This is a genomic window from Phaeobacter sp. CAU 1743, assembly GCF_039839315.1.
In the GTDB taxonomy this organism is placed as follows: Bacteria; Pseudomonadota; Alphaproteobacteria; order Rhodobacterales; family Rhodobacteraceae; genus Phycobacter; species Phycobacter gallaeciensis_A.
The window spans coordinates 1-55,954 of the sequence record NZ_JBDOQR010000005.1; the positions used below are offsets into that span (position 1 = coordinate 1).

General features: G+C 60.5%; 56 protein-coding genes, 1 tRNA gene and 1 pseudogene (1 of these 58 cut by a window edge). 27 read left to right on the forward strand and 31 right to left on the reverse strand.

The annotated features are described in order from the left end of the window. The 3 genes and pseudogenes from AAFO90_RS03050 to AAFO90_RS03060 form a co-directional block, all read left to right on the forward strand. Positions 1-108, forward strand: a pseudogene (locus AAFO90_RS03050) (IS5/IS1182 family transposase); the annotation flags it as partial. 36 nt (positions 109-144) lie between these two features. Next, positions 145-819, forward strand: a complete 675-nt coding sequence (locus AAFO90_RS03055; RefSeq protein WP_347508469.1) for a DNA-3-methyladenine glycosylase 2 family protein — start codon at positions 145-147, stop codon at positions 817-819. Next, positions 816-1,481 (forward strand): alpha/beta fold hydrolase, encoded by a 666-nt coding sequence (locus AAFO90_RS03060; RefSeq protein WP_065270179.1) that lies wholly within the window; start codon positions 816-818, stop codon positions 1,479-1,481. Before AAFO90_RS03055 ends, AAFO90_RS03060 begins: the two co-directional genes overlap by 4 nt. A gap of 27 nt (positions 1,482-1,508) precedes the next feature. Here the strand turns inward: AAFO90_RS03060 and AAFO90_RS03065 are convergent, their stop codons facing one another. Then, the gene (locus AAFO90_RS03065; protein WP_347508541.1) at positions 1,509-2,198 is read right to left on the reverse strand and encodes an rRNA large subunit pseudouridine synthase E; all 690 of its coding nucleotides are present in this window, start codon (positions 2,196-2,198) and stop codon (positions 1,509-1,511) included. 216 nt (positions 2,199-2,414) lie between these two features. Here AAFO90_RS03065 and AAFO90_RS03070 point away from each other — a divergent pair, with 216 nt between their 5' ends. Next, positions 2,415-2,999 carry an HNH endonuclease gene (locus AAFO90_RS03070; protein WP_065270180.1) on the forward strand — a complete coding sequence of 195 codons (585 nt, stop codon included), beginning with the start codon at positions 2,415-2,417 and terminating at the stop codon, positions 2,997-2,999. Between the two features lie 7 nt (positions 3,000-3,006). Here AAFO90_RS03070 and AAFO90_RS03075 read toward each other — a convergent pair whose 3' ends face one another. Both AAFO90_RS03075 and rocF read right to left on the reverse strand, forming a co-directional pair. Beyond that, positions 3,007-4,071: an ornithine cyclodeaminase gene (locus AAFO90_RS03075; protein ID WP_347508470.1), complete on the reverse strand. Its 1,065-nt coding sequence runs from the start codon at positions 4,069-4,071 to the stop codon at positions 3,007-3,009. Beyond that, complete coding sequence (gene rocF, locus AAFO90_RS03080) at positions 4,068-4,994, reverse strand: arginase (RefSeq protein WP_347508471.1); 927 nt, start codon at positions 4,992-4,994, stop codon at positions 4,068-4,070. Before rocF ends, AAFO90_RS03075 begins: the two co-directional genes overlap by 4 nt. 116 nt (positions 4,995-5,110) lie before the next feature. Between rocF and AAFO90_RS03085 the strand changes: the two genes are divergently transcribed. Next, entirely contained in the window at positions 5,111-5,536 is a 426-nt protein-coding gene (locus AAFO90_RS03085; protein ID WP_065273447.1) for an Lrp/AsnC family transcriptional regulator, read from the forward strand. A 43-nt stretch (positions 5,537-5,579) separates the two neighbouring features. Here AAFO90_RS03085 and AAFO90_RS03090 read toward each other — a convergent pair whose 3' ends face one another. Continuing rightward, positions 5,580-6,044: a disulfide bond formation protein B gene (locus AAFO90_RS03090; protein WP_347508472.1), complete on the reverse strand. Its 465-nt coding sequence runs from the start codon at positions 6,042-6,044 to the stop codon at positions 5,580-5,582. Further along, positions 6,041-6,619: a YqaA family protein gene (locus AAFO90_RS03095; RefSeq protein WP_065270184.1), complete on the reverse strand. Its 579-nt coding sequence runs from the start codon at positions 6,617-6,619 to the stop codon at positions 6,041-6,043. Before AAFO90_RS03095 ends, AAFO90_RS03090 begins: the two co-directional genes overlap by 4 nt. 159 nt (positions 6,620-6,778) lie before the next feature. Between AAFO90_RS03095 and AAFO90_RS03100 the strand changes: the two genes are divergently transcribed. Next, a tRNA-Leu gene (locus tag AAFO90_RS03100) sits at positions 6,779-6,864 on the forward strand. 186 nt (positions 6,865-7,050) lie between these two features. On the opposite strand, the gene tkt is transcribed toward AAFO90_RS03100, so the two are convergent. Further along, positions 7,051-9,072 (reverse strand): transketolase, encoded by a 2,022-nt coding sequence (gene tkt, locus AAFO90_RS03105; RefSeq protein ID WP_347508473.1) that lies wholly within the window; start codon positions 9,070-9,072, stop codon positions 7,051-7,053. Between the two features lie 279 nt (positions 9,073-9,351). Here tkt and AAFO90_RS03110 point away from each other — a divergent pair, with 279 nt between their 5' ends. After that, a complete protein-coding gene (locus tag AAFO90_RS03110; RefSeq protein WP_347508474.1) occupies positions 9,352-10,149 on the forward strand; it encodes a colicin transporter in 798 nt (265 codons plus the stop codon). After that, positions 10,149-10,550, forward strand: a complete 402-nt coding sequence (locus AAFO90_RS03115) for a cell division protein ZapA (RefSeq protein WP_065270187.1) — start codon at positions 10,149-10,151, stop codon at positions 10,548-10,550. Before AAFO90_RS03110 ends, AAFO90_RS03115 begins: the two co-directional genes overlap by 1 nt. A 132-nt stretch (positions 10,551-10,682) precedes the next feature. Here AAFO90_RS03115 and grxD read toward each other — a convergent pair whose 3' ends face one another. From grxD to AAFO90_RS03140, 5 genes are all read right to left on the reverse strand, one after another. Next, positions 10,683-11,045, reverse strand: coding sequence for a Grx4 family monothiol glutaredoxin (grxD, locus tag AAFO90_RS03120; protein ID WP_274828054.1), 363 nt, complete (start codon positions 11,043-11,045; stop codon positions 10,683-10,685). A 110-nt stretch (positions 11,046-11,155) separates the two neighbouring features. Further along, positions 11,156-11,386 carry a hypothetical protein gene (locus tag AAFO90_RS03125; RefSeq protein WP_065270189.1) on the reverse strand — a complete coding sequence of 77 codons (231 nt, stop codon included), beginning with the start codon at positions 11,384-11,386 and terminating at the stop codon, positions 11,156-11,158. A 5-nt stretch (positions 11,387-11,391) separates the two neighbouring features. After that, positions 11,392-11,628, reverse strand: coding sequence for a BolA/IbaG family iron-sulfur metabolism protein (locus AAFO90_RS03130; RefSeq protein WP_065270190.1), 237 nt, complete (start codon positions 11,626-11,628; stop codon positions 11,392-11,394). A 224-nt stretch (positions 11,629-11,852) separates the two neighbouring features. Next, positions 11,853-14,018 (reverse strand): phosphoribosylformylglycinamidine synthase subunit PurL, encoded by a 2,166-nt coding sequence (gene purL / locus AAFO90_RS03135; protein ID WP_347508475.1) that lies wholly within the window; start codon positions 14,016-14,018, stop codon positions 11,853-11,855. A 521-nt stretch (positions 14,019-14,539) separates the two neighbouring features. Further along, positions 14,540-15,445 (reverse strand): LysR family transcriptional regulator, encoded by a 906-nt coding sequence (locus tag AAFO90_RS03140; RefSeq protein WP_065273448.1) that lies wholly within the window; start codon positions 15,443-15,445, stop codon positions 14,540-14,542. Positions 15,446-15,623: 178 nt separating this feature from the next. Between AAFO90_RS03140 and AAFO90_RS03145 the strand changes: the two genes are divergently transcribed. From AAFO90_RS03145 to ccmE, 5 genes are all read left to right on the forward strand, one after another. After that, positions 15,624-19,049 carry an indolepyruvate ferredoxin oxidoreductase family protein gene (locus AAFO90_RS03145; protein ID WP_347508476.1) on the forward strand — a complete coding sequence of 1,142 codons (3,426 nt, stop codon included), beginning with the start codon at positions 15,624-15,626 and terminating at the stop codon, positions 19,047-19,049. A 221-nt stretch (positions 19,050-19,270) separates the two neighbouring features. Next, the gene (locus AAFO90_RS03150; RefSeq protein ID WP_347508542.1) at positions 19,271-20,203 is read left to right on the forward strand and encodes a lysophospholipid acyltransferase family protein; all 933 of its coding nucleotides are present in this window, start codon (positions 19,271-19,273) and stop codon (positions 20,201-20,203) included. Positions 20,204-20,227: 24 nt separating this feature from the next. After that, complete coding sequence (murI, locus tag AAFO90_RS03155) at positions 20,228-21,037, forward strand: glutamate racemase (protein ID WP_274839197.1); 810 nt, start codon at positions 20,228-20,230, stop codon at positions 21,035-21,037. Positions 21,038-21,169: 132 nt separating this feature from the next. Next, entirely contained in the window at positions 21,170-22,198 is a 1,029-nt protein-coding gene (gene argC, locus AAFO90_RS03160; protein ID WP_347508477.1) for an N-acetyl-gamma-glutamyl-phosphate reductase, read from the forward strand. Between the two features lie 36 nt (positions 22,199-22,234). Next, positions 22,235-22,678 (forward strand): cytochrome c maturation protein CcmE, encoded by a 444-nt coding sequence (gene ccmE / locus AAFO90_RS03165; RefSeq protein ID WP_065270195.1) that lies wholly within the window; start codon positions 22,235-22,237, stop codon positions 22,676-22,678. A gap of 88 nt (positions 22,679-22,766) precedes the next feature. Here the strand turns inward: ccmE and speE are convergent, their stop codons facing one another. From speE to AAFO90_RS03180, 3 genes are all read right to left on the reverse strand, one after another. Beyond that, positions 22,767-23,618 carry a polyamine aminopropyltransferase gene (speE, locus tag AAFO90_RS03170; RefSeq protein WP_065270196.1) on the reverse strand — a complete coding sequence of 284 codons (852 nt, stop codon included), beginning with the start codon at positions 23,616-23,618 and terminating at the stop codon, positions 22,767-22,769. Further along, complete coding sequence (gene speD / locus AAFO90_RS03175) at positions 23,615-24,121, reverse strand: adenosylmethionine decarboxylase (RefSeq protein ID WP_065270197.1); 507 nt, start codon at positions 24,119-24,121, stop codon at positions 23,615-23,617. The genes speE and speD overlap by 4 nt, the downstream gene beginning before the upstream one ends. A 216-nt stretch (positions 24,122-24,337) precedes the next feature. Beyond that, positions 24,338-24,571: a DUF1127 domain-containing protein gene (locus AAFO90_RS03180; RefSeq protein WP_347508478.1), complete on the reverse strand. Its 234-nt coding sequence runs from the start codon at positions 24,569-24,571 to the stop codon at positions 24,338-24,340. A gap of 93 nt (positions 24,572-24,664) precedes the next feature. Here AAFO90_RS03180 and AAFO90_RS03185 point away from each other — a divergent pair, with 93 nt between their 5' ends. The 3 genes from AAFO90_RS03185 to rpsI all read left to right on the forward strand — a co-directional run bounded on the left by AAFO90_RS03185 (position 24,665) and on the right by rpsI (position 27,180). Next, positions 24,665-26,068, forward strand: a complete 1,404-nt coding sequence (locus tag AAFO90_RS03185) for a PLP-dependent aminotransferase family protein (RefSeq protein WP_347508479.1) — start codon at positions 24,665-24,667, stop codon at positions 26,066-26,068. Positions 26,069-26,230: 162 nt separating this feature from the next. Then, positions 26,231-26,689 carry a 50S ribosomal protein L13 gene (rplM, locus tag AAFO90_RS03190; RefSeq protein WP_065270200.1) on the forward strand — a complete coding sequence of 153 codons (459 nt, stop codon included), beginning with the start codon at positions 26,231-26,233 and terminating at the stop codon, positions 26,687-26,689. Positions 26,690-26,694: 5 nt separating this feature from the next. After that, positions 26,695-27,180 (forward strand): 30S ribosomal protein S9, encoded by a 486-nt coding sequence (gene rpsI, locus AAFO90_RS03195; RefSeq protein WP_065270201.1) that lies wholly within the window; start codon positions 26,695-26,697, stop codon positions 27,178-27,180. 127 nt (positions 27,181-27,307) lie between these two features. Here rpsI and AAFO90_RS03200 read toward each other — a convergent pair whose 3' ends face one another. From AAFO90_RS03200 to guaA, 10 genes are all read right to left on the reverse strand, one after another. Continuing rightward, complete coding sequence (locus AAFO90_RS03200) at positions 27,308-27,925, reverse strand: TetR/AcrR family transcriptional regulator (RefSeq protein ID WP_347508480.1); 618 nt, start codon at positions 27,923-27,925, stop codon at positions 27,308-27,310. Continuing rightward, positions 27,918-28,787: a polyphosphate kinase 2 gene (gene ppk2 / locus AAFO90_RS03205; RefSeq protein ID WP_347508481.1), complete on the reverse strand. Its 870-nt coding sequence runs from the start codon at positions 28,785-28,787 to the stop codon at positions 27,918-27,920. The genes AAFO90_RS03200 and ppk2 overlap by 8 nt, the downstream gene beginning before the upstream one ends. A 66-nt stretch (positions 28,788-28,853) precedes the next feature. After that, entirely contained in the window at positions 28,854-29,780 is a 927-nt protein-coding gene (locus tag AAFO90_RS03210; RefSeq protein WP_347508482.1) for an alpha/beta hydrolase, read from the reverse strand. A gap of 25 nt (positions 29,781-29,805) precedes the next feature. After that, positions 29,806-30,723: a homoserine O-succinyltransferase gene (gene metA, locus AAFO90_RS03215; protein ID WP_065270205.1), complete on the reverse strand. Its 918-nt coding sequence runs from the start codon at positions 30,721-30,723 to the stop codon at positions 29,806-29,808. A gap of 50 nt (positions 30,724-30,773) precedes the next feature. After that, the gene (locus AAFO90_RS03220; protein ID WP_347508543.1) at positions 30,774-31,637 is read right to left on the reverse strand and encodes an ATPase; all 864 of its coding nucleotides are present in this window, start codon (positions 31,635-31,637) and stop codon (positions 30,774-30,776) included. A 56-nt stretch (positions 31,638-31,693) separates the two neighbouring features. Further along, positions 31,694-32,608: a DMT family transporter gene (locus AAFO90_RS03225; RefSeq protein WP_347508483.1), complete on the reverse strand. Its 915-nt coding sequence runs from the start codon at positions 32,606-32,608 to the stop codon at positions 31,694-31,696. 76 nt (positions 32,609-32,684) lie between these two features. Next, entirely contained in the window at positions 32,685-33,581 is an 897-nt protein-coding gene (locus tag AAFO90_RS03230; protein ID WP_347508484.1) for a DMT family transporter, read from the reverse strand. Between the two features lie 54 nt (positions 33,582-33,635). Beyond that, positions 33,636-34,451 carry a hypothetical protein gene (locus AAFO90_RS03235; protein ID WP_347508485.1) on the reverse strand — a complete coding sequence of 272 codons (816 nt, stop codon included), beginning with the start codon at positions 34,449-34,451 and terminating at the stop codon, positions 33,636-33,638. Further along, positions 34,385-35,179, reverse strand: a complete 795-nt coding sequence (locus AAFO90_RS03240; protein WP_347508486.1) for a hypothetical protein — start codon at positions 35,177-35,179, stop codon at positions 34,385-34,387. The genes AAFO90_RS03235 and AAFO90_RS03240 overlap by 67 nt, the downstream gene beginning before the upstream one ends. A 180-nt stretch (positions 35,180-35,359) precedes the next feature. Then, a complete protein-coding gene (gene guaA / locus AAFO90_RS03245; protein WP_065270210.1) occupies positions 35,360-36,928 on the reverse strand; it encodes a glutamine-hydrolyzing GMP synthase in 1,569 nt (522 codons plus the stop codon). Between the two features lie 288 nt (positions 36,929-37,216). Here guaA and AAFO90_RS03250 point away from each other — a divergent pair, with 288 nt between their 5' ends. Beyond that, positions 37,217-38,761 (forward strand): trimethylamine methyltransferase family protein, encoded by a 1,545-nt coding sequence (locus tag AAFO90_RS03250; RefSeq protein ID WP_347508487.1) that lies wholly within the window; start codon positions 37,217-37,219, stop codon positions 38,759-38,761. Between the two features lie 119 nt (positions 38,762-38,880). On the opposite strand, the gene AAFO90_RS03255 is transcribed toward AAFO90_RS03250, so the two are convergent. Next, the gene (locus tag AAFO90_RS03255) at positions 38,881-39,171 is read right to left on the reverse strand and encodes a DUF6477 family protein (protein ID WP_274828068.1); all 291 of its coding nucleotides are present in this window, start codon (positions 39,169-39,171) and stop codon (positions 38,881-38,883) included. A gap of 240 nt (positions 39,172-39,411) precedes the next feature. Between AAFO90_RS03255 and AAFO90_RS03260 the strand changes: the two genes are divergently transcribed. Together AAFO90_RS03260 and AAFO90_RS03265 are read left to right on the forward strand one after the other, a co-directional pair. After that, positions 39,412-40,473 (forward strand): DUF6456 domain-containing protein, encoded by a 1,062-nt coding sequence (locus AAFO90_RS03260; RefSeq protein WP_347508488.1) that lies wholly within the window; start codon positions 39,412-39,414, stop codon positions 40,471-40,473. A gap of 41 nt (positions 40,474-40,514) precedes the next feature. Next, positions 40,515-41,483: a LysR substrate-binding domain-containing protein gene (locus tag AAFO90_RS03265; protein WP_347508489.1), complete on the forward strand. Its 969-nt coding sequence runs from the start codon at positions 40,515-40,517 to the stop codon at positions 41,481-41,483. 3 nt (positions 41,484-41,486) lie between these two features. Here AAFO90_RS03265 and AAFO90_RS03270 read toward each other — a convergent pair whose 3' ends face one another. Beyond that, positions 41,487-42,035, reverse strand: a complete 549-nt coding sequence (locus tag AAFO90_RS03270) for a peroxiredoxin (RefSeq protein ID WP_274867486.1) — start codon at positions 42,033-42,035, stop codon at positions 41,487-41,489. A gap of 260 nt (positions 42,036-42,295) precedes the next feature. Between AAFO90_RS03270 and lipA the strand changes: the two genes are divergently transcribed. Then, positions 42,296-43,249, forward strand: coding sequence for a lipoyl synthase (lipA, locus tag AAFO90_RS03275; protein WP_274832208.1), 954 nt, complete (start codon positions 42,296-42,298; stop codon positions 43,247-43,249). Next, entirely contained in the window at positions 43,246-44,409 is a 1,164-nt protein-coding gene (locus AAFO90_RS03280) for an amidohydrolase (RefSeq protein WP_347508490.1), read from the forward strand. Before lipA ends, AAFO90_RS03280 begins: the two co-directional genes overlap by 4 nt. Positions 44,410-44,445: 36 nt before the next feature. On the opposite strand, the gene hpt is transcribed toward AAFO90_RS03280, so the two are convergent. Next, the gene (hpt, locus tag AAFO90_RS03285; RefSeq protein ID WP_065270218.1) at positions 44,446-44,994 is read right to left on the reverse strand and encodes a hypoxanthine phosphoribosyltransferase; all 549 of its coding nucleotides are present in this window, start codon (positions 44,992-44,994) and stop codon (positions 44,446-44,448) included. A 75-nt stretch (positions 44,995-45,069) separates the two neighbouring features. Here hpt and AAFO90_RS03290 point away from each other — a divergent pair, with 75 nt between their 5' ends. Further along, a complete protein-coding gene (locus AAFO90_RS03290; RefSeq protein ID WP_274828154.1) occupies positions 45,070-45,516 on the forward strand; it encodes a type II toxin-antitoxin system RatA family toxin in 447 nt (148 codons plus the stop codon). A gap of 123 nt (positions 45,517-45,639) precedes the next feature. Here the strand turns inward: AAFO90_RS03290 and AAFO90_RS03295 are convergent, their stop codons facing one another. From AAFO90_RS03295 to AAFO90_RS03310, 4 genes are all read right to left on the reverse strand, one after another. Beyond that, positions 45,640-46,821, reverse strand: a complete 1,182-nt coding sequence (locus AAFO90_RS03295) for an ammonium transporter (RefSeq protein ID WP_347508491.1) — start codon at positions 46,819-46,821, stop codon at positions 45,640-45,642. A gap of 161 nt (positions 46,822-46,982) precedes the next feature. Then, positions 46,983-47,459 (reverse strand): CinA family protein, encoded by a 477-nt coding sequence (locus AAFO90_RS03300; RefSeq protein WP_347508492.1) that lies wholly within the window; start codon positions 47,457-47,459, stop codon positions 46,983-46,985. Continuing rightward, a complete protein-coding gene (locus AAFO90_RS03305; RefSeq protein ID WP_347508493.1) occupies positions 47,456-47,953 on the reverse strand; it encodes a phosphatidylglycerophosphatase A in 498 nt (165 codons plus the stop codon). Before AAFO90_RS03305 ends, AAFO90_RS03300 begins: the two co-directional genes overlap by 4 nt. Continuing rightward, the gene (locus AAFO90_RS03310) at positions 47,950-49,113 is read right to left on the reverse strand and encodes a bifunctional 2-C-methyl-D-erythritol 4-phosphate cytidylyltransferase/2-C-methyl-D-erythritol 2,4-cyclodiphosphate synthase (RefSeq protein WP_347508494.1); all 1,164 of its coding nucleotides are present in this window, start codon (positions 49,111-49,113) and stop codon (positions 47,950-47,952) included. The genes AAFO90_RS03305 and AAFO90_RS03310 overlap by 4 nt, the downstream gene beginning before the upstream one ends. A gap of 181 nt (positions 49,114-49,294) precedes the next feature. Between AAFO90_RS03310 and dusB the strand changes: the two genes are divergently transcribed. The 5 genes from dusB to AAFO90_RS03335 form a co-directional block, all read left to right on the forward strand. Continuing rightward, a complete protein-coding gene (gene dusB, locus AAFO90_RS03315) occupies positions 49,295-50,281 on the forward strand; it encodes a tRNA dihydrouridine synthase DusB (protein WP_347508495.1) in 987 nt (328 codons plus the stop codon). Then, positions 50,278-51,357 carry an ATP-binding protein gene (locus tag AAFO90_RS03320; RefSeq protein ID WP_347508496.1) on the forward strand — a complete coding sequence of 360 codons (1,080 nt, stop codon included), beginning with the start codon at positions 50,278-50,280 and terminating at the stop codon, positions 51,355-51,357. Before dusB ends, AAFO90_RS03320 begins: the two co-directional genes overlap by 4 nt. A gap of 3 nt (positions 51,358-51,360) precedes the next feature. Beyond that, complete coding sequence (locus AAFO90_RS03325) at positions 51,361-52,731, forward strand: response regulator (protein ID WP_065270223.1); 1,371 nt, start codon at positions 51,361-51,363, stop codon at positions 52,729-52,731. A 98-nt stretch (positions 52,732-52,829) separates the two neighbouring features. After that, the gene (locus tag AAFO90_RS03330) at positions 52,830-55,112 is read left to right on the forward strand and encodes a PAS domain-containing sensor histidine kinase (protein WP_347508497.1); all 2,283 of its coding nucleotides are present in this window, start codon (positions 52,830-52,832) and stop codon (positions 55,110-55,112) included. Then, positions 55,109-55,954 carry the 5' portion of a sigma-54 dependent transcriptional regulator gene (locus AAFO90_RS03335; RefSeq protein WP_347508498.1) on the forward strand. Its footprint extends 564 nt past the window's final position, so the window shows 846 of its 1,410 coding nt (coding positions 1-846); it begins with the start codon at positions 55,109-55,111; the stop codon falls past the right edge of the window. Before AAFO90_RS03330 ends, AAFO90_RS03335 begins: the two co-directional genes overlap by 4 nt.

The following is a 55,954-nucleotide window of genomic DNA, read 5'->3' on the forward strand; positions in this document are numbered from 1 at the left end:
TTCGCAAAGATCAAGGAATTCAGAGCCATAGCGACCCGCTACGAAAAGACAACGTCCAGCTACGCCGCCAATTGGCATCTCGCGGCTGCCATCATCGCCTCACGATGAATGTCCACAGACCCTAACAGATGAAGGAAACGTGACGTGGCGTCACACACAGATACAGAGAGCCGTGTAGTCACGGATAATGGGGTTGGACGGATCATTCACAGCGATGCATGCGTTACCGAAGGCGCCGAATGGCTGGCGGCGCAGCACCCACGCTTTGCCGATGCGTTGGCCCAGATCGAAACTTTGCCACTGCGGCGCCATCCTGATGGTTTTACGGAGTTGTTGAATGCCATCGTGGGCCAGCAGCTCAGCATTGCTTCGGCGGCCTCGATCTGGACCCGGATGTCCAATGCGGGGCTGACCGAACCGGATGCGATCATCGCGGCCAGCGACGAGGAAATGCGCGCAGCCGGGCTTAGCCGTCAAAAGGTCCGATATGCGCGGGCTTTGGCGGAGGCCTCTATCGATTTCAATGCCTTGCGGAGTAAACCGGATGCGGAAGTCGTGGCGATCCTGACCGAAGTTTCCGGCATCGGGGTCTGGACTGCGGAAATCTATGCAATGTTTGCGCTGGGGCGGGCGGATGTCTTCGCCCCCGGCGATCTGGCCTTGCAGGAGGGCGCGCGGCTGTTGTTCGATCTGCCGGAACGTCCCAAGGAACGCGCCTTGCGCAAAATGGCCGAAGACTGGTCGCCCTGGCGCGCGGTTGCGGCACGGGTGCTCTGGGCCTATTACCATGTGAAGAAGGACAGGGAAGGGATCCGATGACTCGTGTATTGACTGCTGGCCGCAAAGAGCCGCTTTCCGGCTCAACCCGCTCGGTTGTGGTGTTTCTGCATGGCTATGGCGCCAATGGAGCCGACCTGTTGGGGCTGGCTGATCCGCTGGCCGAGCACCTGCCGGACACGCTGTTCGTGGCGCCTGATGCGCCCGAAAACTGCGCCGGGGCGCCGATGGGCTATCAGTGGTTCCCGATCCCCTGGATCGATGGGTCCTCCGAAGAAGAAAGCATGCGCGGCATGCAGGCCGCCGTCGAGGATCTGAATGCCTTCCTCGACGCACTGATGGTGGATGAGGACGTACTGCCCGAGCAGGTGGTGCTGTTCGGCTTCTCGCAAGGCACCATGATGAGCCTGCACGTGGCACCGCGCCGCGAGGATCCGGTGGCCGGGATCGTTGCCTTTTCCGGTCGTCTGCTGAGCCCAGACACCTTCAAGGACGAGGTGGTCAGCCGGATGCCGGTGCTGCTGGTGCATGGCGATGCGGATGACGTGGTGCCGGTGCAATCCCTGCCCGAAGCCGCCGAAGCCCTGCAGGAAGCCGGATTTCAGGACGTCTTTGCCCATATTCAGAAGGGTACCGGCCATGGCATTGCCCCCGACGGGCTGAGCGTCGCGCTCGCCTTCATGCGGGACAAGCTGAGCCTCTGACCGGCGCGGACGCCGAACAGGAAGAATTCAGGACGGGCGGCGAGGCTTACGGGGCTTGCCGCCCGTTTTCTTTTGATCGGTGTCTTTGGCTTTTTCCTTGACCCGTCTCGCCTGCGCCCGGCGGTTTGGCAGCTGCGCGGGTTTGGGCCGCCCCGGTACCTTTGGCGGCTCCAGATCTTCCCATGTGGCCTGTGCCAGCCCATCCAGGGTCCAGGCGCCAATGGCATAACGGATCAGCCGCAATGTGGGATGGCCGACCGCAGCAGTCATCCGGCGGACCTGCCGGTTGCGCCCCTCGGTAATGGTCAGCTCGATCCATGTATCGGGCACCGATTTGCGGACCCGGATCGGGGGAGTGCGCGCCCAGAGGCCCGCCGGTTCATCAATCCGCCGCGCCTTGGCGGGTTTGGTCTGCCCGTCTTTCAGCTCCACCCCCTGCCGCAGGGCCTGCAGCGCGGCCTCGTCAGGCGTGCCTTCGACCTGCACCCAATAGGTTTTTGCCATCTTGTTGCGCGGATCGCTGATCCAGGCCTGAAGACGGCCATTATCCGTCAGCAGCATCAACCCCTCGCTGTCGCGATCCAGACGGCCCGCAGGGTAAACGCCGGGGCAATCTATGAAATCGCTCAGCGTCTTGCGGGGCGCCCCTTCGGTGCTGCGGTCGGTGAACTGCGGCAGAACGTCAAAGGGTTTGTTAAAGCGGATAAGTCGGGTCATGGCGCCGCAATAGGCCTCGGGTTTGAAAGGCGCAAGTTTCTTGAGCAGGCCCGTCACCTGCCTGTCACGGAATCGGCCTATGCCTGCCTTCGAGATGTTGTAGCGCGCAAGGGGCTTGCCAGCTTTCTACCGCGATATATAGTTAATCTCAGACTGGGGCGGGTTCCCCGCTCTGGTGTCGGGTAACGGGCAGGCAGGGCGAGGAAGACGTTTAGAATGGACGGCGATTTCAGAACAGACTTTGTACGGGACCCCGGGGCGCTGAAACAGCACCCGGCCTTGGTACTGAATGCGGACTATAGGCCACTTTCCTATTATCCGCTGTCATTGTGGCCGTGGCAGGATGCGGTCAAGGCGGCCTGGCTGGACCGGGTGGCGATCGTTGCGGAATATGACACCGTCGTGCATAGCCCGAGTACGCAGATCCGAATACCGTCGGTTGTCGTCCTCAAAGATTATGTCAAACCTCAAAAGCGCGTGGCCTTCACGCGCTTTAATTTATTTCTGCGGGACGAATTCTGCTGTCAGTACTGCGGCGCAAGGGGCGATCTCACGTTCGATCACGTGGTGCCCCGCGCTGCTGGCGGCGTGACCAGCTGGGAAAACGTCGTCGCGGCCTGTTCAAGGTGCAACCTGCGCAAGGGGTCAAAATCGCTGCACCGGGCCGGGATGCACTTGCGCAAGGCGCCCAAACGCCCCGGCGCCGAGGAGCTGCGCAATATCGGGCGCAAGTTTCCACCCAACCATCTGCACGACAGTTGGATGGACTTTCTTTACTGGGATTCCGAACTGGAGGCCTGAGCCACAGTTATGCGGGGTGCGCGGTTCCGGCCCGTTGCAGCATGCCGAACAGATCGCGCGGATCGTCCGGGTCCGCCAGCATGTCGAGTTCGATGAAGAATTCGCTGGCTTTGATCTGGTCGCGGATATACCGCAGGGCACTGAAATCCTCGATGGCGAAACCGACGCTGTCGAACAGGGTAATCTGCCGGTCGTCTCGGCGTCCTTTCTTCTGGCCGGTGATCACCTGCCACATTTCGGTGACTTCGAAATCCTCGGGCATCTGCTGGATCTCGCCTTCGATGCGGGTTTGCGGTGGGAATTCCACAAAGACATCCGACCGGGACAGGATACCAGCCGCCAGTTCCGTCTTGCCGGGGCAGTCACCGCCGATGGCGTTGATGTGTACGCCGGGGCCGACCATATTGTCGCTGAGGATGGTGGCGTATTGTTTGTCCGCGGTGCAGGTGGTGAGGATCTGCGCGCCTTCGATGGCCTCTTCGGGGGTTTTGCATTTCACCACTTCAAGACCGCAGCCCGCCAGATTACGGGCGCATTTTTCGGTGGCATTGGGATCCTGATCATAAAGGCGCACGGATTTCAGACCGCAGATCGCCTTCATCGCCAGGGTCTGGAATTCCGACTGGGCGCCATTGCCGATCATCGCCATGGTGTGAGCGTCCTTTGGTGCCAGGTATTTCGCCACCATGGCCGAGGTCGCCGCCGTGCGCAGTGCCGTCAGCATCGTCATTTCCGTCAGGAGCACCGGATAGCCGGTATAGACATCCGCCAAGAGGCCAAAGGCGGTCACGGTCTGCAGCCCCTCCGAGGTGTTCTTGGGGTGGCCATTGACGTATTTGAACCCGTATGCCTCCCCATCCGAGGTGGGCATCAGTTCGATCACGCCGACATCAGAATGGCTTGCCACGCGCGGGGTCTTGTCGAACAGCTCCCAGCGGCGGAAGTCCTCTTCGACATAGGCCGCAAGGTCGCGCAGCATGTTTTCCACGCCGGTGTGATGGATCAGGCGCATCATGTTGTCGACGCTGACAAAAGGCACCATGGCTTTGGCGGAAGGATTGAGGTTGGTCATTGGTAGCTCCGTGTGGGGCGGTCAAAGACGCGGCGGCCCAGGGCCGAGGCGCAGAGATCGACCATCAGATGCGCGGTGCGGCCGCGTTCATCGAGGAAAGGGTTGAGTTCGACAAGGTCGAGCGAGGTCATCAACCCGGAATCATGCAGCATTTCGCAGATGAGATGCGCTTCGCGCACCGTGGCGCCGCCGGGCACCGTGGTGCCCACCGCCGGGGCGACAGAGGGGTCGAGGAAATCCACATCCAGCGACACGTGCAGCATGCCGTTCTGGGCTGCCACATGGTCCAGAAACGCGGCCAAGGGGCCGGTGATACCGTTTTCGTCAATGTCGCGCATGTCGTGGCGACGGATCCGGCTGCCTTCCAAAGCCTGCCGCTCAGGCGTATCAACAGACCGCAGGCCGAACATGCAGACGTTCTCCTCAGGCACCGGGTTCTTCACAGCCGGAAACCCGTCAAAGCCTTCGCGACCGGTGAAATAGCCAACCGGCGTGCCGTGCAGATTGCCACTGTCGGTGGTTTGCGGCGTGTGGAAATCGGTATGGGCATCCAGCCACAGCACGAATTGCGGCCGGTTCTGCCGGGCGGCGTAATTGGCCACACCGATAACCGAGCCAAGGGACAGCGCGTGATCACCGCCAAGGAAAATTGGCAGGCCTTTCTCCATTGCGGATGCAGCAGCATCGCGGAGCGCGCTGGTCCAACCGATGGTCTGGTTCAGCGAGAACAGCCGCGAGTTCGCCTCGTCCGGCGGGTGCGCTGCGGGTGTCACCGTGCCAAGGTCCGTCACCTGATGGCCCAGATCGGTCAAGGCCTTGGACAATCCGGCAGTGCGGTAGGCATCGGGTCCCATCAGGCAGCCGGCGCGACGTTTTCCACTGTCTACCGGCGCGCCGATCAGAATGCAGTTCTGTGTGCTCACGGGGGAAGGATCTCCATCACGATTGTGTCGAGCCTTCAAAGGAACTCCAATTCGGGGTGGATTGAAGTCAATATTTTGACCATAATGCGCAGCAATTTCACGTAATGGAGGTAGGTTTGGACAAAACGGATGAACGGCTGATCGCGGCACTGCGCCACAATGCACGGGCGTCCCTGTCCGATCTGGCGCTGGAGCTGAACCTGTCACGCACTACGGTGCGGGCGCGCATCGAACGGCTCCAGGCGCGGGGTGACATCCTGGGATTTACGGTGGTCCTGAAGGAGGACGTTCTCCGGGATCCTGTGCGCGGCTTGATGATGATCGGGATCGAGGGACGCGGTGCCAGCCGGATCACGCGGCAACTGCATGGTCTGCCAGAGGTGCGTGCAATACACACCACAAACGGCCGCTGGGACCTGATCGTGGAACTCGGCACGGAAACGCTGGAGACGCTCGATTCTGCGCTTGCGAAGATCCGTAACTTTGATGGGGTGTCGACCAGCGAAACCAATCTGTTGCTGGCCACCAAGAAAGAGACCTGAGCGGGGCAGGGCGGGGGCGCCACCCGTTGCCGTTTCGTCCTGCTCAGCGAGGCTGCCGCGCGGCCGCAATCCAGATCAGCATCAGCCCGGCAGAAATCACCGCGTTCCAGCCCGCCATCGACAGGCCAAACATCTCCCACGGGATTTCATCGCAGCGTACCATCGGCGCGGCCATGATCTGCTCCATCAACTGATCAGGTGTCAGCCCGGTAATCGATCCCGAGGTGCAGGCGCTCGGTCCTTCCCACCAGCCCTGTTCGACACCGGCGTGATAGGCCCCGATGGTTGAGGTCGCAAGCGCTGCCAGCGCGCCGAGGTAGGGGAAGAATGCCCCCGGGATCAGGATCGCCAGCGCCCCGATGCCAACGGCGGCGGCGTGGGGATAGCGTTGCCAGTAGCACATTTTACACGGCGGCATCTCGCCGATGTACTGAAAGCCAAAGGCCCCCAGCAAAAGGGCAGCGGATCCGCCTGCTGCAATCAGGATCAGGAAGGTTCTGAACGTCATAGGTATCTCACCACTAGAAAGCCGCCGAAAAGAAGCACGACAAAGGCCGTGAAAACAAGACCGAGCCGCCGCTCGATAAAGGCGCGTACCGGCGCGCCGAACAGGCGCAGCAGCGCCGCAACCGCGAAAAACCGCAGCGATCGCGCGAGGATAGAGGTTGCAACGAAGGTCACCAGCGGCATGCCGGTCCAGCCGGACATGATGGTGATCACCTTGAACGGGAATGGCGTGATGCCGGCGCCCAGAACCGCCCAGAAGCCAAAGTCGTTGAACCGGGTGTTAAAGGCCTCCATGGCATCCGCCTTACCCATCATCTCAAGGATGGGCTGACCGATGCCTTCGTAGAAGAAGGCGCCGATGGCATAGCCCAGAAGTCCGCCCAGAACCGATGAGACCAGCGCCACCAGGGCAATCAGCCAGGCCCGCGAGGGGCGCGCCAGAATCATCGGGATCATCAGCACGTCGGGCGGGATCGGAAAGACCGAGCTTTCGGCGAAGGAGACGATGGCCAGCCACCACAGCGCGCGGGGATGGTCCGCCAGCGCCATCGTGCGATCGTATAGCCTGCGTAACATCAACTACCCGCCCTTAACCTCAGCTGCGCCGAGGTTGCACGCAGGCGCGGCGAGGTCAACATCCGGGCGGGGACTGAGAGGCGTTTGCACAGATTTATGCCATGGGGCCACGTTTGGCTCTGGACCTCATCTGCGGCCTTGGGTAACAACAGCCCCGAGGCCCAAGTGGCGGAATGGTAGACGCAGGGGATTCAAAATCCCCCGCCTTAACGGGCGTGCCGGTTCGAGTCCGGCCTTGGGTACCAGCCTCAACCCCATCCAAATTTATGAATTCGCAAGTGTTGCCACATCGGGGTTATCCGGTGCTTTCGATATTGTGACCTGGCCTCAACAGCTTGACGTCTGTTCTTGCTTCACACTTCACGGGTCGGAAATGAAAAGAGGCGCCCAGTTGGGGCGCCTCTGGTCTCATTGATCGGATGGTCCGCAGATCAACCAAGCAGCTCTTTTGCCTTTGCAACGGTGGCCTCTGCGGTGATGCCGAATTTCTCGAACAGCTCATCTGCCGGCGCGGAGGCGCCGAACCGGTCCATGCCCACGAATGCGGCTTTCTTCTCCTGGCCACGCTCGCCCAACAGCCAGCGGTCCCAGCCACCGGCGCGCACGGCGGCCTCGATACCAACACGCACGGGGCCTGCGGGCAGGACCTTGCGGCGGTAGGCTTCGTCTTGCTGAGCGAAGAGCTCCATGCAGGGCATGGAGACGACGCGGGTGCCGATACCTTCGGCTTCCAGCTTGGCCTTGGCTTCCATCGCCAGCGAAACCTCAGAACCGGTGGCGATCAGGATTACCTGACGCTTGCCTTCAGCCTCGGCCAGGACATAGGCGCCCTTTTCGGTGAGGTTGCTCAGCTTGTGCTCGGTGCGCAGGGTGGGCAGGTTTTGACGCGTCAGCACCATGACCGACGGCGTTTCCTTGGCGGTAACCGCGATTTCCCATGCTTCTGCAGCCTCCACCGTATCGGCGGGGCGGAACACATAGGTGTTCGGAGTTGCGCGGCAGATCGCCAGATGTTCGACCGGCTGGTGGGTCGGGCCATCTTCGCCAACACCGATGGAATCATGGGTCATGACAAAGACGGTCGGGATCTTCATCAGCGCGGCCAGACGCATCGAGGGACGCGCGTAGTCGGTGAAGCAGAAGAAGGTACCGCCGTAAGGGCGCATGCCGCCGTGCAGGGTCATGCCATTCATCGCAGCGGCCATGCCGTGCTCACGGATACCCCAATAGACGTAGCGGCCCTTGCGGTTGTCGGTGTCAAAGACGCCGAGATCGCCGGTCTTGGTGTTGTTGGAGCCGGTAAGGTCAGCCGAGCCGCCCACGGTTTCCGGCATCAAGGGGTTGATCACCGCCAGTGCCATTTCGCTGGATTTGCGGGTGGCGACCTTAGGCTGCTCTTCGCTGATCTGCTTTTTCAGGGCCTTGATGGCAGCAGAGAGCTTTTTCGGCGCTTCCAGTGCGTAGGCGCGGTTGAACCGCTCCTGTTTCTGCTTGGACAGCTCGGCAAAGCGCGCCTCCCAGGCCGCGCGGTCAGCGGTGCCACGGGTGCCGATGGCTTCCCACTGGGCTTTGACGTCGGCGGGGACCTCAAAGGCGCCGAGCGGTGCGCCATAGGCCTCTTTGGCGGCTTTCAGCTGCTCGGCATCGGTCAGCGCGCCGTGACCCTTGGAGGTGTCCTGCGCGGCGTGGCCAAGGGCGATATGCGTCTTGCAGGCGATCATCGAGGGTTTCTGCGCCTTCTTCGCGGCGGTGATGGCCGCGTCGATGGCTTCGGGATCGTGACCATCGATTTCCTGCACGTGCCAGCCGGAGGCCTTGAAGCGCTGGATCTGGTTGGTGCGGTCAGAGAGTTCAACCGAGCCGTCGATGGTGATGTTGTTGTTGTCCCACAGCACGATCAGCTTGCCCAGTTTCTGACGACCGGCAATGCCGATGGCCTCCTGGCTGATGCCCTCCATCAGGCAGCCGTCGCCTGCGATTACATAGGTGTTGTGATCGACGACCTTCTTGCCGTAATGGGCGCGCTGCATTTCCTCGGCCATGGCAAAGCCGACGGCGTTGGCGATGCCCTGACCCAGCGGACCAGTGGTGGTTTCCACCGCATCGATCAGGAAGTTTTCCGGATGGCCCGCGGTCAGCGCGCCCATCTGACGGAAGTTCTTGATTTGATCCAGCGTTACCTGCTCATCGCCCATGAGATAGAGAAGCGAATAGATCAGCATGGAGCCGTGGCCTGCCGACAGGATGAACCGGTCACGGTCGGCCCATTTGGGGGCCTTTACGTCGAATTTTAAGTGCTTTTCAAACAGGACGGTGGCCACATCGGCCATGCCGATCGGCATGCCGGAGTGGCCGGAGTTTGCGGCAGCGACGGCATCAAGGGTCAGGGCGCGAATGGCGGCGGCCTTGTTCCAATGCTCGGGATTTGCGGTGCGCAGGGCTGTCAGATCCACTGAACTGTTCCTTTAGGTTGGCAGGCTGATGAGCCGCTGAATACCAGTGATGGGGCAAAGATCAAGCGTTGGCAGGCGTTTCTGTGTTTCGAACGCGAAGGACCGCTTGCAAGTGCTTGAAAGCAAAGAGGCGGTGTTTTACTCCTGCAAGGGTGAAGCTGCGCGTATGATCGGCAGGCATGTGCGATTCGCACAGCGGTGCAAAGCAGAGGTGCAAACCGGCACGGCAGGAGGCAGCGCGAAGATCGCGCCAGCGAGATGGACGGGTGAGGGACAGGCATGAAGCAGATTGAAGACTTGCAGGGCCGAATCCTGGCCGCAATGGACCGGATCGGGACGGGAGTCGGCGCACTTGAACAAGCGCGCAGCTCGGCCGAGGCCAAGGCCGTTGCGGCGGCCGATACCAGCGCGCTGGAACAGGCGCTGGACGAAGAACGGGTCGCCAATGCCCAGTTGACCGAACGGGTCAAGGTCCTGCGCGGGCGATTGAAAGAGCTGGAAGAGCAGGCACCGGCGGCGTCTACGGCAGATGCCTCGGGTGATATCGCTGCAATGCAGGCCGAGCTCGAGCTATTGCGGAATGAGGCTGCAAATGCCCCGCAGGCCGAAGCCTTGAAACAGGAAGTGGCGCGGCTGAAGGCGCAAATGGAAGGCGCAGCCAATTCGGCGGCCACCGAGAAAGAAAGCCTTGAGGACCGGATTGAACAGCTCGAGGCCGCCAATGCGGAACTCACAGCTCAGCTGTCTGAAGCCGGATCCGTTCAGGAAACGTCCGCTTCCGAAACTGCGGATGGTGAAAACGGCGGCACTGACGAGGAGGTGCTGCAGCGACTGGACACGGAATTGCAGCAATTGCGCCTGGCCAACGAACAGCTCCGTACATCCAACGCTGCCCTGCGCGAAGCCAATGCCGAAGGCCTGGGCGATGCAGGGCTGATCAATGCGGCGATGGCAGCAGAGATCGACGGTCTGCGCGCCGCACAGGCGAGTGACAAGGCGCAGGTGAGCGCGGTTCTGGCCCGGCTTGAACCGCTGCTGGCGGCAGCGCCCAACCTGCCCGAAGGAGAGGAAATTTGATGCCCGAAGTGACCATTCATATTGGCGGCCGCGGTTTCGAGGTCTCCTGCCAGGAAGGCGAGGAGAGTTATCTGCATTCTGCGGCCAAGATGCTGGATGATGAGGCGCAGGTGCTGTCGGACCAGATTGGCCGTATGCCCGAAGCGCGCATGCTGCTGATGGCGGGGCTGATGCTGGCGGACAAGACCGCAGCGGTCGAGGACCGCATCAAGGAAGTCGAGGCGGTCCTGGCTGAGCGCGAGGCGGAACTGGCCGCGCTGAAGGCACAGCCCGCGCCGGAGCCGGAGCGGATTGAAGTGCCTGTCGTGCCCCCTCAGGTGGCTGAAACCCTGGCCGAACTGGCCGCCCGCGCCGAAGCCATGGCGCAGGAGATCGAAGAAAAAGCCTCTGCCGCGCAATAGACGGCGGGGCGCTGCGCTGTCGGGGGCGATCGGTTTTCGATGTCGCTCGCCGAATGTGCGAATCCGAAACGTAAAAAAGGCCTGTCACGCGTGCTGCGGACAGGCCTTTTTGATGTTGTCTGGTCGTGCGGCTTAACCGTTGGCTTCGCGGATCTTATCTGCTGCGGCCTTGTCAAAGCTGACGCCGTTCTGTTCGAACATGCCGTCGAGTTCACCGGAGAGGGTCATTTCGGTGATGATGTCGCAGCCGCCGACGAATTCGCCTTTGACATAAAGCTGCGGAATGGTCGGCCAGTCCGAGTAATCCTTGATTCCGGCGCGGATCTCTTCGTCGGCCAGCACGTTGACGTCGGTATAGTCAACGCCGATGTAGTTCAGAACACCGGCCACGCGGGAAGAGAAGCCGCACTGCGGCATGTCCTTGGTGCCTTTCATGTAAAGCACCACGTCGTTGGATTTGACGGTTTCGTCGATGCGGGTTTTTGCGTCGCTCATGTTGCGTTTCCTTCTGGCGGATGTGCCGTTGTTCTGCTGCCCGAGATATAGGGAATAATGTGGAGAATTCCAATCCGGGCCGGGGAACGGATGTGTGAGGCTCTGCGCGCTCAGCTCTTGTCTTTGGGAACAAAGAGGCGGGCATATTCCTGCGGGTCCTTGGGGACCTTCCAGGTCCTGACAGATCCGCCGCCCATGCCGGACTGATAGTCCGAGCGCAGCGTGTGATAGTCCGGGTCGCTGTCGTCCTCTTCCGTTGGTGCGCGTCGTTGACCGATGACGGCAACAACTGCCGTCATCACAATAACGCCGACCACCAGAAAGGACATGAACAGCGACATGTGTGCTACTCGGGCGCCTTGGTGGTCAGGGCAAGGGCGTGCAACTCTCCATTGGCGCCGTCCATTTTGCCTTTGAGGGCCGCGTAAACGGCGCGCTGCTGCTGCACACGGTTCTTGCCGCGAAAGCTTTCATCGACGACCATCGCGGACATATGGACGCCGTCGGTGCCACCGACCTGGATTTGGGCATCGGGAAAGGATGCGCGCAGAAGCTCTTCGATTTCATGGGCCTGCATGGGCATTGCGTGGGATCCTCGTGGTTCTGTTCGCTAAAAATGTAGGCCCGACGGAGAGGCAGTTCAAGCAGGGAGATGCTCCCGCCGCGCAAGACCTGATTGAAAATCAGACCGTGCGAGTTGGGCCCGGCAGCGCGCGATGCGCGCTGCCGGGCCCAAGGCCGTAAAGGGGGGCTTGCCATAGGCAAGGGCACCTGCGGGCGCGGGAGGGCGCCCTTTTGTGTTTGATATCAGGCGACGGCCTCGGCAAAGCTGCTGCGGAAAATCTGCGACAGCTCTTCCAGCGGCGCTTCGCTGCCACCGATTTTTACCGTGTCACCGGTGAAACGGCCCACGGTGGTGACGCTGACACCGGCCTGACCGGCTGCCAGCATCAGACCTTCGGCTTGATCAAAGTTGCAGGCGACCAGATAACGGGCCTGATCTTCGCCAAACAGGGTCGGGGTGTCACCGGCATCGATCTGGACGCCAACGCCAGTGCCCTCGGCCAGTTCAAAGGCCGCCAGCGCCAGACCGCCATCCGCCAGATCGGTGCAGGCCTTGATCAGCTCGCGGTTGGCGCGGATGAATTCGCCGTTACGCTTTTCCGCTTCCAGATCCACCGTCGGCGCATCTCCGTCCTCGCGGTTGAAGACTTCCGCCAGAAGGGCCGACTGACCCAGGTGGCCAGTGGTTTCACCGATCAGCAGGGCGATATGGCCTTCGCGCACTTCACCGGTGATCGCCTCTTCGCCCTCGGCGATCAGACCCACGGCACCGATGGTCGGGGTGGGCAGGATGCCCTGTCCGTCGGTCTCGTTATAAAGCGAGACGTTGCCCGACACGATGGGCATGTTGAGCGCCGCGACCGCTTCGCCGATGCCTTTGATGGCGCCGACGAACTGGCCCATGATCTCGGGCTTCTCCGGGTTGCCGAAGTTGAGGTTGTCGGTCGTCGCCAGGGGCAGGGCGCCCACGGCGGAGAGGTTACGATAAGCCTCGGCCACCGCCTGTTTGCCGCCCTCAAAGGGGTTCGCCTTGACGTAGCGCGGGGTCACGTCGCTGGTGAAGGCCAGCTGTTTTCCGGTGCCATGCACCCGGACGATGCCGGAGCCTGCACCGGGGCGGCGGGCGGTGTCGCCCATCACGGTGGTGTCGTATTGTTCATAGACCCACTGTTTGCCCGCATAGTTGGGCGAGGTGATCAGCGCCTTCAGCCCGTCGATGGGATCAATGGTGGGCACATCCGCATCTGTCAGCGGTTCTGCGGCGGGCGTTTCGACCCAGGGACGGTCGTATTCAGGCGCAGAGGACGCCAGTTTCGACAGAGGCAGGTCGGCCATCACCACGTTGTTGTGCTGGATCAGGAAACGGTCCTCGGCGATTGTTTCGCCGACGATGGCAAAATCGAGGTCCCATTTTTCGAACACTGCCTTGGCTTCGGCCTCTTTCTCGGGCTTCAGCACCATCAGCATCCGCTCCTGGGATTCCGATAGCATCATTTCATAGGCAGTCATGCCTTCTTCGCGTTGGGGGACGTCTTCGAGGTTCAGCTTGATGCCAAGCTCACCCTTGTCGCCCATTTCCACCGCCGAACAAGTGAGACCAGCTGCGCCCATGTCCTGGATCGAGATCACCGCGCCGGTCTGCATCAGCTCCAGCGTTGCTTCCATCAGGCGTTTTTCGGTGAAGGGGTCGCCAACCTGAACGGTGGGGCGTTTTTCCTCGATGGTGTCGTCGAATTCGGCTGAGGCCATGGTGGCGCCGCCGACGCCGTCACGTCCGGTCTTGGCGCCCAGATACACCACCGGCATGCCGACACCGGATGCGGCGGAGTAGAAGATGCTGTCGGTCTTTGCGAGGCCCGCAGCGAATGCATTCACCAAACAGTTGCCGTTATAGGCAGAGTGGAATCGAACCTCGCCGCCTGCGCAGGGCACACCGAAACAGTTGCCGTAGCCGCCGATGCCTTCGACCACACCGTTGACCAGTTGCCGGGTCTTGGGGTGGGACGGCTCACCAAAGGACAGCGAGTTCATCGAGGCGATTGGCCGCGCGCCCATGGTAAAGACGTCCCGCAGGATGCCGCCAACCCCGGTTGCCGCGCCCTGATAGGGTTCGATGTAAGAGGGGTGGTTGTGGCTTTCCATCTTGAAGACCACCGCATCGCCATCGCCGATATCGACGATACCGGCATTTTCACCCGGACCGCAGATGACCTGGGGCCCCTCGGTGGGCAGGGTGCGGAGCCATTTCTTGGACGACTTGTAAGAGCAGTGCTCGTTCCACATCGCCGAGAAGATGCCCAGCTCGGTAAAGGTGGGTTCCCGTCCGATGATTTCCAGGATCAGTTGATATTCCTCGGAGTTCAGTCCGTGGTTTTCAATCAGTTCGGGCGTGATTGCTGGTTCCTGCATCCGTGTCGTATCCCCAGTGGCTGCGGTTGCGCGCCTTTTAGGGCAAGGAAGCGCACGGGGGAAGGGCAAAGCGTATGTATCATTGAAGGCAGGGCGTTTCGTCGCTGCGAGAAGGTCCGGCTTGAGGAGGGGTGCCATGCTCGAATTGCCTGAAAAATGTGCAGACCGTCATTGGGGGCCGGAAAATGCCGTCATTATCCGAGCATGTCAGAAAACTGGGCAATGATCACCGGGGAAAGGGTTGCAGCTGGCGGTGTGGATGCGAGACGTTGAATGTGTCCGGCGCTTCCGAGCGGCTTGAGACCTGATTGAAAGCCTCAGGAGCTGGACCAAATGGCCAAAAAAAAGGCCGAGCACTAAGCTCGGCCGAAGTCCAACAGGGAGGTATGAAGTGCGCCTTGGCGCCGTCTTCATGAGGGTCATTTAGGGATAGAGCTTCTCTGCTTCAAGAATTTTCCGTGTCAAATTGCGTCATTTCTGGTATGCATGTTATGCATAGCTTAACGCCTGCTGACCTAAGGTCAGAGTTTCCCCATCTCTTTCATATGTTTGCGGTGCGCCATGATCTCGGTTTGCACGAAATCACGGAAAGCTGACACCCGCTGCGAGTGACGCAATTCTTCCGGATAGGCCAGGTAGACAGGCACACCACTGGTGTCCTCATGCGGCAGAACCTGTACCAGATCGGGGAAATCCTCGGTGACATAGTCAGGCAGGATGCCGATTCCCAGATCGTGAAGCACGCCCTGCAGGACCCCGAAGTAGTTGTTGACCGACAGCATCGAGCCCGGACCGTGGGTGATCAGCTTCTGGACCAGCACAGCGGCAGAACCGACCTGGGCCGAATTCTGGTTCTGGCAGATCAGACGGTGGTTCTTGATATCTTCGGCGGTCTGCGGCGTGCCGTTGCGGTCCAGATATGCGCGAGACGCATAAAGTCGCATCTGAACCGTCATCAGTCGCTTGCGCACCAGGTCCGCCTGGCTCGGCTCTTTCATCCGGATCGCAACGTCGGCTTCGCGCATGGGCAAGTCCAGAACCCGCTCTTCCAGCATCAGGTCGATTTTCAGATTGGGATATTGCTCAAAGAGTTTCGTCAGCCTGGGTGCCAGCCACAGGGTGCCAAATCCGAATGTCGTGGTGACGCGTAATTCGCCGAACACTTCGTCCTCGCTGTCGCGGATCCGGGCCGAAGCCGCTTCGAGCCGTTTGGACATGGATTTGGTCGCGTCGAACAGCAGCTCGCCCTGTTCGGTCAGGATCAGCCCGCGCGCGTGACGGTGAAATAACGTCGCGTTCAGGCTTTCCTCAAGCGCACGAATCTGGCGGCTGACCGCGGATTGCGACAGGTTAAGCTTGTCCCCGGCGTGGGTCAGGCTGCCGACATCTGCCACGGCGTGAAAAATTCTAAGCTTGTCCCAGTCCATATCCGTTACTTTCGTTGTGCCCATATCAGCCTATATGAAACCTGACACTTGGATCAATTTCCGAATGCAGAAGCACGCTTCCGGAGGGGGATATTGACAACAGTGGGTATACAGGTCAGTATTTGTGACCTAATATCGATGGAAATTATTGCAAGCCAGTTGTGGTTGGGAGGACCGGATGAGCACGCAAAAGATCTCGTTGAATGACAAATATGATCTGAGCAAATCGCCCGTCATGCTGAACGGCACGCAGGCGCTTGTGCGCCTGATGCTGATGCAGAAGGCGCGGGACACGGCAGCCGGTCTCAACACTGCTGGGCTTGTTACCGGCTATCGCGGATCGCCGCTTGGCGCTGTCGACATGCAGATGAGCCGGGCCGAAAAGCAGCTGAAAGAGGCCGATGTCACCTTTCAGTACGGTTTGAACGAGGATCTGGCCGTCACCGCCCTATGGGGCGCGCAACAGGCCGAAATCCGTGGTGAAGGCAAATTCGACGGCGTATTCGGCCTTTGGTATGGCAAGGGGCCGGGCGTTGACCGCGCCGGCGATGCCTTCCGCCACGCCAATATGGCAGGCAGCTCCAAAAACGGCGGCGTGCTGGTGGCGATGGGCGACGACCACACCGGCGAAAGCTCCACCGTGCTGCACCAGTCCGAATGGGCGCTGATGGATGCCTACCTCCCGATCCTCAGCCCCGCTGGTGTGCAAGAAATCCTGGATTTCGGGCTTTATGGCTACGCGCTCAGCCGGTTTTCCGGTCTCTGGGTCGGCCTCAAGACGATGAAGGACACCATCGAGGTAACTTCGGTCGTGGATGCAAGCCCGGACCGGGTGAAACTGGTTACCCCCGATTTTACCATGCCGCCGGATGGGCTGAATATCCGCCTGGTGGATGATCGTTTCCAGCAGGAAGACCGGATCATCGACCAGAAACGCTTTGCTGCCGAGGCATTCAGCCACGCCAACAAGATGGACAAACGCATCTGGGGCAAACCCGGTGCCAAGATCGGTTTCGTGGCCGCGGGCAAGAACTGGCTGGATCTGGTCCATGCCATGTCTCTGTTGAATATCGACGAGGCCATGGCCGAACGTCTGGGCATCACCACATACAAGGTCGGTCAGGTCTGGCCGCTGGACATGAAGGGCTTCCACGATTGGGCCGAAGGTCTGGATCTGATCGTCGTGGTCGAGGAAAAGCGCAAGCTGATCGAGGTGCAGATCAAGGAGGCGATCTTTGACGACCGCCGTGGTCGCCGGGTTTACGGCTGGCACAAGGGCGGCGGAGCGGGCTCCATGCACGGGCCGGAACTCTTCCCGACGCGCTATGCGCTCGACCCCATCATGATCGCCGAGAAGCTGGGCGAGATTCTGATCGAAGAGGGCCGCGACACCGAAGCAATCCGCGCCGGGCTGGCCAGCCTGGACGAGGCGCGCCGCGCCGACAACGCCGAAGAAATCGCCGCGCGCCTGCCTTACTTCTGCTCGGGTTGTCCGCACAATTCTTCGACCAAGATCCCTGAGGGCAGCCGTGCCTATGCCGGGATCGGCTGTCACTTCATGGTGCAATGGATGGACCGCGAGACCATGGGCTTTACCCATATGGGCGGCGAAGGCGCCAACTGGATCGGCGAGGCGCCGTTCTCCAAGCGCAAGCATGTGTTCCAGAACCTTGGCGATGGCACCTATAACCACTCCGGTGTGCAGGCGATCCGTGCTGCGCTGGCCGAAGGCACCAATATTACCTACAAGATCCTCTATAACGATGCGGTGGCCATGACTGGCGGTCAGGGTAACGAAGGTGGTCTCAGCGCTTATCGCATCGCGCATGAGTTGAAGGCGATGGGGGTGGAGCATCTCGCCATCGTTTATGACGAGAAAGAAGAGATCGATTTCAAGCAGTTCCCAGCCGGGGTTCCCACCTATGAGCGGGCCGAGCTGATGAACGTGCAAAAGCAGATGGAAGAGGTCGAAGGCGTTTCTGCCATCATCTATGTCCAGACCTGCGCCGCCGAGAAACGCCGCCGTCGCAAGCGGGGCCTGTTCCCCGATCCCGATCAGCGCGTGTTCATCAACTCGGACGTTTGCGAAGGATGCGGCGATTGCGGGGTGCAATCCAACTGTGTCTCTATCGTACCCAAGGAAACCGAACTGGGCCGCAAGCGGGCGATTGATCAGTCCTCCTGTAACAAGGACTTCTCCTGCCTCAACGGCTTCTGCCCCTCCTTCCTGACCATCGAAGGCGCCAAGATCCGCAAGGAAGCCACGGCCGAGTTGAAACTGCCCGATCTGCCGATGCCCGACCTGCCCAAGATCGAAGGCACCCATAACGTGGTGATCACCGGCGTTGGTGGGACTGGCGTTGTGACCATCGGCGCGGTGCTGGCGCAGGCAGCACAGATCGACGGCAAAGGTGCCGGCATGATGGAGATGGCCGGTCTCGCGCAAAAGGGCGGCGCAGTGCATATCCACTGCCGTATTGCCGAAACGCCTGACGACATCAGCGCCATCCGCGTCGCTACTGGCGAGGCGCACGCGCTGATCGGTGGCGATCTGGTGGTAAGTGCGGGCGCCAAGACCATCGGGTTGATGCGCACCGGCCAGACCGGCGGTGTGGTGAACAGCCACGAGATCATCACCGGCGATTTCACTCGCGACACCAACTTCCAGCTCCCCACTGACCGGCTTGAGGTGGCGCTGGAGGCACGCCTGCGCGAGCGGCTCGATATGTTCGACGCATCGCAGCTTGCGCAGGCCACAATGGGGGATTCGATCTTCTCCAACATGATGGTCTTTGGCGGGGCTTTCCAACGCGGTCTGATCCCGGTCAGCCTTGAGGCAATCACCCAGGCGATCGAGCTGAACGGCGCTGCGGTGGAAAAGAACCTGCGTGCCTTTGAAATCGGTCGCTGGGCGGTGCTGCACCCCGAAGAGGTCGCCAAGCTCATCAAACCCGCCAACGTAGTGGAGCTGCCCAAGACGCTGGATGAAAAGATCGCCTATCGGCAGGATCATCTGACCGCCTATCAGGGCAAGGGGCTGGCCAAACGCTATATGAAGATGCTGGATGGCATCGACGATGCACGCCTGAAGGAAGCCGTCGCCAAGGGCTATCACAAGCTGCTGGCCTATAAGGACGAATACGAGGTGGCGCGTCTGTTGTTGAGCAGCCGCGAAAAGGCCGAGGCGCAGTTTGAGGGTGATCTGAAGATCTCTTACAATCTGGCGCCGCCGATCCTGGGCGGGGTCGACGCCAACGGACGCCCGAAAAAGCGCCGTTTCGGCCCAAGCATGGAGCGCGGTCTGAAGCTGCTGGCGAAGTTCAAAGGTCTGCGCGGCACGCCGCTCGATATCTTTGGCTATACCGCCGAGCGCAAGATGGAACGGGCGCTGATCAAGCAATACGAGCGCGACATGAAGGAATGGCTGGCTAAAGCCTCGCCTGAGATCATGGACCCGCTGGTCGCTCTGGCCGAACTGCCGCTGCAGATCCGTGGCTTTGGTCCGGTGAAGATGGAAAGCGAGCAGAAGGCGGCGAAACGACGCGAAGAACTGCTGGCGGTTCTGCGTCAGGGCGGTGCTCCGATGAAGAAAGCGGCCGAATAAGCCGCAGGGGTGTTCTCCCGCCCGGCAGATGACAGCCGGACGGCTGCCTCTTGCCCGTTGGGCCCGGCGCCGCGCATCTGCGCGGCGCTGCTGCGTTCTGGGGCAGGGCGCGGGATCCTGCCGTAGACCGGTCATGAGTCTGTTACGGGGATCTGAGATGCTGTTATGCCTAACCGGTCACCTTGGTGATTCCGTCCAGAAAGACCCAGCCCATGTCCGAGATGCAGCAACTGTCCGGCAATACCCAATCAAGAAAATCCCGTCCTGGAAAAATCCGGTCCAGCGCGCGCCAGATCGCGCGGGAGATCTCTTACGCGCATTCGGCGCAGACCCGTTCGGGGCGTCTGGTGATCCGAATGATGGAGAATACCACGGGCCGTCTGAAGCTGATCCGGCGCGCTCGGGGGTATGAACAGGAAGTCGCGGGTGGGCGCAGTTTCTGGAGCGTCATCGCCGAACGCTATGGTCTGTCGCTGGAGATCATCGGCGGCGCGCTGTCCAATATCCCGCGCGACAAGCCGGTCGTTCTGATCGCCAATCATCCTTACGGGATCCTTGATGGGCTGATGATGGGGCACATCCTTGCCGAAACGCGCGGGGATTTTCGTATTCTGGCGCATCAGGTGTTCGGCAAGGCGGAAGATCTGAACCGCGTCATCCTGCCGATTGATTTTGCCGAAACCAAGGAGGCGCTGCGCACAAACCTTGAGACCCGCAAAACGGCGCTCAGCTATCTGGGGCAGGGCGGCGCCATCGGGATCTTTCCGGGCGGCACGGTTTCCACGGGAGCAACGCCCTTTGCCCGGCCGATGGATCCGGGCTGGCGCAGCTTTACCGCGCGGATGATTGCCAAATCCGATGCGGTTGTGGTGCCGGTCTATTTTGACGGCCACACTTCGCGCTTGTTTCAGATCGCCAGCCATCTGCACGCTACGTTGCGCATGGGACTCTTGATTAAGGAGTTCCACAAGCGGGTCGATACAACGGTGCGGGTGGTGATCGGGGAGGCGATCGGGCGCGACAAACTTGACCCTTTGACCGGGGATGCCAAAGGAATGATGGATTTCCTGCGCAAAGCGACGTATGAGCTGTCTCCGACTCCTCTCGATCCGGGCTTGCGCGGGTTCGAGTTTGAAGAGAAACATCGCGCCTGAACGTGGCATCCGCGAAAGAAGAACATGGCAGTAGGCATTTTTGATTCTGGTCTGGGCGGTCTGACCGTGCTCGACGCTGTGCAGCGGCGTCTGCCGGAGGTTGACCTTATCTATTACGGCGACAGTGCTCACGCCCCCTATGGCGTGCGCGATGCCGAGGATGTCTATCAGTTGACCAAGGCCGCCGTGGAAGACATGTGGGACAAGGGCTGCGATCTGGTGATCCTGGCCTGTAACACTGCCTCGGCGGCGGCGCTGCGGCGCATGCAGGAGGGCGGTCTGCCCAAGGGCAAGCGCGTGCTTGGCGTCTTTGTACCGCTGATCGAAGCACTGACCGAGCGCCAGTGGGGCGATAATTCGCCGCCGCGCGAGGTTGCGGTGAAGCATGTGGCGCTGTTCGCAACGCCCGCGACCGTATCCAGCCGGGCGTTTCAGCGGGAACTGGCCTTTCGCGCCATTGGTGTCGATGTGGAAGCGCAGGCCTGTGGCGGTGTTGTCGACGCCATCGAGGAAGGCGACATGATCCTGGCTGAGGCGCTGGTGCGCAGCCATGTGGATGCGCTCTTGCGCAAGATGCCGCATCCCGAGGCTGCTATCTTGGGCTGCACCCATTATCCGTTGATGGAAAAGACCTTTCAGGAGGCGCTTGGCCCACAGGTCAAAGTGTTCAGCCAGGGCGATCTGGTCGCCGACAGTCTGGCTGATTACCTTGAGCGGCACCCGGATATGTACGGCACCGGCAAGGCAGGGTTCTACACCACTGGCGATCCGGCGCGGGTCAGCACCCATGCGACCCAGTTCTTGCGACGACAAATCACCTTTGAAGCAGCCTGATCCGGCGCTTCCACGGGGACGGCTTTCTGTCGTCCTTTTGGGCGGATCGCCTGTCGGCTGCGGCAGTTTTCCCTATTCTCACCGCCTGTTGCTGCGGTACAAATCACCTAAATTCAAAAGACGAGGTCTGACATGACCCACAAAGTGGCTATCCTTGGCGCCAGCGGTTACACTGGCGCGGAACTGGTGCGGCTGATTTCCCAGCACCCCAGCATTGAAATCGCGGCGCTTGCCGCTGAGCGTAAGGCGGGGCTGTCCATGGCCGAGGTGTTCCCGCACCTGCGCCATCTGGACCTGCCGACCCTGTGCAAGATCGGAGAGATCGACTTTTCACAGATCGACCTGTGTTTCTGCGCCCTGCCGCATAAAACCAGCCAGGAAGTGATCGCAGCCCTGCCGAAGGATCTGAAGATCGTCGATCTGTCGGCGGATTTCCGGCTGCGCGATCCGGCGGAATACGAGAAATGGTACGGCAACCCCCATGCTGCGCTGGAGCAGCAGGAAGAGGCGGTTTACGGCCTTACCGAATTCTACCGGGATGAGATCCGGGGCGCGCGTCTGGTGGCCGGCACTGGCTGTAACGCGGCCACCGGGCAGTTCGCGCTGCGGCCGCTGATCACCTCGGGCCTGATTGATCTGGATGAAATCATCCTGGACCTCAAATGCGCGGTCTCTGGTGCGGGCCGGGCGCTGAAGGAAAACCTTCTGCATGCGGAACTGAGCGAAGGCTACAATGCCTATGCCATCGGTGGCACGCACCGGCATCTGGGTGAATTCGACCAGGAATTCTCGAAACTGGCCGGGCGTCCGGTCAAGGTGCAGTTCACCCCGCATCTGGTTCCCGCCAACCGGGGTATTCTGGCGACGACCTATGTCAAAGGCGACGCCGAGGCGATCCACGCGGCATTCGTTTCTGCCTATGCCGATGAACCCTTTATCGAGGTTCTGCCCTTTGGCACTGCGCCCAGTACCCACCACGTGCGCGGCTCCAACTTCTGCCATATCGGCGTGACCGCAGACCGGATCGAGGGGCGCACCATCGTAATTGCGGCGCTGGATAACCTGACAAAAGGTAGCAGCGGCCAGGCCTTGCAGAACGCCAACCTGATGTTAGGTGAAGACGAAACTGCGGGTCTGATGATGGCGCCGCTGTTCCCCTAGGGCGCCAGACCCGGACGAGCACAGGACGGTAACGATATGAAAAACCTCAAAAAGCAGCGCCGCATTCAGGTGATCGCATTGGCGACAGTTGCCTTGATCGTGTCGACGGCTTTGATCGGCTATGCGATGCGGGACGGGATCAACTACTTCCGTTCGCCTAGTCAGGTGATGGCCGAGCCGCCGGTGCCGACAGAGGTTTTCCGTATTGGCGGTCTGGTCGAAGATGGCAGTCTCGTGCGCGGTCAGGGCGAAACCGTTCGCTTTTCTGTGACTGATGGCGGCGCAACCGTGCCGGTGACCTACGCGGGTGTGCTGCCGGACCTGTTCGAGGAAAATCAAGGCATGGTCGGCACAGGCCGTTACGTCAACGGTGTGTTCGAAGCCTCTGAAATTCTGGCGAAACATGACGAGACCTACATGCCCAAGGAAGTCGTGGACGCGCTGAAAGAACAGGGTGTCTATCAGGAGCCGGACGCCTGAGGTTCGGAACATTCCCAAACAGCACTAAATGAAAACGGGGGCCTTGGCCCCCGTTTTGTTTCAGCAGATCCTGCGCATGGCGCAGGTCTTATGGGAAGAGTTTCTTCACATAGCCGGGCAGGGCGAAAGCCGCCTTGTGCACCTCGGGCGTGTAGTAATCGGTTTCAATCCCGGCAGCGGCAAAGCGTTTTTCCAGATCGGCCAGCGACACGGTGCGCGCGGATTTGGAGTGGCTGCCCCAGCCAAAGGCCATCGGACCACCCGCATAGGTCGGGATCGTCGCCAGATAGCAGCTGTGATCGGCAAACAGCGTCTTGAAGGCGCGCATTGTGCCGGTCAGCTCGTCCCCTTGCATGAAAGGCACGCCGTTCTGGGTGACGATGATACCGTCATCGGTCAGCGCGCGGGCGGCGTGGCCGTAGAAGGTATTGGTGAACAGCACCTCGCCCGGGCCGATCGGATCGGTGGAATCGACCACGATCACGTCGAATTTCTGATCTGTTTCACGCATGAAGGCGGCGCCATCGTTGATCACCAGATTAAGCCGTGGATCGTCAAAGGCGCCCTGGCTCAGCATCGGCAGGTATTCCTTTGAGAAATCCACCACACCGGCGTCGATCTCGACCATGGTGACATGTTCGACCGAGGCGTGACGCAGCGCCTCGCGGGCCATTCCGCCATCGCCGCCGCCGATGATCAGCACACGTTTTGCGGCCCCATGCGCCAGGATCGGCACATGGGTCAGCATCTCGTGGTAGATGAAATTGTCGCCTTCGGTGGTCTGTACCACGTCATCCAGCGTCAGGATGCGGCCGAACGTACCGTTCTGAAAGACCTTCAGGCGCTGATGCTCGGTCTTGCTGTCATAAAGCATCTCATCCACGCGCAGGGATTGCGCGTAGTGATCGTGCAGGCGTTCGGTGATCCAGGTTTCGCTCATGCCGCGACCTCCTTGGCGATCAGCTCCTCCCCGCGCAGAAGTTCCCGGACCTCCACGTGATCGGTGGAAAAGGCCTCTTTCAGCACGCCGACAGCGCGCCAGGGTTCGGCATCGCCGCACATGAAGACGTCAAAGGCGCCATAGCCGATTTCCGGCCAGGTGTGCACCGAGATGTGGCTTTCGGCCAGCACGGCCACGCCCGACACGCCTTGCGGCGAGAATTTATGGGTGTGGATGTGCAGCAGCGTGGCGCCGCAAACCTCGACGCATTTGCGGAAGGCGTTCTGAATGCGGGTCTCGCAATCAAGGCCCGTGCCGTTCATGACTTCGATGATCAGATGGGTTCCGGCGAATACTTTTCCATCGCGGCGGATGAAATGGTCTTCGCGGTCGCTGTCCACAACGGTTTCGATGATCGCAGCGGGTACACTGCGGGCGGTATCTTCCTCTTGGGCGCCTGTCTCCAGACCGATCCCCAGTTGGAAGAGGTTGGCGTCTTTCATGACACTCCCCTTCGTTCCAGTAGATGACAATCCAGCCGGCCCTTAGCGCCCCCCCGGATAAGGGTCCGGGGTTGGGATCGGTGCCGAAAGTGAGGCGCATCTAGGCCCCATGGCAGATTCGATCAAGGAAAAATTTACCAGGGGCTTTGAAATGATTGAAAAGAAAAAAGGCCGGGGAACTGGCCCCGGCCGTCAGGTGGTTCCGGTACCCGGGGATCAGGGGCGCCAGAACGGAAGAGTGGCTTCATAATGGGCGTCCTCGCGGGAGAGCCCGATGTCTTGCAATTGTTCCGGGGTCAGGTGGCGGAGCTGTTTACGGCTGCGCTGTCGGACGGACCATTTCGTCATCAGAACCGCGAACGTCACCGCGACCTGAGCCAGCACCGGCAGGGTGGGCTGATTGGTCAGAAAGGTGATGCTGGAATGTACAGGGGTCGCGTGCTGTGTCATGGTCAGATCCTTTATTGTATTGATACAATCCTGTGTTGTTGGTACGATCACTTGATACAAAGTTCCGACTCAGCTGTCTAAGGAAGCATTGTAATGGGTACAATTTGGGCGCCGAGCCTTGGTGACAAGCCTGGACCGAAGTATCAGCGGGTGGCCGATACAATCCGCGCAGCGGTGGAAAACGATACATTGCGTGTTGGTACAAAGTTGCCGCCGGTGCGCGATCTGGCCTATCAGCTGGGCATCACCCCCGGCACGGTTGCACGGGCCTATTCCACCCTCACGGACGAAGGACTTCTGCAGGCGGAGGTCGGGCGCGGTACATTTGTCGCTGAGCGGCAGACCAAGGTCATGGATGATGTCTGGTCCCGCGAATTGCACCTTCGGGAGGAAAGCGATCCCAACCATGTCAGCCTGTTCAGCCCGCGTCTTGCCGATGTGGGGCAGGTGGCTGCGATCCGGGAGGCGATGAAGAAGGTCGCCGCCGCCGATCCACTGATGTTCCTGAACTACCCGACCCGAGACGCCTACCGCCCGGTGCGCGAAGCGGTGGTGGACTGGCTGTCAGATCAGCCGCTAGGGCCGCTGGATGAAAACCAGGTGGTCCTGACCCATGGCGGTCAGAACGGCATCCTCACGGTGCTGCAGGCGGTCCTGAAGGACGCGCAGCCCACGCTGTTGGTCGAGGATCTTTCCTATGCCGGCTTTCGTCGTGCGTCTGAACTGCTCCGGGCCAAGGTTGTCGGGGTGGGGATGGACGAACACGGGATTCGTCCGGATTCGCTGGAGCTTGCCATCCGCAAGACGGGCGCCACGGTTTTATGTACCAGCCCCGAGGTGCACAATCCGACTGGGCTGTTTACGCCGCAAAAACGGCGCGAGGAGATCATCAAGGTCGCGCGGCGGCATGAGCTGCAGATCATCGAAGATGATTGCTATCGCATGGGAGAGGCCGGTGCGCCCAGCTATCGCGCTCTGGCGCCTGATATCACCTGGCACGTCTGTTCGATCTCCAAGGTTTTGACACCGGCGCTGCGCGTCGGTTTTGCCCTCGCGCCCAAAGGTCACGAACAGGATCTGCGCCGGTCGGCGGAATACAGCTTTTTCGGCCTGTCGCAGCCGCTGGCCGAGCTGATCCGCGTCTTGCTTTCGGACCCGCGCAGCAAGGAGCTGGCCAAAGAGGTGCGCAAGGAAATGGCCAAATATGTGCGTGTGGCGGTGAATGCCCTTGGTGCGTTTGAGTTGACATGGAAAGACGAGGTCCCGTTCCTCTGGCTGAAACTGCCTGCAGGCTGGCGCTCCGCTGCCTTTACTCGCGCGGCAGAAGCTGCAGGTGTGCAGATCAGGTCAGCCGATGAATTCGCCCTGAGGGATGGCCGCGCGCCCAATGCCGTGCGCATCACCATCAATGGGCAGGTTTCTTTGGCTAAGTTCGAAGACGCGATGCTGCGTTTGCGCAGCCTTTTGGACAACCCGCCCGAGCAAATCAGCGTCTAGGGGTGGGGTATTTTGATACCTATTTTTTAACACACTGATTTTGCGTGATAAATTGTTGTTTTGCTGTGTTGACGCAGTGCGGAGATCCCCGTAAACCCCGTCCATCGAATTCAGGTGAGTTGTATTCCGGCTCATCTTCACGACAAACAGGATAGACCTGCCATGAAAACCTTCTCTGCTACTCCGGCAGATATCGAGAAGAACTGGATCCTGATCGACGCCGAAGGCGTTGTTCTGGGCCGTCTTGCCTCGATCGTTGCCATGCGCCTGCGCGGTAAGCACAAAGCGTCGTTCACGCCGAACATGGACATGGGCGACAACGTCATCATCATCAACGCCGACAAGGTACAGATGACCGGCAAGAAGCGCGACGAGCACTTCTACTGGCACACTGGCCACCCGGGCGGCATCAAGTCCCGCACCAAGCAACAGATCCTGGAAGGCGCGCACCCCGAGCGTGTTGTCTACCAGGCTGTGAAGCGCATGCTGCCGGGCAACCGTCTGGCGCGCCAGCAGATGAGCAACCTGCGTATCTATGCTGGTGCTGCGCACCCGCATGAGGCCCAGGCCCCCGAGGTTCTGGATGTCAAATCCATGAACAAGAAAAACACGCGGAGCTGAGACCGATGGCTGATCAGATCAACACTCTCGAAGAGCTGGGCGCCGTTGCAGGCGTTGAAGCTGTCGCTGAAGAAACCATTTCCCGTGAGCCCGTCCGTGACGAGCTGGGGCGTGCCTATGCAACCGGTAAGCGGAAAGACGCAGTCGCACGCGTCTGGATCAAGCCGGGTTCCGGCAAGGTCGAAGTGAACGGCAAAGAGCTGAACAAATACTTCGCCCGTCCGGTGCTGCAGATGATCCTGCGCCAGCCGTTCACCGTTGCCGGTGTCGAAGACCAGTTCGACGTCTACGCAACCGTCAAAGGCGGTGGCCTTTCCGGTCAGGCCGGTGCGGTCAAGCACGGCATCTCCAAAGCTCTGCAGCTTTATGATCCCGCCCTGCGCGGCGCTCTGAAAGCTGCTGGCTTCCTGACCCGTGACAGCCGTGTTGTTGAACGTAAGAAATTCGGCCGCCGCAAAGCGCGTCGTTCGTTCCAGTTCTCCAAGCGTTAATCGCTGGACAGCAGAGCAGAGAAAGGCCGCAGAGAAATCTGCGGCCTTTTTTCGTCGTGTATCAGTGTGGTTTAAACGAGAGATTGAAGCGCGAAGCCACGCGTATGCACAGACCTGGCTGGACGGCCTATTTGTCGGGTTCAATCAGGCCCAGGCCCCGCAGGTAGATCATGATCCCGCTTTCGAGCAGATCCTCGGGCGAGAAGGGCGAGGTGGCACCGGGCGTGCTGCGGGCATAAAGCTCCACAACGCCGTGGCTCAGCGCCATGATATGGGCGGAAAACATCGCTGCGGGCGGGCGTTTTTCGGCCGGGATGTGCTGGCTCAGATCCGCAGCAGCCTTTTCCAGAATGCCCCGTGCGCGGGCAGCGGCATCCGCCAGTTCGGGCGTGCGGTTGACGGAAATACCGCTTTCGAACATCGCGATGTAATGGCCGGGATGTTTGCGGGCAAAGGCGAGATAGGCCCGTCCCGTTGCCTCAAATGCCGCCAGGGCCGAGGGCTGATATTTGTCATAGGCGTGCTGCATCAGATCGGCGAACATCGGAAAGCCCTGCTTAGCAGCCTCTGCGATCAGATCTTCACGGCCTTCGAAATGGCGATAGACTGCCGCCGGGGTGACGCCCGCCTGTTTTGCCGCCTCGGACAGGGTAAAGCCGGTCGGGCCTTTTGCCTCGATCAGACCCAGCGCAGATTCCACAAGAGCCTGACGCAGGTTGCCGTGATGATAGCCGCGTTTACGCATTCCAGATGTCCGGTCCGCCACAGATGAGGGGATCTACGTCCCCGAGTGCCTCGGCGTTTTTGTTGTCATAATCCAGTCCATGTAGGACCGAACGGATGGCAGCCAGCCGCGCGCGACGCTTGTCGTCCGAGCGGACGACGGTCCAGGGGGCCACCTTGGTGTGGCTGCGGCGGAAGGTTTCGCCGATGGCATCGGTATAGGCGTCCCAGCGTTCCAGCCCTTTTACGTCGATGGTGCTGAGCTTCCAATGCTTCAGCGGATCAGATTCGCGCGCTAGAAACCGATCGAGCTGCTCGGCCCGGCCAACGTTCAGCCAGATCTTGAACAGGTGAATGCCGTCCTCGACCAGAGCCTCCTCGAACCCTGTAACCTGATGGAAGAAGCGCTCGCGCTGCGTGTCGGTGCAAAAGCCAAAGACCTTTTCGACGACGCCGCGATTGTACCAGCTGCGGTCGAAAAATACGATTTCACCGCCCGAGGGCAAATGGTCGATATAGCGCTGGAAATACCATTGGGTCTGCTCAGCCTCGGTCGGTTTCTGCAGTGCCACAACCCGCGCGCCGCGGGGGTTAAGGTTCTCGCGGAAGCGTTTGATTGTGCCGCCTTTTCCTGCGGCATCTCGGCCTTCGAACACCACGGCGACACGGGCGCCAGAGGCTTTGACCCAGGATTGCAGTTTCACCAGCTCGATCTGCAGCGCGTCCATGGATTGCTCATAGGACTTTTTCTTCATCCGCGCTGCATGCGGATAGTCCGAATCCAATATCGCCTTCTTTCCCCCATCGGCGATGGCCTTGCGGATGTCAGAAGGCGCGCCGGTCTCGAAATAGCGGCTGATGGCGCCGTTAAATGGCAATGTCATGGGCAAAACCTTCCTGTCCTCAACTCTTTATAGGGCATTGCGCGGCGCAATGTGACTCCGATTTACCTAAAGCCCGGCGCGGGCGGCGGCGCGGTCCACGGCGTCTGTCACATCCCCGGTGGCCACATGGTGTGGCATGTGGCCAATCCCGTCGAGTAGGGTCAGCCGGGCCTGCGGCACGTCTTTGACAAGTCTTGCGGCGTGCAGATGAACCCCAACGGTTGTGTCGGCGTCGCCATGCACAAGCTCGACCGGTACCTTGATGCGGTCATACTGCGGTACCTGCGCCTTGATATCGCGCAGAAGGTTGGCACGGTGCAGGGCATTGGCCCGGAGCGATCCGCGCCTGAGGGTCAGTCCGGGACCAAAATGCTCGGCGTATCCTTCTGGCACTGGTTGGGGGGCAAAGACATCCTCCAGCGCGCGGGTCACGGTGCGTTCCGGCACATAGGAAGTGATCAGCGGCACCGCCAGACGGCTACCCAGCGGCGAGGCTGTCACTTTGTAGAATGGATCGAGCGAGCCATCCCAAGGGTGCGACACGCCAGAGACCGAGACCAGCGCCGAGAGATCATCCGGATGGTAGACAGCCCAGGCGAGCGCCACGGCCCCGCCATAGCTTTGCCCCAGCACGATGGGACGCTCGGCGCCAAGGCTGGCCGCGGCCTGTTGCAGCAGGGCCGCCTGATCCTCCAGCGTTGCATTGCCAGCTTCTGGCACTGCGGTATAGCCGAGACCGGGGCGATCGAACATCAGCACGCGGAAACGGTCGGCCAACGCAGGGGCGAGGCGAAAGCTCATATCGCGGGTGCTGCCGTTGGAGCCGTGGATCAGCACCAGATCTGGCGCCGAGCCCTGGGGCTGGCCCATCTCGACCGCGTGCACACGGGCATCACCCACCTCAATAAACCGGCCTTCAGGCGGGTGGCTGGCCCTGGCGCGGGCTTCCCGCCGGGATCCTTGCAGGGCGGTGATGCCGACGCCTGCAGCCATGGCAAAGGCAAGCGATAACAATGCGCTATTGACCGATGTTGTTCAGATCGAATGGCGTGCTTTGGTAGATTTGATTGATCCAGTTGCCATAAAGCAGATGCGCATGGCTGCGCCAGCGGTTCTGCGGCGTGCGGCTGGGGTCATCATCCGGGTAGTAGTTGATCGGCACGTTGATCTCGGTGCCATTGGCAACGTCGCGGTCGTATTCTTGCTTCAGCGTATCACTGTCATATTCGAAGTGATTGAAGATATAGAGTGCGCGATGGTTCGGATCCTCGACCAGACAGGGGCCAACCTCATCACTTCCCAGAAGGGTGATGAGCTCTGGATGGCTGTCGATTTCATCCTGTTTCATCTCGGTCCAGCGCGAGACGGGAATGACGCAATCGTCTGAAAACCCGCGTAGGTAGGGCGAGGCAGGCGCGAGGTTCTTATGTCGGAAGCAGCCGAAGGCCTTGTGATCCAGCATGTGTTTCTTGACGCCGTGGAAATAGTTGATCATCGCCATGCCGCCCCAACAGACGCCAAAGGTGGAGTGCACATTGGTCTGCGTCCATTCAAACACCTCGCGCAGCTCATCCCAATAGGTGACGTTGTCGAAATTCAGATGTTCGATTGGGGCGCCAGTGATGATCAACCCGTCAAAGCGCTCGTCCTTCACCTCCTGAAAGGGGCGATAGAATTCGGCCATATGCTCAGCCGCGGTGTTGCGGGTCTGGTGCTCGGTCATCCGGATCAGAGACAGTTCGATCTGGAGCGGCGTCGCGCCGATCAGCCTGGCGAACTGGTTCTCCGTCTGGATCTTCTTTGGCATCAGATTGAGCAGACCGATGCGCAGCGGGCGAATATCCTGACGCGCCGCCTGATCCGGCGACATGACCATCACGCCTTCGTTCGTCAGAACGTCATAGGCGGGCAGGTCAGAAGGGATCTTGATAGGCATGTCAGGTCCTTGCGGTTCATGTGTTGGGCTGAGGGCAAGAGATAAGCTGCCTAGGCGGCACTCTCAAGTGCGCTGGCGATCAAGTCCTCGAAACCAGCCTCGTCGCGCACGGCGCTGATCTGGTCAGCGGTGACGGTCACACCCCAGTTCTGCGCCATCGCCTCATAGCGCGGCTGACGGTGCGCCAGCGCCTGCGCATAGGTCCAGCGAATGAAGGCATCGGGGTCAACATCCGCCTCTGATACATTGTTTTTGCTAAGATAGTCTTCCCAGACCCTGCTCAGGAACTCCGGCTGATAGGACATCGGTTTGGGCGCGCGATCAAAGCGGCGAATCAACTCTTCGGTATGGGCCTCGTCACCTTTGATCCAGACCATCAGCGTGTGTTTGGACAGTTCGGTCAGGACCGGATCGTTCGGATCCTCGGCATCCACCCATTCACAGATCGACCCACCAGTGTCGCAGATGAAATGCGGATAGCCATAAAGCCGCTCGGCCCGGTCGATGAAATATTCGGTATCCAGCAGGGCGTGGATTTCGGCCAGGCGGAACTGTTCCTGACGGCGACGGTATTCGCTCATCGGGAGGCCCCCCATGGCCGGGCTGCCGGGTTTACCGAGGTAGGAGGAGACCGGTGTCAGGTTGTCGAAGGTAATATTCGATCCGATGTAGATCGAATCCGACAGCAGCAGATCCCGCAGGAAGGGAACCTTCATCGCCTCGGCCTTGGCATTGTCGGCGATGTATTCGCCCATGTAGCGGGTGCCGATACGGTAGTCGATTGAGTAGTGGAACCAGCCCCCTGCGCCGCGCAGGATATTGCTGACATAGGTCTTGCCGAGACCCGACATGCCAAAGAACAGCACGCGTTTGCTGGGGGCGTCGCGCCACGCCTGAGCGGAAGAATAAAGCATTGGCATTCCAGATCCTTGATCACCTGGCGCCTTGCTAGCCAGTGTCTGCGGCCGGGTCAATTCCGCCGAAGGCGTCGGGGCAGGGGAATGCGCCCCTGAATGACCAGCAGGCCAAGCGCCAGAAGCGCAAATCCGGGGTAGGCATGGGGCGGCAGGGCCTCGCCCAGCACCACGGCGCCCAGAAGGATGGCAACGGGCGGGATCATTAGCGTCACCAGCATCAGGTTGCCGCTGCCCGCCATCGCCAGCACCCGGTAGTACAGAAGATATGCCCCCGCCGTAGCAAAGACCGCATAGTAGAAAATCGCGAGCCAGGTGACTGGCATCAGATCAAGGCGCGGCACCCCATCCACAACCAGCGTGAGGGGCAACAGGATCAGGGCGGAGCCTGTCAACATTCCCGCAGCGGCCACTTGCGGCTTCAGGCCAGCGAGGTGCTGTTTTGCCCAGACCGCTGCAAACGCGTAGGAGAGCGTGCCGGCCAAAACTGCCAGCTGCGCCGCGCTGCGCGGATCGAAATCTGCAAAACTGCTGAGGCCAATGGCCGTCGATACACCCAGAAACCCCAAGGCGACTCCGATGGCCCGCCGTGCCGTGATCCTTTCATCGGCAAAGAACAGCGCCGCCACCAGAACTCCGAATATCGCCGTTGTGGCATTCAGGATCGAGGTCAGCCCGGTTTCGATATGGAGCTGTCCCCAGGCCATCAGCACGAAGGGGATCACGTTGTTGAGGAGCCCCATCACCAGAAAACTCCCCCAGACCCGGGGCGCGCGCGGCAGCGGCAGACGCAGGAGGAGTACCGCAATCCAAAGGACCACGGCGCCGCCCGCGCAACGGTAGAATACCGAGGTCAGTACCGGCACTTCGTTGAGTGTGATGCGGATCGACAGAAAGGAGGCGCCCCAGAGGCAGGCCAATAGGCTCAGCTCGACCCAGGCGCGGGGGGATATGGAATGCTGTGTTGTCATGCCGCTGTTCTGCGCCGAAAGGGATGCTGCCGCGACCCGTTTCCTGCGGCTTCATCTGCCGTTTGGGCAGAAAGCCCTAGCCGATGCGCGCACCGCGCGGGCGCAGCCTGCCGGACGCATCCAGAATGTTGATGTAGTTCGCAGCGAAAATCACCACGGCGCCGAGCAGGGTCCAGATCACCACCTCTTCGCCGTAAAGGATCATCGCCAGAATCGCGATGGCGGGCAGACGGGTGAAATCGATTGGCATCACCACGGTGGCCGGGGCCAGTGACAGGGCATTGGTCAGACAAAAATGCGCGGTGAGACCGGCAAGGCCAATCAGCACCAGCCAGGGCAGGGTGGTTGCATCGGGTAATGCAACGTCACCGTCCCAGCCTGCCATGGCAAAGCCGAACACCAGCTGCATGGAGGTCAGCCAGAACAGGATCGAGGCAATGCTTTCGTGGCGGGTCAGGCGCTTGGTGAAAATCGCCGTCAGAGCAAAGAAGATGGCGCAGCCAGCAGCCGCCAGAACCCCGGCGTTTATCGTGTCCGGCGAAGGGCGCGCGACGATCAGAATGCCGATGAATCCCAGCATCGCCGCGCCCGCCCGCACCCGCGTCATACGCTCGCCTAGCATCAGGGGTGACAGGATGATCACCCAGATGGGGGAGGTGAATTCAAGAGAGAAGACCTGAGCCAGCGGAATGACCGTTACGGCGAAGAACCATAGGTTCTGGCCGGTAAAATGCGCCAGATTGCGCACCAGGTGCAGCCCCATGCGCTCGCGGCTTACCTGATGCCATTTGCAGGTTAGTGTCAGGATCGCCACCACCACGATCACGCCCACCACGCTGCGGTAGGCCATGATCTCAAAGGTATCGAGCGTCAGCCCCGCCTCGCGCCCCGCGATGGCCATGGAGGAGAACGAGACGATCGAGCCGGTCATCCACAGTGCCGCCTTGGCGATCTGTATTGGCTGCTCTTGCATTGTGTCGTCCCCCGCATGGCTTGTGCAGCAAGAAGGCCCAAATGCCTGGAAGGGTCAAGAGGCGGCTGCGACCTGTGGTGTTTTGGCGTGGGACTGGTCCAGAGTGAAACCCGCTTCCAGGAACTTGGAAACAAGCGCCTCGGGATCAAAACCGAGACGGGACATGAAAGTTTCGATCTCTGCGACTTTTACCGGGGCAGAGGCGGTTGCGCTGGCATTTGCCTTCGGGGGAAGGGTTGGTTCCTTGTCGCGGCCAAGGTCGGCGAGCAGTTGGCGTGCCCCTTCGGCTTTGGTGACATCCTCTAGCTGGGCGTACACAAAATTAATGCGACCGCCATAAACCCGCTCGTAGTAGACCTGCCGACATTCCATTTCGAGCGTGTACCAAAGCGCATGCCCGATAATGCCGAACTTCAGCAAATTGTCCGGGTTCACGATGACGTTCGGGTAATCATGGGACAGGTACCATTGCCAAGCCAGGGTGATGTTTGCGAAATCATTCCGCTGGATGTAGCTGGCGCATTGCTTAGCCAGGTTCCGACGCAGGACGATCACTGTGGCGTCTTTTCTGCGCGGGTGCTCGGCAAGGGTTTCAATCAGACCGCATTTTCCTAATGTATGGTTGGTTTCCGCATAGGGTTCATCATTCGGCAGGCTAGCCATCTTGCGGGACCAGAACCCGCGTACCACGTCGTCCAGCCCGCGCGTGTTGAAGGCGCGCATGGTCCGGATGTCGGGCATTGCTGTTCCAAAATCATCAATATCCAAGCGTTCGTGTACGGCGGGGAAGTCCAGGTTTGCGCTCAGGAAATGGGCAAGCCATGCGCTGCCAGACCGGCCTGCTGCCAGGGAAAATATGAGCTCAGACATGAATTTTGTCCTTTTTTGGTAAGGCGTGTGGGGGACATGCGGCGGAACAGCGGATTCTGGTACCCAAAGAAGTCGATTTCGTCCCTGCACTCCTCCGCGATGATCGCAGCTGCTTTGGGAAACATTGCGTAAGTCTCAGCCACAGATGTGCCTTGTTTGGGCCGGATGTTTCCCTTCGCGCTCAGTGCCTGAAACAGTTCTCTCAGGCCTGGCACCTGCAGTTCCTCTATATGTTCCGCAATGGACTCATAACGGAGATAGTCATCGAGAGCGGCCTCTCCGGTAAATGGGGCGATTTTAGCGTTTTCGCGCAGAAACCCGCGGTGACGGTCGACGAATTCGCCAAAGTTCATTCCGATTGCGGGGCCTCCCTGCCAATAGTACCGAGAAATCGCCACATCGAACGGATCGCGCCAGATGGTGATTTTCCGATAGCTGTTCCACACGTCGGGTGGGATAAGCTTCTTGGCTCGTGGCGCCGAAATGTGGTTGAAGAAAATTCCTGAACTTTGCCAGTATTCCTTCCCCCCTTTGTCACGCCACACCGGGCTGGCGCAATTCTGCGGACCGGGAATTCCGATTGCTTGACGCAGAGCCTCATCACCCGGTGAGATGGGGGTAATGACACTGTCATCATCGCAAAGACTGGACAAAGCGATCTCAAACGAAGTTCCGCCAACCTTTTTCGTCTTGATAAAGATGAGCTTTAAAGGGTGACAAATGATCATGGTACAGCCTCGGGCTTTGATGTGATGCCCTGCAGATTAGGGTGATTTGGTTAAATTTATCTTCGCCTTATCCGAAAAAGCTTAGTCAAAAAAAGACAACGGCGGCACGTAGATGTGCCGCCGTCCTATTGGGATCGTTTCGGGGTCAACCGAATACGTCGGAATATCGATGATCCGGGATCACTCCCACTCGATCGTGCCCGGAGGCTTGGAGGTGATGTCATAGGTACAGCGGTTGATGCCTTTGACCTCGTTGATGATCCGGGTCGCCGTCTCGCCGAGGAACTCGTGGCTGAAGGGGTAGTAATCCGCAGTCATACCATCGACCGAAGTCACGGCCCGCAGGGCGCAGGCGTAGTCATAGGTGCGGCCATCGCCCATTACGCCGACGGTACGCACCGGCAGAATCGCGACAAAGGCTTGCCAGATCTCGTCATAGAGACCGTGTTTGCGGATCTGGTCGATATAGACCGCGTCGGCCTCGCGCAGGATGTCCAGCTTTTCGCGGGTGATTTCGCCGGGGCAACGGATGGCAAGGCCCGGCCCGGGGAACGGGTGACGACCGATAAAGCTCTGCGGCAGGCCCAGCTCGCGGCCCAGCGCACGGACCTCGTCCTTGAACAACTCGCGCAGGGGTTCGACCAGTTTCAGACCCATCTTCTCAGGCAGGCCGCCCACGTTGTGGTGGGATTTGATCGTGACCGAAGGCCCGCCCGAGAAGGACACGGACTCAATTACATCAGGGTAGAGCGTACCCTGAGCGAGGAATTCGGCGCCTTCGATGGTGTCGGCGTGTTTCTGGAACACGTCGATGAACAGCTTGCCGATGATCTTGCGCTTGGTTTCCGGGTCGGACTGGCCTTCCAGTTCCCCCAGAAACAGGTCCTGCTCGTCCGCGTGGATCAGGCGCATGTTGTAATTGTCGCGGAACATGGTGACGACCTCTTCGGCCTCACCTTTGCGCAGCAGACCGTGGTCAACAAAGACGCAGGTCAGCTGATCGCCGATCGCCTCGTGGATCAGCACGGCCGCAACCGAGCTGTCGACGCCGCCGGACAGACCACAGATCACCTGCTTGTCGCCGACCTGATCGCGGATCGCCTGTATGGCCTGTTCGCGGTATGCGCCCATGGTCCAGTCGCCGCTGAACCCGGCCAGCTTGACGAAGTTCTCATAGAGTTTGGCGCCGTTCGGCGTGTGATGCACCTCGGGGTGGAATTGCACCGCGTAGAAATTGCGCGAGACATCTGCGGTGATTGCAAAGGGGGCGTTGGGCGATGTTCCGTAGACCTTGAATCCTGGTGCGATTTCACTGACGTGGTCGCCGTGAGACATCCAGACCTGTTCGCGGTCGCTGTCGTCCTGGAACCATCCGTTCAGCAGCGGCAGGGAGTCGACGGTCGGGGTCACATAGGCGCGACCGAATTCGGCGGTGCCGTGGCCCGACAACACCTTGCCGCCCAACTGGTGCATCATCACCTGCTGGCCGTAGCAGATGCCAAGGATCGGCACGCCATAGTCAAAAATCTCTTGCGGCACGCGGGGGGATCCCTCGCGGGTCACACTGTCCGGACCCCCGGAGAAGATCACGGCCTTGGGCGCCATTTCGCGCACAAAGTCCATCGTGACATTCTGATAGGGGTGGATTTCGCAATAGACGTTCAGCTCGCGCAGGCGACGCGCAATAAGCTGCGTGACCTGGCTGCCAAAGTCGATAATCAGGAGGCGGTCATGGGATGTCTGGCTCATGTCTGGCTCATAGGGGCAGACAGGGCGGCTGGCAAGAGGGCAGATGGCCTGAAACCTGTCTCTGCAAGGATTTGCGCCCCTAAGGTGCGGCTTTGGTGCCTAATCATAGATGCAAGGCCCAGCTGGACGGCATCCTCATCGCAGACGGTGCAATACTGTACAGAAGTGCCCAGAAATTTTGCCGCGAATATGTCGGTTTTCAACCTGATTGGCCGTTATCCTTCGGCGCCGCGCCGGGGCAAGGGCGTAGACACGAGGTCAATGACACGGCTTTGGTGAGGAAAAACAATGACTGAAGCAGCACCGCGCCGGCGCAGCCGGGGGGGCGGAGGCGCCGCCCGTCGCGCCGAACGTTCGAGCATCAAGATCGAAACCGCCAAGTACATTGAGCGGAACATTCCGAACTTTGAAGTTCTGACTGAGGAAGCCATAGAGATTATCGAGACCAACGCCGAGACCATCCTCGAAGAGGTCGGCGTCAACTTCGTCGATAATCCTGCAGCACTGGAGCGCTGGAAGGCCGCTGGTGCGGATGTTCAGGGCGAACGGGTCCGCATTCCCCGTGGTCTGGCCCGCACACTGTGCGAAACCGCGCCCAGCACCTTCACCCAGCACGCGCGCAACCCGGAAAAAAGCGTCGAAATCGGTGGCAAGAGTCTGGTGCTGGCGCCGATCTATGGCCCGCCCTTCGTGCGCGATGCCAAAGGTGGCCGTCGTTATGCGACGCTGGAGGATTTCCAGAAGTTCGTGAAGTTGGGCTATATGTCCAAATGGCTGCACCATTCGGGTGGTACCGTGTGTGAACCGACCGATGTGCCCGTCAACAAGCGTCACCTCGACATGCTGCTGGCGCATATGACGCTGAGCGATAAACCCTTCATGGGATCGGTCACCGAGCCGAGCCGCGCGCAGGATTCGGTTGATATGTGCGGCGTCTTGTTCGGCAAGGAGTTCGTGCAGGACAACACCGTGATGACCTCGCTCATCAACATCAACTCGCCGATGACGTTCGACGATGTGATGATGGGTGCGCTGGAAGTCTATGCCAAGAACAATCAGGCCTGCATCATTTCGCCCTTTATCGTAGGCGGTGCCATGGCGCCGGTGTCGGTCGCCGGCACCCTGACGCAGGTTCTGGCCGAGGTTCTGGCCGGTGTTGCCTATAGCCAGCTGATCCGTCCTGGCGCTCCGGTCATCTTTGGCGCCTTCGTGTCTTCCATCGACATGAACTCCGGCGCGCCGACCTTTGGCACGCCCGAGGCATCGCTGGTGACCTATGGTGCGGGCCAACTGGCGCGCCGTCTGGGGCTGCCGTTCCGTTCGGCCGGGTCGTTCTGCGGCTCGAAACTGCCCGATGCACAAGCCGCCTATGAAACGGCTAACTCGCTCAACATGGGGCTGATGTCTGGCGTCAACTTCATGCTGCACTCCTGTGGCTGGCTCGAAGGTGGTCTTGTGGCTGATTTCGAAAAATTCGTGATGGATGCAGATCAGCTGGGCGTGCTGCATGGGTTGGCCAAGGGCGTCACCGTCAGCGAAGACGATCAGGCGATGGATGCCATCCGCGAAGTAGGTCCCGGCGGCCATTATCTGGGCTGCGCCCATACGCAGGCGAACTTCAAAACAGCGTTCTGGAAATCCGATCTGCTGGATTACAAGCCCTTTGAAACCTGGGAAGAGGAAGGCGCACGCGACACCTATGCGCTTGCCTCTGCGCGGGTTGATCACCTGCTGGCGACCTATCAGCCGCCTGCGCTGGACCCGGCGATCAAGGATGCATTGGAAGCCTACGTGGCCGAGAAAAAGGCGTCCATGCCGGATTCCTTCCTGTAAGCCTCGAAAAACTGTGGGCTGTCCGGCATGGGCTGTCCGGCATGGGCGGTCCTGCAAGGCGGTGGCCATGCGGCTGCCGCCTTTTTCTGTTCTGTCGAATGAGAAACACCCCGAGAGGATCATGTTTCCTTACTGCTCCGCAGGAGATTTGCCTCTCCCATCAGCGCGATCAACACTTCGATATGGCGGCGTAGGTCATACCCCGCATCGCGCAGCAGGCGGCATGCGTTGAGCTCATACTCCATGTCCAACAGTCTCAGGATCGCTGCCGACGGGCTGGGCCGGGCGCCATATCCCAGCAATCGGTTCAGGCTCTTCTCCCGCAGGTAGCTGCTGGCGCCAATTCTGGCGGTGCGGACAAGAAGGCGGGGTCGGTGCAACGCCGCTAGGCGGCTAAGAGCATCTTGCATCGCGCGGGTCCTTTCTGTGACGACGGGCGGCGATGTCATGGCACAACCAAAGCGGGTGTTGCGGCGCAGGGCATACTAGCGCGCGCTGTATTGTCGGTTGATTGATATAAATTTGAAATGAATGATGGTCGGACGCGAAGTTTTGTTTAAAAACAGGTGAGTAGGACGCGATCCCCTTGTGGGTAACCATGGGGGTGCCCCGTGGATTATTCCCTGAACAACAGTCGGGGATCTGATATCATGGGTACACTATCTGTTTCGAAGCTACCGGACTGGCTTCCCGAGGATGCGCAAAGGTATCTGCAGCATACGGAAACAGGGCAATCGATCCGGCAACTGGCCCGTCAGGCGGGCTGTCATCCGTCTACGGTGCTGCGGCAGGTGCGCCGGATTGAGACCCGGCGCGACGACCCGTTAATCGATAGCATTCTGACTGCGTTGGCGTGTTGCCATTCTGGGGCTGAGGAAAGCGGGGCGCTGCCGCCTTCGCAAACTGCCCTGCTTGAAGCCCGTTCTGTTGAAATCCTCACGCGTCTTGCGCAACCCTGCGCTGTTCTGGCGGTGGCCGAGGGTATGGAAACCGCTGTGGTGGTCCGGCAGGGCGATCCGGTCGAGGCGAAGCTGTCGGTGAGCCGCGGGCTGGCCGGGGCGATGGCGCTTTTGACCTGGATTGATTGCACCCGGTCCGGACGGCTCAGCCGCTACCAGATCACCAGTAACGGTCGTAACCTTCTGACCCGGCTGATCGCCGAGCGTGAGAACAAGGCACGCAACCGTGCCGAAAACGGAATCGCGGCCCTTGCCGGGGGGCCCAGCGGCCACAAAGGACAATCGCCACGCCCCAGGCGCACGCGTTATGGCGGCGGGGAGACACCGATGGATATGTTGGCGCGGCTTATCGACAAGAATGGCGAACCCTTCCTGCCGCCCGACTTGGTTCAGGTCGGCAAACGTCTGCGCGAGGATTTCGAAGTGGCCCAGATCGGCAATCACCTGATGCAGGAGGCGGCTTATTTCGGCGGTGAGTCCTGTGCCAGACCTGGACCGACCCCGATGCCAAGCGCAACAGCCCGGGCGGCCCGGGACCGGGCGCGGCGGGCACTGGCCGCCCTTGGCGCCGGGCTCAGCGATATCGCCCTGCGCTGTTGTTGCTACCTTGAAGGGCTTGAGGCGGCAGAGCGGCAGCTTGGCTGGTCGGCGCGATCTGGAAAGATTGTGCTGCGCATCGCCCTGCAGCAGCTGCAATCCCACTACGAATCCTGCGGGCAGGAGGGAGAGAAGGAAAGACTGATCGGACGATAACTATGGCTTGTGGTTTTGTTTGGCCGGGATAAATAGAAGCTATGAACTTCACTCTGCGACAACTGACCTATTTTCAGGCCCTATGCAGCCATCGGAACTTTGGCCGTGCGGCCGAGGCCTGCCATGTCTCCCAACCGGCGCTGTCGGTTCAGATCCGCGCGCTTGAGGACGTGATGGGTGGCCCGTTGGTGGAACGCCGGGCCCGTGATGTGGTGCTAACCCCGCTGGGGCGGCAGGTCCTGGCGCAGGCCGACGCGGTGCTTCAGGCGGCCGAGACCCTGGCCCGCACGGCCCGGGATCAAAGCAGCGGACGACGTAGTCTTGTCCTTGGGGTGATTCCCACCGTTGCGCCCTATCTACTACCCGGAACGCTGGCGCGGCTGCGCGCGGTTGATCTGCAGTTGGCGATTCAAGTGCGCGAGGCCACGACAGAGCGGCTGCTGGCGCTGTTGCAGGCCGGGGAGCTGGATGCAGCGGTGCTGGCCTTGCCCAGTGGCGGTAATGGTCTGGTCGAGGTTGAATTGTTTCGCGACCGGTTCCTGCTGGCGGGCTCCTGCAACCGTCTGGAGCAGATCAATGCCCATGGTCCCGGCATTCGCCCGCAGGATCTGCGATCGGAGCAGCTGATGCTGCTAGAGGATGGCCATTGCCTGACCGATCAGGCGCTCGATATCTGCGGGATGCAACGTACCGCGCCGGAAATCAATATGGGGACGGGATCGCTGGCCACCCTGTCACGACTGGTTGCGGCAGGATTCGGCCTGACCCTGATGCCGGAAATTGCCGCGCAGGCAGAATGCGGCGGTGCAGAAGGATTGCGGGTTCAGAGGTTCCCCGAACCGCAGCCATATAGGCGTATCGGGCTGGTGCGACGCGATTCAACCGACGGCGAAGGCTGGTTCGAACAACTGGCCGAGGTCGTCAGATCGGTGGGGGAAGGGATTGTCAGCCAGTGCAGGCAGGACAGCGGGCACGCGCCGGGCGCGCCCGCTGAAGATCATGAGACCTGAAGATCAGGCTGCAACTTCCGCCTTGGCGGTTTTCAGGTGGTTCAGCACGGTTTCGGGCGAGGAAACGCCATAGGGATCTTCGGCGTGGTTGTCGGACAGGCCGGGCTCTTCGAACCAGGCTTCGATCACACCGTCGTTGACGATGGCGGCATAACGCCAGCTGCGCGCGCCAAAGCCGAGGTTGTCCTTGGCCACCAGCATGCCCATCTTGCGGGTGAACTCGCCAGAGCCGTCCGGGATAACCTGAACGTTTTCAAGGTTCTGCGACTCGGCCCATTTGTTCATCACAAAGCTGTCGTTGACCGACATGCAGTAGATCGCATCGATGCCTTCGGCTTTGAAATCGGCAAAGCCGTTTTCGAAACCGGGCAGCTGGTAGGTGGAGCATGTCGGGGTGAAGGCGCCCGGCAGCGAGAACAGCACAACCCGCTTGCCCGCGAAATAGTCGGCGGTGGTTTTGTCTTCCCAGCGGAACGGGTTCGGGCCTTCGATCGCTTCGTCGCGAACGCGGGTGTGGAAGGTTACCTCGGGCAGTTTGACGCCAGCTTTCATGTCGGTCTCCATATGGTGAAAATCGGTTCTGGGCGCTGGCTTAATAAACTTGCGCAAACGCTGCAATGGGGAATGCTGCACAAGCAATGTTCAGCGCCGCATTGCAGAGATGGATGATCACAAGACTGGCACGATGCCGCTGAAGGCGCGGTTCGGCGGCGGTTGCGAAAGGGTGAAACCAGGGTTGCAGAAATGGCCGTGTCATTGCTCTGCGGCTGTGATACATCAGCGGATGAACAGTTGCCGCAAGGGAAAAACCCGTGAGAGACCTGAAAATCCCCGCGCAGCGCCACCCGGAAAAGGCGCACCGCCCCGATAACGAACAGCCGAAGAAACCCAGCTGGATTCGCGTGAAGGCGCCCGGTGGAAAAGGCTATGCCGACACCCACAAGATCATGCGGGAAAACAATCTTGTGACCGTCTGTGAAGAGGCCGGCTGCCCCAATGTGGGCGAATGCTGGAGCCAGGGCCACGCCACCATGATGATCATGGGCGAGGTCTGCACCCGGGCCTGCACCTTCTGCAACATTGCCACCGGCAAGCCGCCCGAGGAACTGGACGCCTTTGAGCCGGGCCGGGTCGCCCATGCGGTGGAAAAACTGGGTCTCAACCACGTTGTGATCACATCCGTTGACCGCGACGATATTGAGGACGGCGGCGCCGAGCATTTCGCTCAGACGATCCGGGCCGTCCGCCACCGGAGCCCGAAGACCACGATCGAGATCCTGACCCCGGATTTCATCAAATGTGCGCCGGAAGTGCTGGAAACCGTGGTCGAGGCTCGCCCGGATGTGTTCAACCACAATCTGGAAACGGTGCCGGGTCTGTACCCCGAGGTACGTCCGGGCGCGCGGTATTTCCATTCGCTGCGCCTTTTGCAGCGCGTGAAGGAGCTGGATCCGTCGATGTTCACCAAATCGGGCATCATGGTTGGCCTCGGCGAGGACGCGCAGGCGGTGAAGCAGGTGATGGACGATATGCGCGCTGCGGATATCGATTTCCTGACCATCGGCCAGTATCTGCAGCCGACCCCGAAACACCACGCAGTGGATCGTTTTGTGACACCCGAGGAATTCGCCTCTTACGAAAAGGCGGCCTACGGCAAGGGCTTCCTGATGGTCTCGGCCACGCCGCTGACCCGGTCGTCCTATCACGCAGGGGATGACTTTGCCCGGCTGCGCGAGGCCCGGAATGCAAGGCTGGGGCGGGCATGACGCCTGAGCGTCTGGCGCAGCTGACCGCGCTGCGCCACAGGCTTCACACAATCCCGGAAGTCTCTGGCAGTGAAGAAAAAACCGCCGATGTGGTCGCGGAGTATTTGCGCCAACACGCTCCGGATGAATTGTTGACCGGGCTGGGCGGACACGGCGTTGCGGCCGTCTATCGTGGCGCTGCCGAGGGGCCGACGGTGCTGATCCGTTGTGAGCTGGATGGGTTGCCGATCGAGGAAGTCTCTGACGCCGACTACCGGTCGGGTCATGCAGGGCGCGGGCATCTGTGCGGTCATGACGGCCATATGGTGATGGTTGCCGCCCTGGCGGAGGATCTGGCGCGCACCCGTCCGCAAACGGGCCGGGTGGTGCTGCTGTTCCAACCCGCCGAGGAAACCGGCAAGGGCGCTGCGGCTGTTATTGCAGATCCGCAATTTGAACGCATCCAACCGGACTATGCCTTTGCACTACACAACTATCCGGGTCTCGCCGCCGGTGCGGTGGCCCTGTGTCAAGGACCCGCAAATTGCGCGTCGCGCGGCATGCGGATCCGGCTCATGGGCAAGACCTCTCATGCAGCGGCGCCGCAGGACGGGGTATCCCCAGCCGAGGCATTGACCAAGCTGATGCCGGGACTGGTGGCACTGGGGCCGGGCGGAGAGATGTCCGCCGATTTTGCCCGCGTGACCCTGACCCACGCCTGGCTGGGGGAGCCGACATTCGGCATCGCGCCGGGAGAGGCGGAAATCTGGGTCACCCTGCGGACCGTGACCGATTCCCGGATGGAGCAGTTTACGGAGGAGGCCAGCGCGGTTCTTGCAGAGGTTTGCGCGGAAGAGGGGCTGGAATACACCGTTTCCTATGACGATGTCTTTGATGCGTGCGTCAACCACCCTGAGGCAACCGAGATCTTGTCTTTTGGCGCAGAAACAGCGGGTTACCCAGCGCAGTTGTGGCAGGTGCCACAGCCGTGGTCAGAGGATTTTGGTCAATTCTCCAAAGTAGCCAAATCCGCTATGTTCTGGCTCGGCGCAGGCGAGACCATGCCGCAGCTTCACAACCCGGATTATGATTTCCCGGATGAGCTTATCCCCGTTGGGTCTGCGATCTTTGCCGCTGCAATCGACGCTGTTCTGAACCGGGCGCCAGGTGGCAACCACTGAACGAGGTTGCCGCCGATGCCAGACTATGTCGCGGGATCAGGCGCCGTCGTCAGTAAAGCGGACTTTGCCGATATGGGGTAGGTTGCGGTTGCGCTGCGCAAAATCGATGCCGTAGCCGACGACGAATTCATCGGGGATTTCAAAACCGATCCAGTCGGCACGGAAATCCACCTCCCGCCGCGAGGGTTTGTCGAGCAGCGCGATGGATTTGAGCCGGGCGGGCTTGCGGCTATTCAAAAGGCCGATCACGTGGTTCAGCGTGTGACCGGTGTCAACGATATCCTCCACGACCAGCACGTCGCGACCTTCAATGGCGCCGCGCAAGTCCTTGAGAATGCGCACTTCTCGACTGCTCTCCATACCGTCACCGTAGGAGGACGCCTCAAGGAAATCGACCTCGATCGGCAGGTCCAGCTCGCGGACAAGATCGGCGATAAAGACGAAACTGCCGCGCAACAGGCCGACGACGACCAGCTTGTCGGTGTCCCCGAACTCGGCGTGGATATCGCCGCAAAGCTCTTCGATCCGTGCGGCGATGGCCTTGGCTGAAATCATCACATCGATGACATATGGACGCTGTGACATGGCTGACCCCTTGAAATTCCCGCGCGTTCATAGGACATGACGCGGCACGATCATAGTAGGAAATTCGACGAAACCATGCCCACCCATTCGGAAACCCGCCAGCTGCCTTATTCAGCACAGCAGATGTACGATCTGGTGGCGGATGTGGCGCAATATCCCAAATTCCTGCCTTGGTGCGCCGCAGCCCGGATCCGCAGCGTGACGCCACAGGGCGATGCTGAGGTTATGGAGGCCGATCTGGTGATCTCCTTCAAAGTGTTCCGCGAACGCTTTGGCAGCCGGGTGACCCTGTTTCCTGTGGCGCGCAAGATCGATACCGAATACCTCGACGGTCCGTTCCGCTACATGAAATCCAACTGGTCTTTTGAAGATCGTCCCGATGGCGGCTGTAATGTCGATTTCTTTGTCGATTTCGAGTTCAAGAACGCGGTTCTTCAGGGGATCATCGGCGTGGTGTTCAACGAGGCAATGCAGCGCATCGTGCGCGCATTCGAACGGCGGGCGGCGGAACTTTACGGCTAGTCTCCTGCCTTGGTGGCCGGGGCAACCTTGCCACTCGCGACGCAGTGACACCGGCTGACACAAAACAGGCCCCTTCATAAAAAGGGGCCTGCCTCAGGAATTTCAATTCTCTAAGTTGTTGTCTTAACTTGACAGATCGTAGGCCCGTTCACCATGGGCCGAGATATCCAGACCGTTGGTTTCACTTTCTGCATCGACCCGTAGCGCGGTGACAGCAGCGACCACTTTGACCAGAACCACAGTGACAACTGTTGTGAAGATCCCGACGACCGCCAGACCACCCAGTTGCGCAGCCCAGCTGCCTGCACCAAAGACGGCAATCATGATGGTACCGAAGATGCCGCCAACGCCGTGCACGGCAAAGACATCCAGCGTGTCGTCGATCTTCAGCACATTGCGCACCAGATTGACCGCTTCCTGGCACAGGATACCCGCGATGGCGCCGATGATCAGCGCTTCAACCGGGCCGACAAAACCGCTGGCCGGGGTGATCGAGGCAAGGCCTGCGATGGTGCCGGTGACGATGCCGACAACCGAGGCTTTGCCGTATTTGATCTTTTCCCATAGCGCCCAGGTCAGCGATGCCGTGGCGGCTGAAATATGCGTCACGGTCAGCGCCATGGCTGCGCCGCCGTCTGCTGCCAGTTGCGAGCCGCCGTTGAAGCCGAACCAACCAACCCAGAGCATGGCTGCACCGATGACCACGAAGCCGGGATTGTGCGGCGGCGTCGTGCTGTTTTTGCGCGGTCCAAGGAAGACGGCAATGATGATCGCGGCAAGGCCTGCGGTTTCATGCACCACGATCCCGCCGGCAAAATCACGCACGCCGATGTCGCCAAAGATGCCGCCATCGGACAGCATGCCGCCGCCCCAGATCCAATGCACCACAGGCGCATAGCAGAGGAGCATCCACAGCCCGGAGAAGGTCAGCACAAAGCCAAACCCAACCCGCTCCACGTAGGCGCCGACGATCAGCGCCGGTGTGATGATGGCAAATGTCATCTGGAAGGCAAAGAACAGCACCTCGGGCAGGGTGCCTGCCAGGCTGTCTGCATCAACGCCGCTCAGGAACAGCTTGTCCAGCCCGCCCCAGTACCCGCTGGTGCCGCCGCCGAATGCGATGGAGTAACCCGCGACCAACCACAGAACGCTCATCAAACAGGCAATCGCGTAGCAATGCATGAAGACGCTGAGAACATTTCGGGCACGTACCAGCCCGCCGTAAAACAACGCGAGACCGGGGAGCGTCATAAAGAGCACCAAAGCCGTCGCCACAATGATCCAGGCTGTATCAGCTCCGTTCATTTTTGGTTCCTTCCATCAAGATTGAGTGGTTGGAGGCCGACAAAACGCAAGCGCGATGCTAAAAGAAGCATCACACGGCGCTTGGGTGCTGTTTTTTGCAGCTTTTAGCGAAGCGATTAATTATTGGGCAAGAAATGCGCTCGTTTGCCCGCTTTGTGGACTTAATGTGAAATCGCCCGTTCCAGCAGGGAAAGGGCATGATCCCGGCTGGCGGCGCGAACCTGCGGGCGGCCTAGGGCGCCAAATTCGATGGTCTCCACGTGAGTTTCCCGCCCTTCGGCAGAGAGGCCAAAGCAGACCCGGCCTTCGGGCTTGAACTCAGAACCGCCCGGTCCGGCAATCCCGGTGATCGACACGGCCAGGGTGGTTCCGGCGCGGGCGCGGGCACCTTCGGCCATTTCCCGCGCGACTTCCTCGCTCACCGCGCCGAACGCGTCCAACGTTTCCGGGCGTACGTCGATCATCTGGGTTTTGGCGGTGTTGGAATAGGTCACATAGCCACGATCCAGCACCGCCGAGGACCCCGGGATATCGGTCAGGGCAGCGGCGACCATGCCCCCCGTGCAGCTTTCGGCGGTGGCGATGGTCACGCCTGCCTTGGTGGCGCGGGCGATCAGATCCCCGACATCGACACTCACAGCCCCAGCACCCCGTGCGACAGGCCAGCCAGCAGAGCAACGCCAATGGCGGCAAGGATCCCGGCGATCACATCGTCCATCATCACTCCGACCGCGCCTTTCTTGCGGTCGGCCCAGCCGACGGGGCCGGGTTTCAGGATGTCGAACAGGCGGAACAGCACAAAGGCGGTGACCCAGCCCGGCCACAGGGCGGTGATGTCGATGCCGTGGGCCCAGGACGGATAGGAAATCGCCCAGAGCGCCAGGAACTGACCGGCCAGTTCATCCATAACGAATTCGGACGGGTCGAGGTCTTCCTTGCCGCGCGTCATCTCGGCTGCAGCCCAGAGCCCCGCGGCGATGCAGAGGAGGGTCATCGCAGCAAGCAGGGGAAAGCCGCCGACCAGATGCAAGCCATAGGCCAGCGGTAGCGCCACCAAGGATCCCCAGGTACCGGGGGCCGGGCGCAGATAACCGACGCCCAGAACGGTTCCGATTGCTGTTGCGATATTCATGATTTCACCAATGCCGCGGTGGCCAGCGCCGCGATCCCTTCGCTGCGCCCGGTAAAGCCGAGCCGTTCGGATGTTGTCGCCTTGACCGAGACCCGATCTGCATCAATGCCAAGGATCGATGCCATTTGCGCCTGCATCTTTGCAGAATGCGGGGTGATCTTGGGGTATTCACAAACCAGCGTGCAGTCGACGTTGGAAATCTGGAAGCCTTTGTTGCGCGCCAGCTCGACGGCGTGACGCAGGAAGATGTCGCTCGCCGCGCCTTTCCACTGTGGATCGGAGGGCGGGAAGTGGCGGCCGATATCGCCTTCGGCCAGCGCGCCGTAGATCGCGTCAGTGACCGCATGCATGCCGACGTCGGCATCAGAATGGCCTTGCAACCCCTTGTCATGCGGTATTTTTACGCCGCAGAGCACAACATGGTCGCCTGCACCAAATCTGTGAACGTCGTAGCCATTTCCCAGCCTGATATCCATCCAGTCCTCTTCTGACCTGTCGTTATCTGCTCTATCCAAGATCACCTCGGCCCGGGCAAAATCCGCAGGGCCGGTGATTTTGATATTGTCTGGATTTCCCGGAACGATGGCAACGTCAAGCCCGGCAGCGCGGGCCACGGCCACATCGTCTGCTGCCTCGCCCGGATGGGCGCGATGTGCGGCAAGGATCTCGGCATATCGAAAGCCCTGCGGTGTCTGCGCCGCAAACAGCCCGTCGCGGTCGCGGGTGCCGGTGACTTTGCCTTCGTGCCCGGTCCACAGCGCATCGGTGACTGCCAGCGCCGGAGCCGCTGCCGACCCCGCGGCAAGCGCGTCCTCTACCGCATGAATCAAATCCGGAGTGATGCAGGGCCGGGCAGCGTCGTGGATCAGCACCCTGGTGATGTTCTGCGCCTCAATCGCCTCCAGCCCGTTCAGAACGGAGCGGGAGCGTGTATCGCCCCCAGGGGCTAGAACAATCCCCGGCTGCCCCTGAAATTCGGCCCATGCTTCGCTGTCGTCGGGCGAAAGGACCAGCACGATCTTCTCGATCCCCGCCTGCCGAAAGGCGGCAAGGGTCCAGTCGATGACGCGGCGCCCTTTCAGCGGGCGCCATTGCTTGGGCAGGCCGCCGCCAGCGCGGGTCCCGCGCCCGGCAGCAACGATAAGAGCGGCAGTGGTCAAAAGGCAGCCTCCGGCTTTTGCTTGGCTGTTTAGGACCTGCCAGTTACAGAGGCAATCACCCAAGGTCGCATGCTTAAAAAATAGGCAGGCGATCTGGAATATTGGATCATTCGGGGCCATTTCATTGTCTCTCCCCGGCGCTCCCGGTTAGAAAAGTCTCAGTTGCACAAGGATTAGGCAGTTGCCCTTCAGCCTCGGAACCACCTCTATGACACCGCCGATCGCACTCGCGCCGATGGCCGGAATCACGGACCGCCCGTTTCGGGATCTGGTTCGTTCTTTCGGCGTTGGGCTGACCGTGAGCGAGATGGTGGCCAGTCAGGAAATGGTGCAGGCCAAGCCCGGCGTGCGTGAGCGGGCCGAGCTGAGCGCGGATGTGGAGAATACGGCGGTTCAGCTGGCCGGACGCGAAGCCCATTGGATGGCGGAGGCCGCCCGGCAGGTTGCGGACCGAGGCGCGCGGGTTATCGATATCAACATGGGCTGCCCGGCCAAGAAGGTGACCAATGGCTATTCCGGCTCGGCGCTGTTGAAGACGCCCGATCACGCCCTATCGCTGATCGAGGCCGTCGTGGCGGCGGTCGATATCCCGGTGACGCTGAAAACGCGCCTTGGTTGGGATGAGGGGAGTCTCAACGCCGCCTCGGTGGCGCGGCGGGCCGAAGATGCGGGCATTAAGATGGTGACCATCCATGGTCGCACCCGCTGCCAGTTCTACAAGGGGTCCGCCGATTGGGCAGCGATCCGAGCCATCAAAGACGCGGTGGATATACCGGTTCTGGCCAATGGCGACATTACTGGCACGGGCGCGGCCCATCAGGCGCTGGACCAATCCGGCGCTGATGGCGTGATGATTGGCCGCGGCGCCCAGGGCAAGCCGTGGCTGCTGGCCGAGATCGCGCATGATCTTTGGCAGACGCCCAAGCCGGATGTCCCCGAAGGGAAACAGCTTTTTGACATGGTTTCAGAGCATTATCAGGCAATGCTCTCTTTCTACGGCATCGATCTGGGCACCCGCGTCGCACGCAAACATCTGGGCTGGTACATGGATGCCGCAGGCACTGGCCCCGTTCTGCGCCGCGCGGTTCTGACGGAGCGCGATCCGGATCAGGTTCTGGTTCTTCTTGAGGCAGCTTTGAGTGAGCAAACAGACGAGGTAGCAGCGTGATTGACGATGGTGCGCTATGGGCTTCGCTTCCGGTCCCGGCTTTTCTGATTGATGCGGAAGACTTGATCGCGGACGCAAATTCTGCGGCGGAGGGGTTCCTCAACACCTCGCGCAAGGCGCTGATGGGGAAACCGGTCTGGAGCCAGATCTATATCGATGCGCCGATCACGGATGCCTTTGCGCGCAGCCGCAGTTCGGGCACGCCCCTATTCGTGAATGACATTGACGTCGGCGCCAGCAGCCGTGCGCCACTGCAATGCGGGGTGCAGATTTCCCCGGTGAGCGGTCACGAGGGGATGATGCTGCTGATGCTGTCCCCGCGTGAACTCGCCGGGCGGATGACGCAGAACCATTCTGCTAAATCGGCGGCGCAATCCGCCATCGGGATGGCGGAAATGCTGGCCCATGAGATCAAGAACCCACTGGCGGGTATCACCGGCGCGGCGCAACTGCTGAGCATGAATCTGTCGGCCGAGGATCTGGAACTGACCGATCTGATCGTCAGCGAAAGCCGCCGGATCGTCAAACTGCTGGAGCAGGTGGAACAATTCGGGAATCTCTCGGAGCCGGATTTCAAACCGGTGAACCTGCACGATGTTCTGGACCGGGCCCGGCGTTCTGCGCTGTTGGGGTTCGGCGCCAATATGACGATTACCGAAGAATATGATCCGTCCTTGCCCTCGGCCTGGGGGGATGCGGATCAGCTGCTTCAGGTGATCCTCAATCTGTTGAAGAACGCCGCCGAAGCCGCTGGCAAAAAAGGCGGAAGAATTCGGATTCGTACCTTTTACGAGCATTCCTTCCGGCTGCGCCGCAGCGATGGAACCGGGAAACTGTTACCGCTTCAGATCGAGATCATCGACGATGGGCCGGGGCTGCCGGACACCATCCGGGACGACATTTTTGATCCCTTTGTCTCGGGCCGTGAAAACGGCACCGGGCTGGGGCTCGCATTGGTCAGCAAAATCATTGCCGACCATGACGGCTGGATTTCTGTCAGCTCCGAACCGGGGCACACAGTCTTCAGGCTTTCTTTGTCGCGTGTTCCGCGCGACGTCCAATCGCAGGAGAGTTGATCGATGGATGGCACCGTTCTGGTCGCAGATGACGACCGCACCATTCGCACGGTTCTGACACAGGCGCTGACGCGGGCCGGATGCAAGGTTCATGCGACCTCATCCCTGACCACGCTGATGCGCTGGGTGGCCGAGGGCAAGGGTGATGTGGTGATTTCCGACGTCATGATGCCGGATGGAAACGGGTTGGAAATGCTGCCCAAGATTGCCGAGGACCGTCCCGGTCTGCCGGTGATCGTGATCTCGGCGCAGAACACCATCATGACCGCGATCAAGGCGGCCGAGGCGGATGCCTATGACTACTTGCCGAAACCCTTTGACCTGCCGGAGTTGATGAAACGCACAGCCAAGGCGTTGTCGGAGAAACGGACCACCGCGACCACGGCCCGTTCGGAAGAAGAAGGCGACCGCCCCGAGGAACTGCCTCTCGTTGGTCGCACCGAGGTGATGCAAGGCCTGTACCGCCTGATCGCGCGGGTGATGAATACCGATATGCCGCTTTTGGTTACGGGTGAGAGTGGTACAGGCAAGTCATTGATTGCGCGTGCTATTCACGATTTCTCCGACCGGCGTACCTTGCCCTATGTGACCGCCACCGCCGCCGAGTTGATCGAGCTCGAAGGTCCTGCACGGCTTTTGTCGCAGGTCAAGGGCGGCACGCTGCTGATTGATGAGCTTCTGGATCTGCCGGATGAGGCGCAGGCCCGGTTGGTGCGGATGATGGATGCGACCAGCGATCACTCGCCGCGTTTCATGGCGACCAGCCAGAAAGATCTGGCGCCGGCGATGGAGGCCGGAGAATTGCGCGCTGATCTGTATTACCGGCTGTGCGGCACCGAACTGCACGTGCCCGCGCTGCGCGAACGGGTCGAGGATATCGCGCTTCTGGCCGAGCACTTCCTGATCCGGGCAGAGAACGAAGGCGCGCCGCACCGCACGCTGAGCGAAGAGGGCCGCGAGCTGTTGCGCCATTTCGCCTGGCCCGGGAACGTGCGCCAGCTGGAAAACGTGGTTCGCCGACTGGCGCTGACCGCGCGGAGCGAAGAAATCGGTAAATCCGATGTCGCTGCGGCGCTGGGACCGCAGACGGGGGCTGAGCCGATGGTTAGCGGGGCGGTGAATGAGAAACTGTCCGAATCCGTGGCGCGCCACCTGCAACGTTATTTTGATCTGCATGGCGACATGTTGCCACCGCCAGGCCTTTACGGGCGGCTGCTGCGCGAAGTAGAGACGCCCCTGATCGAGATCGCGCTGGCTGCAACCGGCGGAAATCAGGCGAAATGCGCCGAATTGCTGGGCATCAACCGTAATACGCTGAGAAAGAAAATTACGGACCTTGATATTGAGGTGACACGGCGGCGCAAACTGATGTAATATCGCCACAGAAACGTGGCCGACCGGCACAGCCGTCGGTGAGGTCGCGATATGTGGCGGTTGGCCTAGAAGGCCATACATCAGAATGAGGGCAGCCAGTGGCGCAGAAGTCACATCTTCGCGGGGGATACCGGACACTCGCGGCGCTTGACCGGTGGCGAAAGACCCGCAAGGCGCGCAATATCGGCACTCTGGGCCTTGTCCTGCTGGGGCCGATTCTGGCGCTGGTCACCTTTCTGATCTTCGGTCCCTTGGGCCATGGCGCCTCTTCCATGTCGCTGCGGCTGATTCTGCTGGCCGACATGGTCTATATCATGGCGATTGCCGCCCTGGTGCTGACCCAGATCGTGCGTCTCTTCGCGGCGCGCCGCTCCAAATCCGCGGGCTCCAGACTGCACCTGCGGCTGATCGGGGCCTTTGGGTTTTTGGCGCTAGTGCCCACGGTTATCGTGGCGATCTTTGCAGTTTTGACGGTAAATGTCGGTCTTGAGGGCTGGTTTTCCCAGCGCGTGCGGCAGGTCATCGGCTCGTCGCTTGCGGCTGCCGAGGCCTATCAGGTGGAACAACGGCGCGACCTTTCCGAAGATGGCGAGGCGCTGGCGCGTTACCTTGATACCAGCCGCTCGCGTAGTTTTTTCATGAACGATGCAGAGCTGCGGCAGGTCCTGTCGCAGGGGCAGCTGCAGATCCAGCGTGGCCTACGCGAGGCCTATGTCATCGATGGCGTTGGCGATATCCGGGCGCGGGGCGAACGGTCTTATGAATTTGATTTCGAACATCCCGATCCCGAGCAGATCACCGAGGCGGCCGAGCAGGGGATGAGCATCATCCAGGACTGGGACAACAATGAATTCCGCGCCATCGTGCGCCTGAACGCCTTTGTCGACCGCTTCTTGTACATCAGCCGCGATGTGGATGGTGAGCTTTTGAACCTGCTGGATGAAACCCAGCAGACCGCGAACCTCTATCAGCAGCTTGAAAAGGAACGCGGCCGGGTGCTGTTCGAATTCGGCCTTTTGTACATCGGGTTTGCATTGATCCTGATCCTTGCGGCCATGTGGCTGGGCATGTGGTTTGCGGAACGCCTGTCAGGGCCTGTTGGTCGCCTGACCGTGGCCGCCCGCCGGGTTGGCGGTGGTGATCTGGACGTGCAGGTGCCCGAGGAAAACGGCGGCGACGAGATTTCCCAACTGGGCCAGTATTTCAACAGGATGACGCGGGAGCTGAAACAACAGCGCAAGACTTTGCTGGAAAACACCGACCAGATCGAACGCCGCCGCAGGCTGTTCGACTCGGTTCTCTCCTCGGTCACCTCGGGTGTTGTGGGGCTGGATGCCGAAGGACGGGTCGCTTTTGTGAACCGCTCCGGGGAGCGTTTGCTGGATTGGCATGGCGACCGGCAATCGCTGGCGCTCGCCGTGGCTGTGCCGGAATTCGGTCCTCTGTTTGAAACCCTGACCAAGGACGGCGCGGAAACCGCGCAAGATGAGATAAAGGTGACGCGGCATGGCCGGTTGGAAAACCTGCTGGTGCGGATGTCGCAGCGCCGGTCCGATGACGGCAACCTCGAAGGCTACGTTGTGGCCTTTGACGATGTGACTGACCTTGTCAGCGCCCAGCGGATGGCCGCCTGGGGCGATGTTGCCCGGCGGATTGCCCATGAGATCAAGAACCCGCTGACCCCGATCCAGCTGAGTGCGGAGCGGATCAAGCGCAAGTTCGCGCCCAAGCTAGGCGAGGAAAACAGCGATCAACTGCAAGCCATGACCGATGTGATCGTGCGCCAGACCAACGATCTGCGCCGGATTGTCGATGAGTTTTCAAAATTCGCGCGCATGCCGGAACCGGAACGCCATGAAGAAGATCTGGTCAAGCTGGTGCAGGACGCGGTGGTGCTGCAACGCACCGGCCAGCCGGATGTGACGATTACGGCGGATCTGCCGAATACCGCGTGCTGTGCAGATCTGGATGCGACGATGATCGGGCAGGCGCTGACCAACCTGATAAAAAATGCCGGTGAAGCGATTGAAAGCCTGAAGAAAAAAGGCGCGCCCGAGGAGCTGGATCCGCAAATTCGCGTGGCGCTGCGCCGGGCCGATAAAGGGGGGTATGAGGTGACGATTGCCGATAATGGCATCGGCTTGCCAGAGGACCGCGCACGGTTGTTTGAACCCTATGTAACCACCCGGAACGAAGGCACCGGGCTGGGATTGCCGATTGTGAAGAAGATTATCGAAGAACACGGCGGCACCCTGACGCTTGAGGATGCGCCGGTGTTCGAAGGACAGAACCATTTTGGAGCCATGGCGGTGATCCGCCTGCCAGACGCCGTACGTACGGCTGAGGCTAACAGAAATACAGTGAAGGTAGGTCTGACATGAGTGACATTCTGATCGTTGACGATGAGCGCGACATTCGCGAATTGATTTCCGATATCCTGGAAGATGAGGGGTTTGCCACGCGCAAGGCGGCGAACTCCGAGGAATGCATGGCCGAGATCGGGCAGGAGCCTCCGGCGCTGCTGATCCTAGATATCTGGCTCAAGGACAGCCAGATGGACGGCATCGACATCCTGAAAACCGTGAAGCGGGACAATCCCGAGGTACCGGTGGTGATCATCTCAGGCCACGGGAATATCGAGATTGCGGTCGCGGCGATCAAACAGGGTGCTTATGATTTCATCGAAAAGCCCTTCAATATCGATCAGCTGATGGTGGTGATCCGGCGGGCGATGGAGACTTCGCGCTTGCGCCGTGAGAACACCGATCTGCGCCGCAAGGAAACCGGAGCTGCCGAGATGATCGGCAATTCCGCAGCCTTCCGGGCGTTGGTGGCGCAGCTCGACAAGGTCACCAAATCCAATGGCCGTGTGATGCTGACGGGACCTGCCGGCGTGGGCAAGGATATCGCCGCGCGCTATATCCATTCCAATTCCGCCCGTGCCTCGGCTCCCTTCGTGACGGTGAACTGCGCCAGCATCGAGCCGGAGCGGATGGAAGAGGTTCTGTTTGGCCGTGAAACCGCGGACCGCGGGGTTGAGCCGGGATTGCTGGAACAGGCGCATGGCGGCGTGGTGTTCTTTGACGAGGTCGCGGACATGCCGCTTGGCACTCAGTCAAAGATCCTGCGGGTGCTGGTTGATCAGCAGTTCCAGCGGGTTGGTGGATCCGAGAACGTGCGGGTCGATCTGCGGGTGATTTCTTCTACAAACAAGGCCTTGGAG

Bases quoted from the DNA above. Each gene is read 5' to 3' on its own strand.
- AAFO90_RS03295 (WP_347508491.1), bottom strand. From the start codon at position 46,821: ATGAACGGAGCTGATACAGCCTGGATCATTGTGGCGACGGCTTTGGTG.
- ccmE (WP_065270195.1), top strand. From the start codon at position 22,235: ATGAAAAACCTCAAAAAGCAGCGCCGCATTCAGGTGATCGCATTGGCG.
- AAFO90_RS03185 (WP_347508479.1), top strand. From the start codon at position 24,665: ATGGGTACAATTTGGGCGCCGAGCCTTGGTGACAAGCCTGGACCGAAG.
- AAFO90_RS03260 (WP_347508488.1), top strand. From the start codon at position 39,412: ATGGGTACACTATCTGTTTCGAAGCTACCGGACTGGCTTCCCGAGGAT.
- AAFO90_RS03090 (WP_347508472.1), bottom strand. From the start codon at position 6,044: ATGACGTTCAGAACCTTCCTGATCCTGATTGCAGCAGGCGGATCCGCT.
- AAFO90_RS03290 (WP_274828154.1), top strand. From the start codon at position 45,070: ATGCCCACCCATTCGGAAACCCGCCAGCTGCCTTATTCAGCACAGCAG.
- AAFO90_RS03180 (WP_347508478.1), bottom strand. From the start codon at position 24,571: ATGACACAGCACGCGACCCCTGTACATTCCAGCATCACCTTTCTGACC.
- AAFO90_RS03130 (WP_065270190.1), bottom strand. From the start codon at position 11,628: ATGCCCATGCAGGCCCATGAAATCGAAGAGCTTCTGCGCGCATCCTTT.
- AAFO90_RS03145 (WP_347508476.1), top strand. From the start codon at position 15,624: ATGAGCACGCAAAAGATCTCGTTGAATGACAAATATGATCTGAGCAAA.
- AAFO90_RS03150 (WP_347508542.1), top strand. From the start codon at position 19,271: ATGCAGCAACTGTCCGGCAATACCCAATCAAGAAAATCCCGTCCTGGA.
- AAFO90_RS03325 (WP_065270223.1), top strand. From the start codon at position 51,361: ATGGATGGCACCGTTCTGGTCGCAGATGACGACCGCACCATTCGCACG.
- AAFO90_RS03070 (WP_065270180.1), top strand. From the start codon at position 2,415: ATGGACGGCGATTTCAGAACAGACTTTGTACGGGACCCCGGGGCGCTG.
- murI (WP_274839197.1), top strand. From the start codon at position 20,228: ATGGCAGTAGGCATTTTTGATTCTGGTCTGGGCGGTCTGACCGTGCTC.
- AAFO90_RS03110 (WP_347508474.1), top strand. From the start codon at position 9,352: ATGAAGCAGATTGAAGACTTGCAGGGCCGAATCCTGGCCGCAATGGAC.
- AAFO90_RS03225 (WP_347508483.1), bottom strand. From the start codon at position 32,608: ATGACAACACAGCATTCCATATCCCCCCGCGCCTGGGTCGAGCTGAGC.
- purL (WP_347508475.1), bottom strand. From the start codon at position 14,018: ATGCAGGAACCAGCAATCACGCCCGAACTGATTGAAAACCACGGACTG.
- grxD (WP_274828054.1), bottom strand. From the start codon at position 11,045: ATGAGCGACGCAAAAACCCGCATCGACGAAACCGTCAAATCCAACGAC.
- rplM (WP_065270200.1), top strand. From the start codon at position 26,231: ATGAAAACCTTCTCTGCTACTCCGGCAGATATCGAGAAGAACTGGATC.
- AAFO90_RS03210 (WP_347508482.1), bottom strand. From the start codon at position 29,780: ATGGCTGCAGGCGTCGGCATCACCGCCCTGCAAGGATCCCGGCGGGAA.
- speD (WP_065270197.1), bottom strand. From the start codon at position 24,121: ATGAAAGACGCCAACCTCTTCCAACTGGGGATCGGTCTGGAGACAGGC.
- AAFO90_RS03250 (WP_347508487.1), top strand. From the start codon at position 37,217: ATGACTGAAGCAGCACCGCGCCGGCGCAGCCGGGGGGGCGGAGGCGCC.
- AAFO90_RS03220 (WP_347508543.1), bottom strand. From the start codon at position 31,637: ATGCTTTATTCTTCCGCTCAGGCGTGGCGCGACGCCCCCAGCAAACGC.
- AAFO90_RS03265 (WP_347508489.1), top strand. From the start codon at position 40,515: ATGAACTTCACTCTGCGACAACTGACCTATTTTCAGGCCCTATGCAGC.
- AAFO90_RS03095 (WP_065270184.1), bottom strand. From the start codon at position 6,619: ATGTTACGCAGGCTATACGATCGCACGATGGCGCTGGCGGACCATCCC.
- argC (WP_347508477.1), top strand. From the start codon at position 21,170: ATGACCCACAAAGTGGCTATCCTTGGCGCCAGCGGTTACACTGGCGCG.
- AAFO90_RS03140 (WP_065273448.1), bottom strand. From the start codon at position 15,445: ATGGACTGGGACAAGCTTAGAATTTTTCACGCCGTGGCAGATGTCGGC.
- guaA (WP_065270210.1), bottom strand. From the start codon at position 36,928: ATGAGCCAGACATCCCATGACCGCCTCCTGATTATCGACTTTGGCAGC.
- hpt (WP_065270218.1), bottom strand. From the start codon at position 44,994: ATGTCACAGCGTCCATATGTCATCGATGTGATGATTTCAGCCAAGGCC.
- AAFO90_RS03065 (WP_347508541.1), bottom strand. From the start codon at position 2,198: ATGACCCGACTTATCCGCTTTAACAAACCCTTTGACGTTCTGCCGCAG.
- rpsI (WP_065270201.1), top strand. From the start codon at position 26,695: ATGGCTGATCAGATCAACACTCTCGAAGAGCTGGGCGCCGTTGCAGGC.
- AAFO90_RS03125 (WP_065270189.1), bottom strand. From the start codon at position 11,386: ATGTCGCTGTTCATGTCCTTTCTGGTGGTCGGCGTTATTGTGATGACG.
- AAFO90_RS03280 (WP_347508490.1), top strand. From the start codon at position 43,246: ATGACGCCTGAGCGTCTGGCGCAGCTGACCGCGCTGCGCCACAGGCTT.
- speE (WP_065270196.1), bottom strand. From the start codon at position 23,618: ATGAGCGAAACCTGGATCACCGAACGCCTGCACGATCACTACGCGCAA.
- ppk2 (WP_347508481.1), bottom strand. From the start codon at position 28,787: ATGACATTGCCATTTAACGGCGCCATCAGCCGCTATTTCGAGACCGGC.
- AAFO90_RS03235 (WP_347508485.1), bottom strand. From the start codon at position 34,451: ATGTCTGAGCTCATATTTTCCCTGGCAGCAGGCCGGTCTGGCAGCGCA.
- AAFO90_RS03305 (WP_347508493.1), bottom strand. From the start codon at position 47,953: ATGAATATCGCAACAGCAATCGGAACCGTTCTGGGCGTCGGTTATCTG.
- AAFO90_RS03270 (WP_274867486.1), bottom strand. From the start codon at position 42,035: ATGAAAGCTGGCGTCAAACTGCCCGAGGTAACCTTCCACACCCGCGTT.
- AAFO90_RS03240 (WP_347508486.1), bottom strand. From the start codon at position 35,179: ATGATCATTTGTCACCCTTTAAAGCTCATCTTTATCAAGACGAAAAAG.
- AAFO90_RS03200 (WP_347508480.1), bottom strand. From the start codon at position 27,925: ATGCGTAAACGCGGCTATCATCACGGCAACCTGCGTCAGGCTCTTGTG.
- metA (WP_065270205.1), bottom strand. From the start codon at position 30,723: ATGCCTATCAAGATCCCTTCTGACCTGCCCGCCTATGACGTTCTGACG.
- AAFO90_RS03115 (WP_065270187.1), top strand. From the start codon at position 10,149: ATGCCCGAAGTGACCATTCATATTGGCGGCCGCGGTTTCGAGGTCTCC.
- AAFO90_RS03075 (WP_347508470.1), bottom strand. From the start codon at position 4,071: ATGACCAACCTCAATCCTTCCGCCAAAGCCATGGTGCCTTTTGTCAGC.
- AAFO90_RS03060 (WP_065270179.1), top strand. From the start codon at position 816: ATGACTCGTGTATTGACTGCTGGCCGCAAAGAGCCGCTTTCCGGCTCA.
- AAFO90_RS03230 (WP_347508484.1), bottom strand. From the start codon at position 33,581: ATGCAAGAGCAGCCAATACAGATCGCCAAGGCGGCACTGTGGATGACC.
- AAFO90_RS03255 (WP_274828068.1), bottom strand. From the start codon at position 39,171: ATGCAAGATGCTCTTAGCCGCCTAGCGGCGTTGCACCGACCCCGCCTT.